General features: G+C 65.6%; 51 protein-coding genes and 4 pseudogenes (1 of these 55 running past the window's edge). 30 read left to right on the top strand and 25 right to left on the bottom strand.

From position 1 onward, the window contains the following. Positions 1-159, bottom strand: partial view of an NAD-dependent epimerase/dehydratase family protein gene (locus tag ACMUOY_RS12600; protein WP_413893072.1) — the start only. The gene continues 873 nt to the left of window position 1, outside the view; the window shows 159 of its 1,032 coding nt (coding positions 1-159); it begins with the start codon at positions 157-159; its stop codon lies beyond the left edge, outside the window. 99 nt (positions 160-258) lie between these two features. On the opposite strand from ACMUOY_RS12600, the gene ACMUOY_RS12595 reads away from it, so the two are divergent. The 3 genes from ACMUOY_RS12595 to ACMUOY_RS12585 are packed head-to-tail and all read left to right on the top strand — an operon-like array spanning position 259 to position 2,537. After that, entirely contained in the window at positions 259-1,143 is an 885-nt protein-coding gene (locus ACMUOY_RS12595) for a LysR family transcriptional regulator (protein WP_413893071.1), read from the top strand. A 9-nt stretch (positions 1,144-1,152) separates the two neighbouring features. After that, positions 1,153-1,644 carry a nuclear transport factor 2 family protein gene (locus tag ACMUOY_RS12590; protein ID WP_413893070.1) on the top strand — a complete coding sequence of 164 codons (492 nt, stop codon included), beginning with the start codon at positions 1,153-1,155 and terminating at the stop codon, positions 1,642-1,644. After that, positions 1,641-2,537 (top strand): alpha/beta fold hydrolase, encoded by an 897-nt coding sequence (locus tag ACMUOY_RS12585; protein ID WP_413893069.1) that lies wholly within the window; start codon positions 1,641-1,643, stop codon positions 2,535-2,537. Before ACMUOY_RS12590 ends, ACMUOY_RS12585 begins: the two co-directional genes overlap by 4 nt. Before the next feature lie 121 nt (positions 2,538-2,658). On the opposite strand, the pseudogene ACMUOY_RS12580 reads toward ACMUOY_RS12585, so the two are convergent. Then, positions 2,659-3,508 (bottom strand): annotated as a pseudogene (locus ACMUOY_RS12580) (IS630 family transposase); the annotation flags it as partial. A 93-nt stretch (positions 3,509-3,601) separates the two neighbouring features. Here ACMUOY_RS12580 and tldD point away from each other — a divergent pair. The 3 genes from tldD to ACMUOY_RS12565 all read left to right on the top strand — a co-directional run bounded on the left by tldD (position 3,602) and on the right by ACMUOY_RS12565 (position 6,792). Next, positions 3,602-5,062, top strand: coding sequence for a metalloprotease TldD (gene tldD, locus ACMUOY_RS12575; protein WP_413893068.1), 1,461 nt, complete (start codon positions 3,602-3,604; stop codon positions 5,060-5,062). A gap of 230 nt (positions 5,063-5,292) precedes the next feature. Beyond that, positions 5,293-6,417 (top strand): 3-deoxy-7-phosphoheptulonate synthase, encoded by a 1,125-nt coding sequence (locus tag ACMUOY_RS12570; RefSeq protein ID WP_413893067.1) that lies wholly within the window; start codon positions 5,293-5,295, stop codon positions 6,415-6,417. 63 nt (positions 6,418-6,480) lie between these two features. After that, positions 6,481-6,792, top strand: a complete 312-nt coding sequence (locus ACMUOY_RS12565; RefSeq protein ID WP_413893066.1) for a hypothetical protein — start codon at positions 6,481-6,483, stop codon at positions 6,790-6,792. Positions 6,793-6,872: 80 nt separating this feature from the next. Here ACMUOY_RS12565 and mpl read toward each other — a convergent pair whose 3' ends face one another. Together mpl and ACMUOY_RS12555 are read right to left on the bottom strand one after the other, a co-directional pair. After that, positions 6,873-8,333, bottom strand: a complete 1,461-nt coding sequence (gene mpl / locus ACMUOY_RS12560; RefSeq protein ID WP_413893065.1) for a UDP-N-acetylmuramate:L-alanyl-gamma-D-glutamyl-meso-diaminopimelate ligase — start codon at positions 8,331-8,333, stop codon at positions 6,873-6,875. Positions 8,334-8,433: 100 nt separating this feature from the next. Further along, the gene (locus ACMUOY_RS12555) at positions 8,434-10,065 is read right to left on the bottom strand and encodes a long-chain fatty acid--CoA ligase (RefSeq protein WP_413893064.1); all 1,632 of its coding nucleotides are present in this window, start codon (positions 10,063-10,065) and stop codon (positions 8,434-8,436) included. A 78-nt stretch (positions 10,066-10,143) separates the two neighbouring features. On the opposite strand from ACMUOY_RS12555, the gene ACMUOY_RS12550 reads away from it, so the two are divergent. The 7 genes from ACMUOY_RS12550 to ACMUOY_RS12520 all read left to right on the top strand — a co-directional run bounded on the left by ACMUOY_RS12550 (position 10,144) and on the right by ACMUOY_RS12520 (position 16,247). Next, positions 10,144-10,728 carry a hypothetical protein gene (locus ACMUOY_RS12550; protein WP_413893063.1) on the top strand — a complete coding sequence of 195 codons (585 nt, stop codon included), beginning with the start codon at positions 10,144-10,146 and terminating at the stop codon, positions 10,726-10,728. A 7-nt stretch (positions 10,729-10,735) separates the two neighbouring features. Next, a complete protein-coding gene (locus ACMUOY_RS12545) occupies positions 10,736-11,314 on the top strand; it encodes a TlpA family protein disulfide reductase (protein WP_413893062.1) in 579 nt (192 codons plus the stop codon). A gap of 146 nt (positions 11,315-11,460) precedes the next feature. Then, the gene (accB, locus tag ACMUOY_RS12540; RefSeq protein ID WP_413893061.1) at positions 11,461-11,916 is read left to right on the top strand and encodes an acetyl-CoA carboxylase biotin carboxyl carrier protein; all 456 of its coding nucleotides are present in this window, start codon (positions 11,461-11,463) and stop codon (positions 11,914-11,916) included. Between the two features lie 37 nt (positions 11,917-11,953). Further along, complete coding sequence (accC, locus tag ACMUOY_RS12535; protein WP_413893060.1) at positions 11,954-13,303, top strand: acetyl-CoA carboxylase biotin carboxylase subunit; 1,350 nt, start codon at positions 11,954-11,956, stop codon at positions 13,301-13,303. Positions 13,304-13,333: 30 nt separating this feature from the next. After that, positions 13,334-14,215 (top strand): 50S ribosomal protein L11 methyltransferase, encoded by an 882-nt coding sequence (gene prmA, locus ACMUOY_RS12530; protein WP_413893059.1) that lies wholly within the window; start codon positions 13,334-13,336, stop codon positions 14,213-14,215. A gap of 44 nt (positions 14,216-14,259) precedes the next feature. Then, on the top strand, positions 14,260-15,312 hold the full coding sequence (locus ACMUOY_RS12525) for a DUF3426 domain-containing protein (protein ID WP_413893058.1): 1,053 nt from the start codon (positions 14,260-14,262) through the stop codon (positions 15,310-15,312). A gap of 41 nt (positions 15,313-15,353) precedes the next feature. Further along, positions 15,354-16,247, top strand: coding sequence for a carbohydrate kinase family protein (locus ACMUOY_RS12520; protein WP_413893057.1), 894 nt, complete (start codon positions 15,354-15,356; stop codon positions 16,245-16,247). A gap of 73 nt (positions 16,248-16,320) precedes the next feature. Here ACMUOY_RS12520 and ACMUOY_RS12515 read toward each other — a convergent pair. From ACMUOY_RS12515 to ACMUOY_RS12480, 8 genes and pseudogenes are all read right to left on the bottom strand, one after another. Next, a pseudogene (locus ACMUOY_RS12515) lies at positions 16,321-16,686 on the bottom strand (histone); the annotation flags it as partial. Between the two features lie 193 nt (positions 16,687-16,879). Further along, the gene (locus ACMUOY_RS12510; protein WP_413893056.1) at positions 16,880-18,097 is read right to left on the bottom strand and encodes a ribonucleotide-diphosphate reductase subunit beta; all 1,218 of its coding nucleotides are present in this window, start codon (positions 18,095-18,097) and stop codon (positions 16,880-16,882) included. A gap of 95 nt (positions 18,098-18,192) precedes the next feature. Next, a complete protein-coding gene (locus ACMUOY_RS12505; protein WP_413893055.1) occupies positions 18,193-21,108 on the bottom strand; it encodes a ribonucleoside-diphosphate reductase subunit alpha in 2,916 nt (971 codons plus the stop codon). Between the two features lie 393 nt (positions 21,109-21,501). Continuing rightward, a complete protein-coding gene (gene ampD, locus ACMUOY_RS12500) occupies positions 21,502-22,107 on the bottom strand; it encodes an N-acetylmuramoyl-L-alanine amidase (protein ID WP_413893054.1) in 606 nt (201 codons plus the stop codon). Further along, positions 22,094-23,581 (bottom strand): sigma-54-dependent transcriptional regulator, encoded by a 1,488-nt coding sequence (locus ACMUOY_RS12495; protein WP_413893053.1) that lies wholly within the window; start codon positions 23,579-23,581, stop codon positions 22,094-22,096. The genes ampD and ACMUOY_RS12495 overlap by 14 nt, the downstream gene beginning before the upstream one ends. After that, a complete protein-coding gene (locus ACMUOY_RS12490; RefSeq protein WP_413893052.1) occupies positions 23,578-25,263 on the bottom strand; it encodes a sensor histidine kinase in 1,686 nt (561 codons plus the stop codon). The genes ACMUOY_RS12495 and ACMUOY_RS12490 overlap by 4 nt, the downstream gene beginning before the upstream one ends. Positions 25,264-25,323: 60 nt before the next feature. Beyond that, entirely contained in the window at positions 25,324-25,563 is a 240-nt protein-coding gene (locus ACMUOY_RS12485; protein ID WP_413893051.1) for a PP0621 family protein, read from the bottom strand. Then, a complete protein-coding gene (locus ACMUOY_RS12480; protein ID WP_413893050.1) occupies positions 25,560-26,366 on the bottom strand; it encodes an inner membrane protein YpjD in 807 nt (268 codons plus the stop codon). The genes ACMUOY_RS12485 and ACMUOY_RS12480 overlap by 4 nt, the downstream gene beginning before the upstream one ends. A gap of 89 nt (positions 26,367-26,455) precedes the next feature. On the opposite strand from ACMUOY_RS12480, the gene ffh reads away from it, so the two are divergent. Next, a complete protein-coding gene (gene ffh / locus ACMUOY_RS12475) occupies positions 26,456-27,829 on the top strand; it encodes a signal recognition particle protein (protein WP_413893049.1) in 1,374 nt (457 codons plus the stop codon). Positions 27,830-27,858: 29 nt separating this feature from the next. Here the strand turns inward: ffh and ybeY are convergent, their stop codons facing one another. Further along, the gene (gene ybeY, locus ACMUOY_RS12470) at positions 27,859-28,314 is read right to left on the bottom strand and encodes an rRNA maturation RNase YbeY (RefSeq protein ID WP_413893048.1); all 456 of its coding nucleotides are present in this window, start codon (positions 28,312-28,314) and stop codon (positions 27,859-27,861) included. A 62-nt stretch (positions 28,315-28,376) separates the two neighbouring features. Beyond that, positions 28,377-29,339 carry a PhoH family protein gene (locus ACMUOY_RS12465; RefSeq protein WP_413893047.1) on the bottom strand — a complete coding sequence of 321 codons (963 nt, stop codon included), beginning with the start codon at positions 29,337-29,339 and terminating at the stop codon, positions 28,377-28,379. Between the two features lie 21 nt (positions 29,340-29,360). Here ACMUOY_RS12465 and ACMUOY_RS12460 point away from each other — a divergent pair, with 21 nt between their 5' ends. From ACMUOY_RS12460 to ruvB, 4 genes are read left to right on the top strand one after another with little or no spacing between them, the layout of a single operon-like run. Further along, positions 29,361-31,295: an ATP-binding protein gene (locus ACMUOY_RS12460; RefSeq protein ID WP_413893046.1), complete on the top strand. Its 1,935-nt coding sequence runs from the start codon at positions 29,361-29,363 to the stop codon at positions 31,293-31,295. Further along, complete coding sequence (locus tag ACMUOY_RS12455) at positions 31,273-31,932, top strand: response regulator transcription factor (protein WP_413893045.1); 660 nt, start codon at positions 31,273-31,275, stop codon at positions 31,930-31,932. Before ACMUOY_RS12460 ends, ACMUOY_RS12455 begins: the two co-directional genes overlap by 23 nt. 26 nt (positions 31,933-31,958) lie before the next feature. Next, positions 31,959-32,531, top strand: a complete 573-nt coding sequence (ruvA, locus tag ACMUOY_RS12450; protein ID WP_413893044.1) for a Holliday junction branch migration protein RuvA — start codon at positions 31,959-31,961, stop codon at positions 32,529-32,531. An 11-nt stretch (positions 32,532-32,542) separates the two neighbouring features. Then, complete coding sequence (ruvB, locus tag ACMUOY_RS12445; RefSeq protein WP_413893043.1) at positions 32,543-33,601, top strand: Holliday junction branch migration DNA helicase RuvB; 1,059 nt, start codon at positions 32,543-32,545, stop codon at positions 33,599-33,601. Between the two features lie 37 nt (positions 33,602-33,638). Here the strand turns inward: ruvB and ACMUOY_RS12440 are convergent, their stop codons facing one another. From ACMUOY_RS12440 to ACMUOY_RS12410, 7 genes are all read right to left on the bottom strand, one after another. Further along, a complete protein-coding gene (locus tag ACMUOY_RS12440) occupies positions 33,639-35,447 on the bottom strand; it encodes a lysoplasmalogenase family protein (RefSeq protein WP_413893042.1) in 1,809 nt (602 codons plus the stop codon). Positions 35,448-35,466: 19 nt separating this feature from the next. Then, on the bottom strand, positions 35,467-36,663 hold the full coding sequence (locus ACMUOY_RS12435; RefSeq protein WP_413893041.1) for a DSD1 family PLP-dependent enzyme: 1,197 nt from the start codon (positions 36,661-36,663) through the stop codon (positions 35,467-35,469). Further along, on the bottom strand, positions 36,647-37,288 hold the full coding sequence (locus ACMUOY_RS12430; RefSeq protein ID WP_413893040.1) for a histidine phosphatase family protein: 642 nt from the start codon (positions 37,286-37,288) through the stop codon (positions 36,647-36,649). The genes ACMUOY_RS12435 and ACMUOY_RS12430 overlap by 17 nt, the downstream gene beginning before the upstream one ends. A gap of 22 nt (positions 37,289-37,310) precedes the next feature. Continuing rightward, positions 37,311-38,231 (bottom strand): tRNA 2-thiocytidine(32) synthetase TtcA, encoded by a 921-nt coding sequence (gene ttcA / locus ACMUOY_RS12425; RefSeq protein ID WP_413893039.1) that lies wholly within the window; start codon positions 38,229-38,231, stop codon positions 37,311-37,313. 109 nt (positions 38,232-38,340) lie between these two features. Then, entirely contained in the window at positions 38,341-38,721 is a 381-nt protein-coding gene (locus ACMUOY_RS12420) for a dihydroneopterin aldolase (RefSeq protein WP_413893038.1), read from the bottom strand. After that, positions 38,718-39,122: a dihydroneopterin aldolase gene (locus tag ACMUOY_RS12415; RefSeq protein ID WP_413893037.1), complete on the bottom strand. Its 405-nt coding sequence runs from the start codon at positions 39,120-39,122 to the stop codon at positions 38,718-38,720. Before ACMUOY_RS12415 ends, ACMUOY_RS12420 begins: the two co-directional genes overlap by 4 nt. Continuing rightward, positions 39,119-39,937, bottom strand: a complete 819-nt coding sequence (locus ACMUOY_RS12410; protein WP_413893036.1) for an SDR family oxidoreductase — start codon at positions 39,935-39,937, stop codon at positions 39,119-39,121. Before ACMUOY_RS12410 ends, ACMUOY_RS12415 begins: the two co-directional genes overlap by 4 nt. A 19-nt stretch (positions 39,938-39,956) precedes the next feature. Between ACMUOY_RS12410 and ACMUOY_RS12405 the strand changes: the two genes are divergently transcribed. From ACMUOY_RS12405 to trxC, 3 genes are all read left to right on the top strand, one after another. Beyond that, positions 39,957-41,096, top strand: a complete 1,140-nt coding sequence (locus tag ACMUOY_RS12405) for a class I SAM-dependent methyltransferase (protein ID WP_413893035.1) — start codon at positions 39,957-39,959, stop codon at positions 41,094-41,096. Positions 41,097-41,111: 15 nt separating this feature from the next. Next, positions 41,112-41,306 (top strand): DUF2905 domain-containing protein, encoded by a 195-nt coding sequence (locus ACMUOY_RS12400; protein WP_413893034.1) that lies wholly within the window; start codon positions 41,112-41,114, stop codon positions 41,304-41,306. An 81-nt stretch (positions 41,307-41,387) separates the two neighbouring features. Then, positions 41,388-41,828, top strand: coding sequence for a thioredoxin family protein (gene trxC, locus ACMUOY_RS12395; RefSeq protein ID WP_413893033.1), 441 nt, complete (start codon positions 41,388-41,390; stop codon positions 41,826-41,828). Positions 41,829-41,862: 34 nt separating this feature from the next. Here trxC and ACMUOY_RS12390 read toward each other — a convergent pair whose 3' ends face one another. Beyond that, a complete protein-coding gene (locus tag ACMUOY_RS12390; RefSeq protein WP_413893032.1) occupies positions 41,863-42,699 on the bottom strand; it encodes a DMT family transporter in 837 nt (278 codons plus the stop codon). 116 nt (positions 42,700-42,815) lie between these two features. On the opposite strand from ACMUOY_RS12390, the gene ACMUOY_RS12385 reads away from it, so the two are divergent. Then, positions 42,816-45,248 carry a penicillin acylase family protein gene (locus ACMUOY_RS12385; protein ID WP_413893031.1) on the top strand — a complete coding sequence of 811 codons (2,433 nt, stop codon included), beginning with the start codon at positions 42,816-42,818 and terminating at the stop codon, positions 45,246-45,248. Positions 45,249-45,319: 71 nt separating this feature from the next. Here the strand turns inward: ACMUOY_RS12385 and ACMUOY_RS12380 are convergent, their stop codons facing one another. The 3 genes from ACMUOY_RS12380 to ACMUOY_RS12370 form a co-directional block, all read right to left on the bottom strand. Continuing rightward, on the bottom strand, positions 45,320-46,600 hold the full coding sequence (locus ACMUOY_RS12380) for a multifunctional CCA addition/repair protein (RefSeq protein WP_413893030.1): 1,281 nt from the start codon (positions 46,598-46,600) through the stop codon (positions 45,320-45,322). Between the two features lie 59 nt (positions 46,601-46,659). Next, complete coding sequence (locus tag ACMUOY_RS12375; RefSeq protein ID WP_413893029.1) at positions 46,660-47,349, bottom strand: glutathione S-transferase family protein; 690 nt, start codon at positions 47,347-47,349, stop codon at positions 46,660-46,662. Between the two features lie 169 nt (positions 47,350-47,518). Continuing rightward, positions 47,519-48,439 (bottom strand): complex I NDUFA9 subunit family protein, encoded by a 921-nt coding sequence (locus ACMUOY_RS12370; RefSeq protein ID WP_413893028.1) that lies wholly within the window; start codon positions 48,437-48,439, stop codon positions 47,519-47,521. Positions 48,440-48,587: 148 nt separating this feature from the next. Between ACMUOY_RS12370 and ACMUOY_RS12365 the strand changes: the two genes are divergently transcribed. From ACMUOY_RS12365 to ACMUOY_RS12330, 8 genes and pseudogenes are all read left to right on the top strand, one after another. Then, positions 48,588-49,520: a LysR family transcriptional regulator gene (locus tag ACMUOY_RS12365; protein ID WP_413893027.1), complete on the top strand. Its 933-nt coding sequence runs from the start codon at positions 48,588-48,590 to the stop codon at positions 49,518-49,520. Between the two features lie 290 nt (positions 49,521-49,810). Next, a pseudogene (locus tag ACMUOY_RS12360) lies at positions 49,811-50,710 on the top strand (amino acid ABC transporter substrate-binding protein). A 130-nt stretch (positions 50,711-50,840) separates the two neighbouring features. Beyond that, the gene (locus ACMUOY_RS12355) at positions 50,841-51,563 is read left to right on the top strand and encodes an amino acid ABC transporter permease (RefSeq protein ID WP_413893026.1); all 723 of its coding nucleotides are present in this window, start codon (positions 50,841-50,843) and stop codon (positions 51,561-51,563) included. A gap of 1 nt (position 51,564) precedes the next feature. Beyond that, positions 51,565-52,251, top strand: a complete 687-nt coding sequence (locus tag ACMUOY_RS12350; RefSeq protein WP_413893025.1) for an amino acid ABC transporter permease — start codon at positions 51,565-51,567, stop codon at positions 52,249-52,251. A gap of 15 nt (positions 52,252-52,266) precedes the next feature. Next, positions 52,267-53,004 (top strand): amino acid ABC transporter ATP-binding protein, encoded by a 738-nt coding sequence (locus ACMUOY_RS12345; RefSeq protein ID WP_413893024.1) that lies wholly within the window; start codon positions 52,267-52,269, stop codon positions 53,002-53,004. Positions 53,005-53,205: 201 nt separating this feature from the next. Beyond that, positions 53,206-54,243, top strand: coding sequence for a dihydroorotase (pyrC, locus tag ACMUOY_RS12340; RefSeq protein ID WP_413893023.1), 1,038 nt, complete (start codon positions 53,206-53,208; stop codon positions 54,241-54,243). Then, positions 54,222-54,977, top strand: a complete 756-nt coding sequence (locus ACMUOY_RS12335) for a DUF3025 domain-containing protein (RefSeq protein WP_413893022.1) — start codon at positions 54,222-54,224, stop codon at positions 54,975-54,977. Before pyrC ends, ACMUOY_RS12335 begins: the two co-directional genes overlap by 22 nt. Positions 54,978-55,083: 106 nt before the next feature. Further along, positions 55,084-55,434, top strand: a pseudogene (locus ACMUOY_RS12330) (zinc metalloprotease HtpX); the annotation flags it as partial.

The following is a 55,434-nucleotide window of genomic DNA, read 5'->3' as shown; positions in this document are numbered from 1 at the left end:
GGCCTTGGACTGCACCCATTCGATGCCCCCACCCGCTACGGCCGGGATGCCGCCCGAACGCCGCTGGGCGAGTACCCGCCAGCCGGCTGCCGCAAACGCCTGCGCCACCGCGCCGCCGAGCCGGCCGCGTGCTCCCAGAACCAGAACTGTGTTGTCCATGATCGCTCTCCTTGACATCCGCCTTTCGGCCATGGAGGCATTGTGGAAACACCCGACTAATTACACAATTGGCTATTCATACACACCAGCCTTGCAGAAATGAATACCTCGTTCGACTGGAGCCTGCTGCCGACTTTCCTGGCTGCCCTGGAGCGTGGCAGCCTGCTGGGCGCGGCCCGGCAGCTGGGTATCAGCCAGCCGACGGCCGGGCGCCATATCGCGGATCTGGAATCCCAGCTGGGCAAGGTACTGTTCGAGCGCACCGGGCGCGGCCTGCGGCCCACGACACTCGCGCTGGAGCTGGCCGGGCCCGCACGGGCGATGCAGTCCGGCGCGATGGCGCTGGCCGAGAAGCTGCTCGACACCCAAGGCCAGCAGGCCGGCACCGTGCGCCTGAGCGCCAGCCAGCCGGTGGCCTGCTACCTGCTGCCCCCGGTTCTGGCCCGGATGCGCGAGGCGCTGCCGGCCATCCAGATCGAGCTGGTGGTGAGCAACCAGGTCAGCAACCTGCTGCAGCGCGAGGCCGACATCGCCCTGCGCATGGTGCAGCCGGCGCAGGCCAGCCTGGTGGCCAAACGCATCGCTGAGGTGACCTTGTCGGCCTGCGCCAGCACGGCTTACCTGGCGCGGCGCGGCACACCGGCGCAGCCCCCCGACCTGTTGCAGCACGAGCTGATCGGCTACGACCAGCAGGACGACCTGCTGCGCGGCTTCGCAGCGATGGGATTTCCGGTGACGAAGGAACATTTCAGCCTGCGCACCGACGACCTGATCGCCGCCTGGGAGGCGGTGCGCGCCGGCCTGGGCGTGGGCTTCGCGGCCGACTACACGATCGACACCGACCCCGCCGTGCAACGGCTGCTGCCGACGCTGCCACTGCCCTGCCTGCCGATCTGGCTGACCGTGCACCGCGAGATCCGCAACAGCGGGCGCATCCGCGCGGTGTACGATTTCCTGGCGCAGGCCATTCCCCTGGCGCTTTGAAAGGCTCCCATGCATCCGAACGCCGACACGATCACGAAGTTCTACGCGGCCTTCGCGCAACTGGACCCCGAGGGCATGGCCGCGTGTTATGCCGACGACGTGCGCTTTGACGACGAGGTGTTTTCCCTGCGGGGCAAGGCGCAGACCGTGAGCATGTGGCGCATGCTGTGCGAGGCCACCCGGGCCAAGGGCCGGGACGACTGGAAGCTGGAAGCCAGCGGCATCGAGGCGGATGAGAAGACCGGCCGCGCCCACTGGGACGCCCACTACCGCTTCAGCGCCACCGGGCGTCTGGTGCTCAACCGCATCGACGCCGCCTTCACCTTCAACCCGCAAGGCCTGATCGTCGCGCACCGCGACCGCTTCAACTTCTGGGCCTGGTCGCGCCAGGCGCTCGGCGCGCCGGGCCTGCTGCTGGGCTGGACGCCCATGTTGCGCAACAAGGTGAAACAGCGGGCGGCCCACAACCTGCGCAAGTTCATGGAAAGAAAAACGCAATGACTGGCTGGTTCAAGGACTTTGAGGAACGCCGCTTTGCTGTGAACGGCGCGGAGATCGCTGCGCGCCTGGGTGGCGACCGCGACAAGCCGGCGTTGATGCTGCTGCACGGCTTCCCCCAGACCCACGCGATGTGGCACCGCGTGGCGCAGCTTTTGCGCCACGACTTCTTCCTGGTCCTGCCCGACCTGCGCGGCTACGGGGATTCGTCACACGCGCCGGGCTTGCCGGACCACAGCAACTACAGCAAACGCGCCCTGGCGCAGGACCTCATTGCGGTGATGGACACGCTGGGCATCGCCGCGTTCGCCCTGTGCGGACACGACCGGGGCGGCCGCGTGGCGCACCGGCTGGCGCTGGACCACCCGGCGCGCGTGCGCCGGCTCTGCGTGATCGACATCGCGCCGACGCTGGACATGTACGCGCGCACCGACTTCGATTTCGCGCGCGCCTACTACCACTGGTTCCACCTGATCCAGCCGACGCCGCTGCCCGAGCTGATGATCGGCGGCAACCCGCGCGCGTACCTGCACGCCAAGCTCGGCGGCTGGGGCAGCGGCGGGCTGGGCCACATCGAGCCGCGCGCGCTGGCCGAGTACGAACGCTGCTTCTGCCGCGATGAGGCGATCCACACCGCCTGCGAGGACTACCGCGCCAGCGCCGGCATCGACCTGGAACACGATCGCGAGAGTCGCGCGCGCGGCCACAAGATCGCCTGCGACACCCTGATGCTGTGGGGCGAGCACGGCGTGGTGCAGCGCCTGTTCGATCCGCTGGCGCTCTGGCAGGCTCAGTGTGCCGGCGCAGTGACCGGCTGGGCCATGCCGGCGGGGCATTTCATCCCCGAGCAGCTGCCCGACGAGACTGCAGCGGCGCTGCAGGCGTTCATGGATTGACAGGAGGCAAAGAAAAGGCGTTTCGACAAAAGGTTCGACTAAGAAAAGGTCCAGGAAACACCTTGGCATTCACCAATAGCCGCACTTCCGTACGGTGCACTCCTTGTCTAGTGTAATGTTGCATTCTGTGTTTAGGATCTAAGCGGCTATTGGCGCAAATGACCTTTTGCAGGATGTCGCTAACGCTCTTGATCCAGATGAACGGCTTGGGATTGATGTTGTGATGCACGACGTATTCATCGATGGCGCCGCCACCAGTTCCGGCACGCTGGCGAACATGCCTCGGCGTAGCCGTTCGGTATTGATGTGGCGCAAGAGACGCTCGACCATGTTTAGCCACGAGGCCGAGGTTGGAGTGAAGTGCATGTGCAATCGTGGATGCTTGTCCAGCCACGCCTGCACAGTGGGGTGCTTATGGGTGGCGTAATTGTCGGCAATCAGGTGCAGCGCCTTGCCCTTGGGGGCCTGGCGATCAATCTGGGGCAGCAACTTCAGCCATTCGACGTGCGTGTGGCGCTGCTGGCATTGCCGATGACCCGAGTATCCAGCACGTTGAGCGCAGAAAACCGAGTGGTCGTGCCGTTGCGCTCGTAGTTATGTGCATGGTGGCCGCGCCCATCGTGCGCGTGCTCCAGTGCGTGGCGGCCTCGGGCGTCGTTTGAGTGGTCGGCTCCACCAGCCGGGCCACATCCCCTTCACCGGTGGCGCACCGCGCGGCAGGTCGCGCTCAATCCCTTGCAACCCCTAATCCAGGTAGCGTTGGTGCCAGCGCGCAACCTGCACGCGCCCGATGCCCAATGGCTCGGTGATGTCCTTGTTCTGCAGGCCCTGCGCGCCAGCAGCACGATCTGCGCGCGTTGCGCCAACCTCACGCTGGTGGGCCTGGAGCGGACAAGCCGAATCCGCTCGCGCTCTTGTTCATTTGTCAGAGAAATGTCCGGTGCAACTCTCGATTGATCACTCCAATGCAAACCGTAGCAGCGCGTTGGATGCAGGGATATCAATTTACGTCCACTAAAGAATCAAACACTACATCAGAGGGGCAGTCTCCCTACAATCCCCCTATGATCTCCCGCGAACCCACCCTCGAACGTCTGGCCACGGCCCAATCCCTGCTGCTGGCGCCCTTTGGCCTGAACGAATCGCATCTGACGCGCGCGCTGGCGGCGATCACCACAAACAAGGTCGACGACGCCGACCTGTACTTCCAGTACACCCGCTCCGAGGGCTGGAGCCTGGAAGAGGGCATCGTCAAGACCGGCTCTTTCAGCATCGACCAGGGCGTGGGTGTGCGAGCGGTGGCGGGTGAGAAGACGGCGTTTGCCTACTCGGACGATATTTCAGAAGCCTCGCTGATGGATGCGGCGCTCACGGTGCGCTCGATTGCGGCGTCGGGGCAGAACCGGCGCGTGAAGACGCCTGCCCGCAAGGTGGCCGGCAGCCGTTCGCTCTACGGTGGCCAGGATCCGATTGCGTCACTGGACAGCACCGCCAAGGTCGAGCTGCTGGGCCGGGTCGAGAAGCTGGCCCGTGCCAAGGACCCGCGCGTGGTGCAGGTGATGGCCGGACTGGCCAGTGAATACGACGTGGTGATGGTGGCGCGCGCCGATGGCACGCTGGCGGCCGATGTGCGCCCGCTGGTGCGCCTGTCGGTGACCGTGATCGCCGAGCACAAGGGCCGGCGCGAGATGGGCTCGGGCGGCGGCGGCGGGCGTTTCGGCCTGGCGTATTTCACCGACGACCAGATCGCTGAATATGTGAACGATGCGGTCAAGGCCGCGCTGACCAACCTCGACGCTCGGCCCGCGCCGGCCGGCGAGATGACGGTGGTGCTGGGCCCCGGCTGGCCGGGCGTGCTGCTGCACGAGGCCATCGGGCACGGGCTGGAGGGCGACTTCAATCGCAAGGGATCGAGTGCCTTCAGCGGGCGCATCGGCCAGCGCGTGGCGGCCAAGGGTGTCACGGTGCTGGACGACGGCACCATCGCGGATCGCCGCGGCTCGCTCAACGTGGACGACGAAGGCCACGCCAGCCAGCGCAACGTGCTGATCGAGGACGGCATCCTGAAGGGCTACATCCAGGATGCGATGAACGCGCGCCTGATGGGCGTCAAGCCCACCGGCAACGGCCGGCGCGAAAGCTACGCCCACGTGCCGATGCCGCGCATGACCAACACCTACATGCTCGGTGGCGACAAGGACCCGAAGGAAATCGTTAAGAGCATCAAGAAGGGTCTGTATGCCACCAACTTCGGCGGCGGGCAGGTCGACATCACCTCGGGCAAGTTCGTCTTCAGCGCCAGCGAGGCCTTCTGGGTGGAGAACGGCAAGATCCAATACCCGGTGAAGGGCGCCACCATCGTCGGCAGCGGCCCGGAGTCGCTGAAAAAGGTCACGATGATCGGCAACGACATGCGCCTGGACAGCGGCGTCGGCACCTGCGGCAAGGAAGGGCAGAGCGTGCCTGTGGGCGTGGGCCAGCCGACGCTGCGCATCGAAGGCCTGACCGTCGGCGGCACGGCCTGATGGCGTGCAAGGCGTCCGTGCGTCAGCGGCCCGTCAAATAGCCTGTGCTACATTCACGCCTTATGCAAACGCGCATCGCTTTTTATTTTTACTTTTGGTTCTCGGTCCCCGGCGGACGAGAGGCGAGCGCGTAAGCACCCCAACCCCTCACTGAAAACCGCCGCAGCTTCACAGCCCGGCGGTTTTTTATTGCCCCTGTATACCCTGATCAACTTTCCAAGGAGCCCGTGATGACCCCCAAAGCCAACCCGTCCAGTGATGCCTGGACCCAGCGTCCCGCCGATCGAACCAGCCAGACCGACGACGCTCGCATCAAGGACATCACCGTGTTGCCCCCACCTGAACACCTCATCCGCTTCTTCCCCATCCATGGCACGCCCGTGGAGTCGCTGATCACCCACACCCGCAAGACCATCCACAACATCATGGCCGGCAAGGATGACCGCCTGCTGGTGGTGGTGGGCCCGTGCTCGATCCACGACCCGGCCGCCGCGCTCGACTACGCCCGGCGCCTGAAGCCCTTGCGCGACCGCTACGCCGACACGCTGGAGATCGTCATGCGCGTCTATTTCGAGAAGCCGCGCACCACGGTGGGCTGGAAGGGCCTGATCAACGACCCCTATCTGGATGAGAGCTACCGCATCGACGAGGGTCTGCGCATCGCTCGCCAGCTGCTGATCGAGATCAACCGCCTCGGCCTGCCGGCCGGCAGCGAGTTCCTGGACGTGATCTCGCCGCAGTACATCGGTGACCTGATCGCCTGGGGCGCCATTGGTGCGCGCACCACCGAGAGCCAGGTGCACCGCGAGCTGGCCTCGGGCCTGTCGGCGCCGATCGGCTTCAAGAACGGCACCGACGGCAACCTGAAGATCGCGTTGGACGCGATCCAGGCGGCGGCGCGCGGCCACCACTTTTTGTCGGTGCACAAGAACGGCCAGGTGGCCATCGTGCAGACCAACGGCAACAAGGACTGCCACGTCATCCTGCGCGGCGGCAAGGCGCCGAACTACGACGCGGCCAGTGTCGCCGCCGCCTGCAAGGAGCTGGAGGCCGCCAAACTGCCCGCCACGCTGATGGTGGACTGCAGCCATGCCAACAGCTCGAAGCAGCACGAGCGGCAGGTGGACGTCGCCCGGGACATCGGCGCACAGATCGCGGGGGGCTCCCGCCACGTCTTCGGCCTGATGATCGAAAGCCACATCAGCGCCGGCGCGCAGAAGTTCACCCCCGGCAAGGACGACGTGCACAAGCTGGAATACGGCAAGAGCATCACCGACGCCTGCCTGGGCTGGGACGACACCTTGACGGCGCTGCAGGTGCTGGCCGATGCGGTGAAGGCGCGGCGGGGTCGCTGAGGCCCCCCGAAACCGGTTTACAGTATCGGGATTGCAGATTCCCCAAAGATCCCGAGGTAAACCATGCGTCACGAAGTCAGGGTGTTGATCGACGAGCGGCAGGAATTTACATTTGAGCTGGTGGGCGTGGAGCCCATGGCGCCTGATGTGGCGCGCCAGTGGCTGGACGAGCAGTTCACCCAGCTGGAGTGCGAGCCGCTGCGCGCCAGCGGCAAGCTGTTGCTGGCCGACAAGGTGCTGGTGGTGGCGCAGGCTGGTGGTGCCGAACTGCTGGCCGACCCCACCTGGGGTCAGACCTTCGCCCGCGCGGCCAGCGCGGCACTGGCCAAGCCGGTGATCACGGTGGATCTGGCCACCATGAGCGTGTCGTACTGATCCGCAGGCCCGCGCGGCGGCCTCGGGCCGTGATTTGCGACGAAAATGACCATTCCCCAGCGTGGGATGGTCATTGTTTGCTACTTATTTTGTAGTGACTGCAGCAGGCGGGCGTGCACGCCGCCAAAACCCCCATTGCTCATGCACAGGATGTGGTCGCCGGGCCGCGCTTTGGCCGTGACCTGCGCCACCAGCGCGTCGATGCTGTCGGCCACCTGGGCGCGTTCGCCCATCGGGGTCAGCGCTGCGCGCGCGTCCCAGTCCAGCCCGCCGCTGTGGCAGAAGGCCAGGTCGGCATCGATCAGGCTGCCGGGCAGCTGGGCCTTCATGGTGCCGAGCTTCATGGTGTTGCTGCGCGGTTCGAACACCGCCAGGATGCGCGCGTTCGGGCCTACCTGGCGCCGCAGTCCGTCCAGCGTGGTGCGAATCGCCGTGGGGTGGTGGGCGAAGTCGTCATAGACGGTGATGCCGTTCACCGTGCCACGCACCTCCATGCGGCGCTTGACGTTCTGAAACGTGCCCAGCGCCTGCGCGGCGATGGCGGGCGACACGCCGACATGCTCCGCGGCTGCGATCGCTGCCAGGGCGTTGAGCTGGTTGTGCACGCCGCCGAGGGGCCAGTCCACGGTGGCGACCCGGACCCCGCGCTCAAGCACGTCGAAGTGACCGGGTTCGCCTTCGGCCGTGAAGTCGCACACCGCGCTGCCAAAGCTGCGCACCTCGCTCCAGCAGCCGGCGTGCAGCACACGGGTCAGGCTTTCCTCCAGCCCGTTGACAACCACCCGTCCCGTTGAGGCGACCGTGCGCACCAGGTGGTGGAATTGCCGCTCGATGGCGGCCAGGTCGTCGAAGATGTCGGCGTGGTCGAATTCCAGGTTGTTCAGGATGGCCGTGCGCGGGCGGTAGTGGACGAACTTGCTGCGCTTGTCGAAGAAGGCGGTGTCGTACTCGTCGGCTTCGATGACGAAAAGGGGGTGGCGGCGAGACGGCGCAGGCTTTTGCTCCGTGTCCCCCGCCCGCTGTGCGGGCTCCTCCTTGACCTGCGCAAAACCCTGCGCCGTCCCGCCACCCAGGCGCGCCGAGACCCCGAAATTGACCGGTACGCCGCCGACCAGGAAGCCGGGCTCCAGGCCAGCGCTTTCCAGAATCCAGGCCAGCATCGACGTGGTGGTGGTCTTGCCATGGGTGCCGGCCACGGCCAGCACGTGGCGCCCCTGCAGCACGTGCTCGGCCAGCCACTGCGGGCCGCTGGTGTAGGGCGCGCCGGCATCCAGGATGGCTTCCATGAGCGGGAACTTGGGCGTGCCGTCGGGCTTTCGGGCGCGGCTGACCACGTTGCCGATGACAAATACGTCGGGCTTGAGCGCCATCTGGCTGGCGTCGAAGCCTTCGATCAGTTCGATGCCCAGGGCGCGCAACTGGTCGCTCATGGGCGGGTAGACGCCGGCGTCGCAGCCGGTCACGGTGTGGCCGGCTTCACGGGCCAGGGCGGCCAGGCCGCCCATGAAGGTGCCACAGATGCCGAGAATGTGGATGTGCATCAGCCGATTCTAGGCAGTTTTATAGCTTTTTTAGGTGTAACCCAGCGTCGAATGGTCATGATCAGCTATTGAAAAGATAGCTCCCAACATGGTGACGGGGTCAGGCGGGGAAACGCTCGCGCAGCTTGAGCTTCCAGAACTTGCCGGTGGAGGTACGCGGCACGGCGTCGATGGTCTCGTAGCGTTCGGGCAGCTGCCATCTGGCAAAGTGTTTCTGCAGCAGCAGCGCGTTCAGTTCGTCGGGCGTGGCCGTCTGCCCGGGCTTGAAGACCACGCAGGCCAGCGGCCGTTCGCTCCATTTTTCGTCGGGGATGGCGATCACGGCGGCCTCAGCCACGGCCGGGTGCGCCATCAGCGCGTTTTCCAGGTCCACGGAGCTGAGCCACTCGCCGCCGGACTTGATGAGGTCCTTGGTGCGGTCGCTGATCTTGACGAAACCCAGGGCATCCACACTGGCCACGTCGCCGGTGCGCAGCCAGCCGTCGGCGGTGAATTTGTCCTCGGTCACCGGCACCTCGTGGTAGCTGCCGGTGATGAAGGGGCCGCGCACCTGCATCTCGCCCACGCTCCTGCCGTCCCAGGGCTGGTCGGTGCCGTCGTCGCCGCGCACGCGCAGGTCCACCAGCGGGACCGGCACGCCGGCCATGGCGGCGCGGCGGTAGCGTTCGTCCATTGATACGTCGCGTAGCTCAGCCTTGGGGTAGGAAACCGTGCAGACGGGCGAGGTCTCGGTCATGCCCCAGCCCTGAAGGATCCAGATGCCGTGACGGTCGAAGGCGCGGATCAGCGATTCGGGTACGGCCGCGCCGCCCACCAGCGAGCGCATGCCGGCCGGCAGCTTCCAGCGGCCGTGGTTCGGCGAGGCCGGGTCCTGCGCCGCGTCATAGGCCTGGATCAGGCTCATCCAGATGGTGGGCACGCCTAGGGACAAGGTGGGGGGCTCCAGGGTGATGAGGTCGAGCAGGTCGTCCGGGTGCAGGTGCGGGCCAGGGAAGACCAGCTTCACGCCCATCATCACTGCGCCGTAGGGCATGCCCCAGCTGTTGGCGTGGAACATGGGCGTGACCGGCAGCACCACGTCGGTGCCGCGCAGGCCCCAGAAATCTCCCAGGCTGGCCACCAGCGTGTGCAGGATGGTGGAGCGGTGCGAATACGCCACGCCCTTGGGCCGGCCGGTGGTGCCCGAGGTGTAGCACAGGGCGACGGGGTCGTCTTCGTCATGGGGCGCGTACCGGAAACCGACCGGGTCGCCCGTGGCGAGCAGAGCCTCGTAGTCGGTGAATTCGGCCGGCACCGGGGCGCCGGAGAAGGGAAAGACGATGACCTTCTCGAAGGCGTGCAGGTGCGCGAACTGCCGGTACAGCGGCAGTAGCACGTCGTCGATGACCAGGAAGCGATCCTTGGCGTCGGCGGCGATCCAGCCGATTTCATCCGGCGACAGCCGCAGGTTCAGCGTGTGCATCACCCCGCCGGCGGCCGGGATGCCGAAATAACACTCCAGGTGCGCATGGTGGTTCCAGCACAGGGTGGCCACGCGATCGCCCTTTTGCAGCCCCAAGCCTTGCAGCGCCGACGCCAGGGCGCGGGTGCGGCGGTAATACGCGCCGAAGGTGTGGCGTACCAGGGACTTGTCAGGCCGCCGCGAGACGATTTCAGTGGCAGGAAACAGGGTGCCGGCGCGCTCAAGCAGGTGGTTGAGCGACAGGGGTACGTTCATCATGGTGCTTTTCACGGTGCATCTCCTCGGTTGGCGCGCGGGAAAGTCACTGTAGGGGGACGGCGCAGGCTGGGCAATGCAGAATATCCCTCGATGGATGACACTTCGTTTGAGATTGCCCAGACCGCGGCGCGCCTGGTGGTGGAGGAAGGCCTGGAATACGGGCCGGCCAAGCGCCGTGCACTCAAGGCGCTGGGCCTGCCTGCGCGTACTGGCCTGCCGGACAACGACGCGGTGGAAGAGGCGGTGCGGGACTACATCGCACTGTTCTGCGCCGATACCCAGCCGGGCGAACTGGCGGCCTTGCGCCGCCTGGCCGCGGTCTGGATGGCGCGGCTGGCTGACTTTCGGCCCCATCTGGGCGGGGCCGTCTGGCATGGCACGGCGACGCGGTGGTCGGATATTTACATCCAGTTGTTCTGCGATGACCCCAAATCGGCTGAGATCGCGTTGATCGATCACCAGGTGGACTACGACGTGCGGTCCGTCACTGGATTCAATGGCGAGACGGTTGATGCGCTGAGCCTGCACAGCCGCTGCCCGGAACTCGGCGAAAGCGTGGGCGTGCACCTGTTGATCTACGACCATGACGACCTGCGCGGGGCGCTCAAGCCCGATCGCCGGGGGCGAAAGCCGCGTGGGGACCTGCCGGCGGTGCGGGCCTTGATTGAGGCATGATCCGGCCATGAATTCGAACGCGCAGACCCCGGCCGAATCGTCCGGTGAGCGGGTGGCGAAGCGTCGTCGCCTGATTCTGGCCGGTGCCGGGGCCCTGGCCGCCGTGGGTGGCGCCGGGTTGGCCTGGTGGCGCCTGCAGCCGCATGCGCCGGCGCCGGGTGCCTTGGCGGAGGTTGGGGGTCTTTGGAGCCGGACGTTCGAGACCCCAGAGGGTGGACGTCTGGCGATGGAGTCCTTTCGGGGCAAGCCCCTGTTGATCAATTTCTGGGCCACCTGGTGCCCGCCTTGTGTCGAGGAATTGCCGCTACTTGATCGCTTTTATCGCGAAAATTCGGGTAAAGGTTTTCAAGTTGTGGGCATCGCGATCGATCAGGCGGCTGCGGTGCGCGCTTTTCTGGCCCGGATGCCACTGGGATTTCCGGTCGCACTGGCCGGTGCGGACGGGCTGGAGATGGTCAAGTCTCTTGGCAACCTGGCTGGCGGACTGCCGTATTCGGTGGTCCTGGGGTCGGATGGCGACCTGCTGCATCGTAAAATGGGCAAGGTTTCAGCATCGGACCTGGCGCAGTGGGCCTTGCTCAAATGAGGCGGGCGGCGTCGCCGATGTCATGTATTCGTATGGGGGTTGGCTCGGTTTAAGAGAAAAAGACAATAAATAAACCGAAATAAATGAATGATGAGTGAATTTGCGGTAAATTCCGCAACCTCACGTTGTCCAATGCAGGAGACCCCATGGATTTGCGCAAACTGAAGACCCTGATCGACCTCGTGTCCGAATCGAACGTGTGTGAACTCGAAATCACCGAAGCCGAAGGCAAGGTCCGAATCGTCAAGAGCAGCGGTGCGGTTCTCCAGGCCCCGATGGCGGCGCCGGTTGCGCAGGTCGTTCCGGTTGCGGCCGCGCTGTCGCCGGCCGTTGCACCGCAACCCGTGCCAGAGACACCCGCGCCCGTCGGGCATGTGGTCAAGTCGCCCATGGTGGGCACGTTCTACCGTGCTGCCAGCCCGGGCGCCAAGTCCTTTGTGGAGATTGGCAGCCAGGTCAAGGAAGGCGAGACGATCTGCATCATCGAGGCGATGAAGATCCTCAACGAGATCGAATCCGACAAGACCGGAACGATCACGCAGATCCTGGGTGAAAACGGGCAGGCGGTCGAATATGGCCAGCCCCTGTTCGTGATCGAATAAGCCCGCTGCGCCGGCCCGTCCCAATTCATCGTCCAGCATGTTCAAGAAAATATTGGTCGCCAACCGCGGGGAAATTGCCCTGCGAATCCAGCGCGCCTGCCGCGAGCTGGGCGTCAAGGCCGTCATGGTCTATTCCGAAGCGGACCGCGAGGCCAAGTACGTCAAGCTCGCCGAGGAAGCGGTGTGCATCGGGCCGGCGGCTTCTCCACTGAGTTACCTCAACATGCCGGCCATCATCTCGGCGGCCGAGGTGACCGACGCAGAGGCCATCCACCCCGGCTACGGTTTTCTGAGCGAGAACGCGGATTTCGCCGAACGGGTGGAGAAAAGCGGCTTCCAGTTCATCGGGCCCACGCCGGAGTCGATCCGGATCATGGGCGACAAGGTCGCCGCCAAGCAGGCCATGATCCGGGCCGGCGTACCCTGCGTGCCCGGCTCGGACGGCGAGTTGCCCGACGACCCGGTGCAGATCCGGCGCATCGCCAAGACGGTCGGCTACCCGGTGATCATCAAGGCGGCCGGCGGCGGCGGCGGCCGCGGCATGCGCGTGGTGCATACCGAGGCCGCCTTGATCAATGCCGTGCAGATGACCAAGGCCGAAGCCGGGGCGGCGTTTGGCAACCCGGCGGTCTACATGGAGAAGTTCCTGCAGAACCCGCGCCATATCGAGATCCAGATTCTGGCCGACAAGTACAAGAACGCCGTCTATCTGGGCGAGCGCGACTGCTCCATGCAGCGGCGCCACCAGAAGATCATCGAGGAGGCGCCGGCGCCGGGTATTCCACGGCGTCTGATCGAGAGGATCGGGGACCGCTGCGTGGCCGCATGCAAGAAGATCGGTTACCGGGGCGCCGGCACCTTCGAATTCCTGTACGAGAACGGTGAGTTCTATTTCATCGAGATGAACACCCGCGTGCAGGTGGAGCACCCGGTGACGGAACTGATCAGCGGGGTGGACATCGTGCGCACGCAGATCATGGTGGCGGCGGGCGAGAAACTGCCGTTCACCCAGCGCCAGGTCCAGTTGCGCGGCCACGCGATCGAGTGCCGCGTGAATGCCGAGGATCCTTACAAGTTCACGCCGTCGCCCGGCCGCATCACCATGTGGCATGTGCCGGGCGGGCCGGGTGTGCGGGTTGACTCGCACGTCTACGCCAACTACTTCGTGCCACCCAATTACGACTCGATGATCGGAAAGATCATCGTCCACGGCGATACCCGTGAACAGGCGCTGGCCCGCATGCAGACGGCGCTCCTGGAGACGGTGGTCGAAGGGATCAGCACGAACATTCCACTGCATCGGGAACTGATGGTGGATGCGAAGTTCATGGCTGGCGGCACCAACATCCACTACCTGGAAGAGTGGCTGAGCCACCGCGCCCGATGAGCCGACCAGGTGCCGACCGGGGCCGCCGCTGTGTTTGAACTCAGCCTGATGTGCCCGGAGGACCGGGTCGAACTGCTCAGCGAGGCGCTGGAGGCGCTTGATGCCGTGAGTGTGTCGGTCGAAGATGCCGACGCACAGACGCCGGCCGAGCAGGCACTTTTTGGCGAACCGGGCATGCCGCCGCCGAAGGACGGCTGGCAGCGCTCGCGGATTCTGGCGCTGTTTGCAGCCGAAGAAGGCGCGCGGGACGCGGCCGACCTGTTGCAGGCCCAGGATTTCTTTGCGGGTTGCGCGCTGCTTGGTGTGTCGCCGCTGCCCGATCAGGACTGGGTGCGTCTGACGCAGTCACAGTTTGCGCCGGTCGAGATCACGCCCGATTTCTGGATCGTTCCGACCTGGCATGAAGTGCCGACCCAGGCGCGAAAGACCATCCGACTGGACCCCGGCCTGGCTTTTGGTACCGGCACGCACCCGACCACGCGCATGTGTCTGCGCTGGATTGCACGGCAGCCGGGCCCGTTCGGTCGAGTCCTCGATTACGGGTGTGGCTCTGGAATTCTGGCCATCGGGGCCGCCAAGTTTGGCGCCACGGACATCGACGCGGTCGATATCGATGAAGCCGCCGTCGAGTCCACGCGTCTGAACGCTGAAGCGAACGGGGTGAGTGTGAACGCCGGCTTGCCGGACAAGGCCGGCGGCCTCTACGCAATCGTGCTGGCCAACATCCTGGCGACGCCGTTGAAGGTGCTGGCGCCCTTGTTGTGCGCCCATGTCGCGCAAGGCGGTTCGCTGGTGCTGGCGGGTATTCTGGAACGCCAGGCGGATGAGCTCAAGGCGGCCTATTCGCCCTTCCTGGCGCTCGACGTCAGTGACTGTGAAGACGGGTGGATCCTGATGACAGCAACGCGCTGAACGTCCGGTTCGCGGCTGGAGCCAGACCCTACAATCTGCTGCTCATGAGCCTGATCACACGCTGCCCTGCCTGCGGGACGATGTTTCGAGTCGTCCCGGATCAGCTCAGGATTTCCGAAGGCTGGGTGCGCTGTGGGCAGTGTGCCGAAGTGTTCGATGCGGCGCGCAATCTGCAGGTCCTGACGCCGCCGGTGCGCTCAGCGGCTGCTTCACTGAAACCATCCTCCATACCCGCTCAGCCGCTGGAGCGGACCGGCCCGCCGCCGCCGGTCGTGCCCATGGCGGAACATACCGAGACCAGTTCGTCCGAATCGGTGGATTCACTGCAGGCAGCGCCCACGTCCATTGACGCGGAACCCGAAGATGCCGGGATGCCACAGGAACGACCGGATCAGGGCCTGGTGGCGCATGTGGCCAGCGGCACCTTGCTCGTCAGCGCGGAAACGCCTGCGGCTCCACCGCTCGAAGACGACGATGCGCTGGAGGCCGTCTTTCGCCCTGGACCTGTGGCGGCGCAGGCGGTCGCTGCCCCGGCGCGGGCTTCTGCGGTCGAAGACCCAGAGTCGGTGCTGGACGAAGACGTGTCCTTCGTGCGCGAGGCGCGGCGACAGGCGTTCTGGCGCAAGCCTTTGATGCGTTTTGTGCTGCTGTTGGCCGCCTTGCTGCTGTTGGGCGGGCTCGCCGCTCAGATCGGTTTGCAGGAGCGCGATCGCCTGGCTTCACTGGAGCCGCGTCTCAAGCCCTGGCTGGCCATGTTTTGCGAGCTCGCGGGCTGCAAGGTGGACGTTCCCAGGCAGATCGAATCGGTGGTCATCGAGAACTCTTCGTTCATGCGGGTTCGCAGTGACCTGTTTCGGCTCGGGTTCATGATCCGGAACACGGCAGGGGTCGAGGTTGCGACTCCTGCCGTCGAGCTGACATTGACCGACACGCAGGATCGGCCTGTGTTGCGGCGCGTGTTTCAACCCGCAGAGCTCGGCTCCAGCGTGGCGCTGGCGCCCAAAGGCGAATGGAGTGCCGTGCTCAACCTTGGCGTGGCTTCGAGTGGCGACAGCGGCCGCGTTGCGGGCTATCGCCTGCTGGCCTTCTATCCCTGATTGTTTGTTTTCATCTTTACCAGCGCCCTTGCGCGACGACTATGGCTGCCCTGATTTGTGGATCCCTGGCTTTTGACACCATCATGACCTTCGAGGGCCGGTTTGCCGAACAGATCCTGCCTGACCAGTTGCATATCCTGAACGTGTCGTTCCTGGTGCCTGGTCTGCGGCGGGACTTTGGCGGTTGCGCGGGCAACATCGCCTACAGCCTCAAGGCGCTGGGAGGGACGCCCCTGCCGATGGCGACCTTGGGTAACGATGGCGCGGATTACCAAGCTCGCTTGAACCGCCTGGGAATCAGCACCGAGTTTGTTTGCGAAGTCAGTGACAGCTATACCGCGCAGGCCTTGATCATGACCGATCGCGACAACAACCAGATCACCGCGTTCCACCCCGGAGCCATGATGCAGGCGCACATCACGGAAGTTCCTGTGCGCGAGGACATTCGGCTTGGCATCATTTCGCCCGACGGGCGCGACGCGATGCTTCAACATGCCCGCCAATTTCAGGCGGCCGGCATTCCATTCGTATTCGATCCGGGGCAGGGCCTGCCGATGTTCGATGGCCCGGAACTGTCGGCATTCATCGATCAGGCAACCTGGGTCACGGTCAATGACTATGAAGGGAAGATGCTGTGTGACCGAACGGGCTTGAGTCTGGCCGATATCTCCCGGCGCGTGCAGGGGCTGGTGGTCACGTTGGGCGCGCAGGGTTGTGACGTGTGGGAAGACGGCGTGAAGACATGGGTGCCACCCATCGAGCCGGCCGCGGTCGTGGACCCCACCGGCTGCGGGGATGCCTGGCGTGGTGCGCTTCTCTATGGGCTGGAGGCAGGATGGACGTTGCCCGCATGCGCGGCTTTGGGCAACCGCATCGGGGCCTTGAAAATTGCGCAGCGCGGGCCGCAGAACTACACCGTCATCCTGAACGATTGAGCCAACCAACCCCTGGTCGCCAACGAAAAAAACCCGGCGCCTCGCGGCACCGGGTTTTTTGAGCCCGTAGAACTCAGGGCTTGCTGGCGGTAGGAAACGGCCAGGCCGCTTGCGGGTTCAGCTTGGTCTGCGCCGGCGCTGCAGCCGGGGCAGGGGCAGCGGGTGCTTTCGCGGCTTTCTTCGCAGCCGGCTTCTTGGCTGCTTTCTTGGCGGCGGGCTTGGCTGCTGCAGGCTTTGCAGCGGCTGCGGCCTTCTTGGCCGGTGCAGCCTTCTTGGCCGGTGCAGCCTTCTTGGCCGGTGCAGCCTTCTTGGCCGGTGCAGCCTTCTTGGCCGGTGCAGCCTTCTTGGCCGGTGCAGCCTTCTTGGCCGGTGCGGCCTTCTTGGCCGGTGCGGCCTTCTTGGCCGGTGCGGCCTTCTTGGCCGGTGCGGCCTTCTTCGCAGTTGCCATGATTTTCTCCTTTATCAAATTGACAGATCAACGCGGAAAACCACTTCGGGCCCCATCGGGCCGCACAAAGCGATTCATGGTGTTGGGCCATTGCCCAGCACCATGAACAGGGGAACACGAAGACCGTCCACGCTCTTCGGCGTGATAGGGCTTTCGTGCGATTCTTGAAACCATATTCAGATCATCAATCCCACGAGAGCGCACCGCCCGACTGGTATTCCAGCACACGGGTTTCGAAGAAGTTGCGCTCCTTCTTCAGATCAATCATTTCACTCATCCAAGGGAACGGGTTTTCCTCATTGGCGAACAAGGCTTCCAGTCCAATCTGCGTTGCGCGCCGGTTGGCGATGTAGCGCAGGTAACCCTTGAACATCGAGGCATTCATGCCGAGCACGCCACGTGGCATCGTGTCTTCAGCGTATTGGTACTCAAGCTCCACGGCCTTCAAAAAGAGTGCCTTGATCTCGGCCTTGAATGCCGGTGTCCACAATTGCGGGTTCTCCAGCTTGAGTTGATTGATCAGGTCGATGCCAAAGTTGCAGTGCATGGACTCATCCCGCAGGATGTATTGGTACTGCTCGGCGGCTCCCGTCATCTTGTTCTGGCGACCCAGCGCCAGGATCTGCGTGAAGCCGACGTAGAAGAACAGGCCTTCCATCAGGCAGGCAAAGACGATCAGCGACTTGAGCAGGGTCTGGTCGTTCTCCAGTGTGCCGGTCTTGAAGTTGGGGTCCATGATCGCCTCGATGAAAGGGATCAGAAATTCATCCTTGTTGCGGATCGAGGGGACTTCGTTGTACGCGTTGAAGATCTCGCCCTCATCGAGGCCAAGCGACTCCACGATGTACTGGTAGGCGTGGGTGTGGATCGCTTCCTCGAATGCCTGGCGCAGCAGAAACTGGCGGCACTCCGGTGCCGTGATGTGGCGGTAGGTGCCCAGCACGATGTTGTTGGCGGCCAGCGAATCGGCAGTGACGAAGAAGCCGAGATTGCGCTTGATGATGCGACGCTCATCTTCGGTCAGACCGTTCGGGTCCTTCCAGAGCGCGATGTCGCGGTTCATGTTCACTTCCTGCGGCATCCAGTGGTTGGCACAGGTTGCGAGGTATTTCTCCCACGCCCATTTGTATTTGAAAGGGACCAGCTGGTTGACATCGGTCTGACCATTGATGATCCGCTTGTCTGCCGCATTGATGCGACGGGACGTGGAGGCCGGCTTGGACGATGGCTGGATGACGGCCGAACGAACAGCCGCACCATCATCAAGAAACCGTGTGGCGCTGGGTGTTGTTGAAACCGAAGGGGGAAGTTCTGGCTGGCGGCCATCAAAATGACCGCTTGTGAGGTGGGGCTGCAAGGCGGGTTGCAACGACGGTGTGACTTCTTCGTCCCAGGACAGCATAGAGGTTTCCAGTTTTCAAATTATCGAAGCAACGATGTGAAACACCAAGGAATCAATCACATCGTTGTTGGCAATGTTGCGTTGTAACGTCGGGTTCACTGACAGGCTTCGCAGCCCGGATCGTCGATCGCACAGAACTTGATGTCGGTAGCAGGTGCTGACGCCATCTGCGCTTGCGCGCTGGCGGCTGCGGCATCGAGTGCGCTCATGGAGGACTGCGCATCACTTTGCGTGGAGACCGCGTTCAGTCGACCCGCCTTGACCGTGGATTTTTCGGCGTGAGTGGCGCCCATCGTGCGCAGGTAGTACGTGGTCTTCAGACCGCTGATCCAGGCAAGCTTGTAGGTGTCATCCAGCTTCTTTCCGGATGCGCCGGCCATGTAGATGTTCAGCGATTGCGCCTGATCGATCCACTTCTGGCGACGGGCTGCCGCCTGCACCAACCATTGGGGCTCCACCTCAAAGGCGGTGGCATACAAAGCCTTCATCTCCTGCGGGACGCGGTCGATCGGGCGCAGCGAGCCATCGAAATGCTTGAGGTCCATGACCATCACGTCATCCCACAGGCCCAGGCGTTTGAGGTCGCGCACCAGGTAGCTGTTGATGATGGTGAACTCACCGGACAGATTCGACTTGACCGACAGGTTGCCGAAGCAAGGCTCGATGGAGGCGTCGACCCCGATGATGTTGGAGATGGTCGCGGTCGGCGCAATGGCTACGCAGTTCGAATTGCGCATGCCATCGGTGGCGATCTTGCGGCGCAGTGCGTCCCAGTCCATGGTGGCGGAGCGGTCCACTTCGACATAGCCGCCACGTTCGCGCGCGAGCAGATCCAGTGTGTCGAGCGGCAAGATGCCCTGATCCCACAGCGATCCTTTGTAGCTCGCGTATTTGCCCCGCTCCCGCGCCAGCTCAGTCGACGCCCAGTAGGCGTAGTAGCAAATCGCTTCCATGGACTGGTCTGCAAAGCTCACGGCCTCGGGTGAAGCGTAGGGGACATGCAACTCATAAAGGCTGTCCTGAAAGCCCATCACGCCCAGGCCCACCGGGCGATGGCGCAAGTTGGAGTCACGGGCCTTCTTGACAGCGTAGTAGTTGATGTCGATCACGTTGTCCAGCATGCGCATGGCCGTCGTGATCGTCGCCTTCAGCTTCGCGTGGTCGATCTGCCCGTCCTTGATGTGGCGCAGCAGGTTGATCGAACCCAGGTTGCAGACAGCTGTTTCGGAATCGCTGGTGTTGAGCGTGATTTCCGTGCACAGGTTCGAGGAGTGAACGACACCCGCATGCTGCTGCGGCGACCGGATGTTGCAGGCGTCCTTGAACGTGATCCAGGGGTGCCCGGTCTCGAACAGCATGGACAGCATCTTGCGCCACAGGTCGGTGGCCGGCAGCTTGCGCGAAGGCCGGATCTCGCCGCGCTCCGCCTTTTGCTCGTAGGCCACATAGGCTTTCTCGAACGCGGTCCCGAACTTGTCATGCAGATCCGGGCAGTCGGACGGCGAGAACAGCGTCCAGTCGCCTTTTTCCATGACGCGGCGCATGAACAGGTCGGGAATCCAGTTGGCCGTGTTCATGTCGTGCGTGCGGCGACGGTCGTCGCCGGTGTTCTTGCGCAGCTCCAAGAATTCCTCGATATCGAGATGCCAGGTCTCCAGGTAGGTGCAGACGGCGCCCTTTCGTTTGCCGCCTTGGTTCACCGCCACGGCCGTGTCATTCACCACCTTGAGGAACGGAACCACGCCCTGCGATTCGCCGTTCGTGCCCTTGATATGCGAGCCGAGCGCACGAACTCTCGTCCAGTCGTTACCGAGCCCGCCGGCGAATTTCGACAGCAGGGCGTTTTCCTTGATCGATTCGTAGATGCCGTCCAGGTTGTCCGGCACCGTCGTCAGGTAGCACGATGACAGCTGGGAGCGCAGCGTGCCGCTGTTGAACAGCGTCGGTGTGCTGGACATGAAATCGAAAGAGGACAACACCTCGTAGAACTCGATGGCGCGCGCTTCACGGTCGATCTCGTTGAGTGCCAGGCCCATGGCCACACGCATGAAGAAGGCCTGGGGGAGTTCGATCCGCGTCTTGCGCACGTGCAGGAAGTAGCGGTCATAGAGCGTCTGCAGGCCGAGGTAGTCGAACTGCAGGTCGCGCTCGGCCTTGAGTGCGGCGCCCAGCCTCGGCAGGTCGAACTGCAGCAGCCGTTCATCCAGCAACTCATGCTCCACACCCTTGCGGATGAAGTCAGGGAAAAAGTCGGCGTACCGCGCGGCCAGTCCACCCTGGATCACATCGGCGCCGAGCACTTCCTTGGCAATCGTGTGCAGGAGCAGCCGCGCCGTGGCGTAGGTGTAGTCGGGGTCTTTCTCGATCAGGGTGCGGGCCGCCAGGATGGATGCCTTGTAGACCTCGTCCATCGGAACACCGTCGTACAGGTTGCGCATGGTCTCTGCGACGATGGGCTCCGGCTTGACGTCGGCGCCGAGTCCGCTACAGGCCGATTCGATCAGGTGCTGGAGCTGGGTGGTGTCCAGGGCCACGCGCTGTCCACCGTCGGTCACATGCAGGACGGGGGTCGGGGCGCGGGCGGCTTCGGTCTGCGCCTGGCGCGCACGCTCCTGCGTGCGTCGCTCGCGGTAGAGCACATAAGCGCGAGCGATTTCGTGGTGGCCACCGCGCATCAGTCCGAGCTCGACCTGGTCCTGGACGTCCTCGATATGAAACGTGCCGCCGCCCGGCCGCGAGCGCATCAATGCCCGTACGACGGCCTGAGTGAGACTGTCGACCACCTCGCGCACGCTGGCCGAAGCCGCTCCCTGGGTTCCATGAACCGCAAGAAACGCCTTCATCATCGCGATGGCAATCTTGTCCGGAGCAAACGGCACCACCGCGCCATTGCGCCGGATGATCTGGTAATGCGTCAAAGGCGTGACCGACGGCTGGCCGGCAACCTCGGCAAGGGTGTTACCGGAGAAGCTCCCGGCGGGAGCAGAAGTCGGGTTCAAGGCGATTTGCATGGCTTCCTCTTTGTTCTGGAAATATCTTGTTAGTCGTGCGGCGAGCCTGGTGACCGGGTTTGGCATTGGCTCGGTCAGTGGCGATGCAAGCACTATATATGGTGTCTGAGCATGTGACAAGACACTACCGGTAGTGTATCGCGTGTTTTCTGCCCTGTGCGTGTGCAGCACCCTGAGCTGACCCGTGAGCGCACTGGTTTGCTGCCTGAACGAGGCCTTTGTCCGGTTCCCTTCCAGGCCAGTCTGCTGGCGGACCGGCGCAGCTGACACGAGCATTGGCGCGCCTTTTGCGGGATTTTTCACGGCAAAGCCGCGTCCCGTCTTGATGTCGATCGAAGAAGCTTTGTCGTTCTCGCCGTGCCGAGGGTCGTCCCGCCGGGCGCGCGCGATCGGTCAGGGCTTGGAGAGGCCGTCGGCAATCGAGGGAAAACACTGAGGTGGCCAACCCAGGCTGCTGCACAACTGGGTCCAATCAAACCCGGCCCCGGGGTCGTGCTTGCGCGCCGGCGCAACATGCTCATGCCCGGCGATGTGTGCGATGGGGTAGTTCTGGGCGACCGCCGCACACAGCCCGGCCAATGTCTCGTATTGGGCGGGCTCGAAACAATCGCCTTCCAGGCCTTCCAGTTCGATGCCGACCGAATAGTCGTTGCAGTTTTCGCGGCCCAGGTGCAGCGACTTGCCCGCGTGCCAGGCCCGATCGTCGCAACTGACGAACTGCCAGAGATCACCGGTGCGCCGGATGTAGAAGTGCGCCGACACCTCCAGCCCCCTCAGCTGTTCAAACCATGGGTGCGCGCCAAAGTCCAACTGATTGGTGAACAGGCGTTGCACTTGATCGCCGCCGTAGACGCCGGGTGGCAGGCTGATGGAGTGAAGGACCAGCAGGTCGACACTCACGCCTTCGGGTCGCGGACCGAAGTTCGGCGAAGGAAGATGGCGGGCAAAGCGATACCAGCCTTGCCGCCAGAGACCAGGATACGACTCAGGACGGCTCATCGGGATCGATTCCAGGGGAGGGAGCCGCGATAGCCAGCCGGGCCATGCGATAGCGCATCTGGCGCAGGTTCAGGCCGAGTCGCGCCGCTGCGGCCGTCCGGTTGAAACCTGTTTCATTCAGGACCCGTGTGATGACGGTCCGCTCCTGCTCGTCCAGCCAGGTTTGCAAGTCGGCGGGCACCGCACATCCACTGGGCGATGGCTGGTCATCGCCTTTGGCTGAAGGCTCATCCGCGCAGGGTGGCATGTCGATTTCATCGAAGTTCAGCTCCCCGTCCGCACTGAGCGCAAGCGCGCGGTGAAGCAGGTTCTCGAGTTCGCGGACGTTGCCCGGCAGCGGGTGCCTTTCGATCGCGCGCAGCGCACGCTCGGATATCGTGGGTGCCGGCTCGCCGGATTCCTGGGCAATCCGAGCCAGCAGGGCCTCGCAAAGGGCCGGCAGATCCGCGCGTCTCTCCCGCAGGGGGGGCACCACGATCTCAATGACGTTGAGGCGGTAATAAAGATCCTGGCGAAATGTGCCGGCCTGCACTTCCGCTGCCAGGTCTTTGTGCGTCGCGCTCACGATCCGGACGTCGACCACATCTTCCTGCGTCGAACCCAGTGAACGGATGCGTCGTTCCTGGATCGAACGCAGCAGCTTGGACTGCATGGCCAGCGGCAAATCCCCGATCTCGTCAAGAAACAGCGTGCCGCCCTCGGCGGCGTGGAAATAGCCCAGGCGATCGTGGGTGGCCCCGGTATAGGACCCTTTGCGCGCACCAAAAAACTCGGCTTCAAGCAAGTTCTCTGGAATAGCCCCGCAGTTCACAGCAACAAAAGGGCCGTCCGCACGATGGCTGCAGGCATGGATGGCCAGCGCGATCAGTTCCTTGCCGGTTCCGGATTCGCCTCGCACCAGGACAGGAGCCATGCTGCGCGCAACCCTGACGACACGCCTCTTGACGGCGCTCAGCGCCTCCGATGTGCCCACCAGGCGCTCCAGTGCCGCAGTGCCAGAGTGGCCTTGTGATCCTGTTTCACCCGGGACCCAGTGACCTGCCCGAGGCGCAACCATGTCAGCTCGCGCAGCGGCGACGCGGTCCGAGGTGCGGTCACGGATAGCGGAGGCCACGACAGTGCGGAACTGTTTGAGATCGACAGGCTTGGTGAGGTAGTCAAAAGCGCCATTCTTGAGCGCCTCCACGGCATTCTCAGCCGAGCCGTAGGCCGTGATGACCATGCAGCGCTCCGGTCGGCGCTGCGCCTGGATCTCTTTCAGAAGGTCAAGCCCCGTCCCATCGGGCAGGCGCATGTCGGTGATCACGGCCGCAAAGGGGTTGCGGTCAAGCAAAATCCGGGCTTCTGCCACCGTTGCGGCAGTCTCGACCCGATAGCCTTCGCGCAGCAGCGTAAGCTCATACAGCGTTCGAAGATCAGGCTCATCGTCTATGACGAGGACCAGGGGAGCAAGTGTCGTGGGCGTTGCAGTCATGTTGGTGCGCTCGGCCGTGCGCCTGTTGGCGCTGCATGTTCGTGAACGTCGGCAGGCTCGAATCGTACGCAAAACTCATTGCCCCAGGTCGGCTGACCGAAGGGTTTTCTTGCGGTGCGGTCGTAGGTGATGTGCGCCTGGTGGCGCTCGCACAGCTCTCGGCAGATGTAAAGGCCCAGTCCGCTGGAGCGGCTTTGCGACGAAAAGAAAGGCTCGAACAGATGACGCCGCACCGCCTGCTCGAGTGGCGGACCGTCACTCCAGACCCTCAGTTCCGGATGGCCGACGCCGCCTACCACAGTCGAAAGCTCAATCGGCTCTGCGTGTGCTGCATAGCGCCTGGCGTTGTCGAGCAGATTGATCAGCACACGGCGCAAGTGGTCGGCATCGAAGCGAGCCCGGATCGGGCCACCGGTCAGACGCAGGTCCAGCCGCATGGCCTGCGGGTTCTGATGGATCCAATCGGCGGATATCACCTGTATCGCCTCATCGAGCGTAACCGCCGTGCCACCGTTTCCCGTGTTCAGATGCTCGACCCGGGCAACGTCGAGAATCTCGTCAACAATCCGTGCCAGGCGCTCGGTGTTGTGCCGGATCATGCGGGTCAGTTGGTGGCGGGCGGGGCTGTCCAGGTCTTCTTCAAGCAGTGCATTGGCCTGCGCAACCGCCGCCAGCGGATTGCGAATCTCATGGGCCACGGCGGCCGACATTCGACCCATCGCCGCGAGCTTTTCTTCCCTGACCCGGGCTTCCACATCCCTGCGGTCCTGCAGAAACATGACGCAGAGATTGCCGGTTCCCTCGGTCCCGGCTGCGGCAAGCTGCGTGCGCACCTTGAGGTAGACACTGGGCAGACCCGCGAAATCGAGATCGACGTCGGTGGTCGGCATGCTGCCCTGCGCAAAGGTCATGTCAGCCAGCTGGGCCAGGGGCTTCCACGCTCCTTCGTCGGTCAGCTTCGTCGGCGTACGGCGGGCAGGCAGGTCACCGTCCACCAGATGGCGCGCAGCCGGGTTGGCGGCGCGGACCCGCCCCTGGCTGTCAACCACCAATACCCCGTCGTTCAGGTTTTCAATGACCAGTTGGTTCACGCGTGTCTGTATCCGTGCTTCGGCCGCGTGTCGCTGTGCCAGGGCTTCCTCGCGGGTCAGGCGCACGGCCAGCTGGTGTGCCAGCAAAGCGACGATGAACAGGCCCGAGCCCGTCAGCGCGGCCTGCAGGAATCGGGGCGTGGTGTCGGCGGGCATGGCCACCGACATCCACCACGCGTCGGTCAGCAGAAGCAGGGTGACGGTGGCGGCCGTGCCCATCGCCAGCGTCAGCGTGCCCAGGACGGCCGCCAGCAGGATCGGAAGCGCAAACAAGGGGGTGTAATTGATGTTGCCGCCTTGCAGGAACTGCAGTGCGGAAAAGGCGACGACATCCACGGCGATGGTCGCGAGCCATTGGGGATTGAACGCCTGGCCCGGCGACCTCGCGCTACCCAGCAAGCGAACGGCGAGCGCGGCCACCAGATACAGGAAGCAAAGGTCCAGCACCAGAACGGAGGCACCCAGGCCCAGGAGGTAGGCAGAGCCCTGCATCAGCAGCAGCACCAGCGCAGTCATCACCCGCGCGGTCATGAAGCCATGCCACAGCCGGTTTGCTGCATCCGGGTGGGTTTTCGCGGAGAGACCCGGCATGGGCAGGTTCTCGGACCCGAACCAGGACGAGGCGGGATCAGCCGGATCGGGCCGTCTCATTCATCCCTCGGCCTGCCGGCGGTGCGCTGCGCTGCAATACGAGCCCTGACGTCCGGCGACCGCTTCGGAGGGGGGCACATGGACACCGCAGACCGCGCAAGCCACCATCGATGCGGCCTCGCGACCGCTGGCTGGCGGTTCGGGCGGTGGGTTGGCCCGACCTCCAAGGCTTTTCTGTCGGCCGCTGCGCCAGAGCCAGACCCCCGCAAGGATCGCCAACAGGATGATCAAGGCCTTCACGAACTGCGTCCCAGAATCACTTCCAGGACGAACCGTGAGCCGGCGTAGGCCAGCAGCAACAGGACCGCGCCGGCGTAGACAAAACGAACCGCGCGCCGACCGCGCCAGCCGAAGCGGGCACGACCGATCAACAGCGTGCCAAAGGTCATCCATGACAGCACTGAAAAGACTGCCTTGTGATCCCATTTCCAGCGCGCACCCGCCGCCCCATAAAGGTGTTCGCCAAAAAACCAGCCCGCGAGCAGCGTGGCGCTCAGCAGCACAAAGCCGGCGGTCACGAAGCGAAAGGTGAAACGCTCCAGCGTGAGCAAGGGCACGCCGCTCTGGGGGGCGGCGGCCAGACGGATCTGCTTCTCGGCTCTGGTCATGAGCCCTGCGTGGACCACCGCCGCAGCAAAAAGGCCATAGGACGCGATGCCCAGCGCCCAATGAAGCGGAAGCCAGGGTGATGCCACGGGATTCAGCGGCGCGCCTGGAAAGACTTGCGCCAACAGCACCGCAGCCGCGCCCAATCCGGACAGGGCCCAACGCGCTTTCAACTGGGGGATGACATGGCTTTCGACGGCATACACCGTCAGCACCAGCCAGGCGGTGATGGACAAAGCGGGAGCAAAGCCAAAGCGCGCCGGCGTTCCAGCCAGCCCCAGACCCAGCGTCCCGGCGTGCATCGACCACGCGGCCAGCAGGATCAGTCGGACCGCGTGGTGGCTGAGTCGCGGCGCCGCCACCGCCGTCAGTCCATAGGCCAGGGCGGCACCCAGGGCAAGCAGCAGTCCGACGGAAGATGCACTGGCTAAAATCATGGGCACAGTTTAGCGTTTTGCACACCGCGGCCGCGCGGTGCTTCTCCGGTCCGCCAGCAGGCGGGCCCAACCCGACGGGATACTCCTCCATGGCCTCCGCCCTTACCGACAAACTCTCCCGCCTGGTCAAGCAGATCAGCGGCCAGGCCCGCATCACCGAGTCCAACGTGACCGACATGCTGCGCGAGGTGCGCATGGCCTTGCTGGAGGCCGACGTGGCTCTGCCCGTGGTGCGCGACTTCATTGCCCGCGTCAAGGAAAAGGCCCTGGGTCAGGAAGTGATGGGCTCGCTCAAGCCCGGGCAGGCGCTGGTGGGCATCGTCAACCGCGAACTGGCCGCAACGATGGGCGAGGGGGTTGCCGACATCAACCTGGCCGCCCAGCCCCCCGCCGTGATCCTGATGGCCGGCCTGCAGGGCGCCGGCAAGACCACCACCACGGCCAAGCTGGCGAAGCACCTGATCGAGAAGCGCAAGAAGAAGGTGCTGACCGTCTCGGGCGACGTGTACCGCCCGGCCGCCATTGAGCAGCTCAAGACCGTCACCGCGCAGGCCGGTGCCGAATGGTTCCCCAGCACACCCGACCAGAAGCCGCTGGACATCGCCCGTGCGGCGATCGACTACGCCCGCAAGCACTATTTCGACGTGCTGCTGGTCGACACGGCGGGCCGGCTGGCGATCGATGAGGCGCTGATGCGGGAAATCCGCGAACTCCATGCTGAGCTCAAGCCGGTCGAAACCCTGTTCGTGGTGGATGCCATGCAGGGTCAGGACGCGGCGAATACGGCCAAAGCGTTCAAGGAAGCCCTGCCGTTGACCGGCATCATCCTGACCAAGACCGATGGCGACTCGCGCGGGGGCGCTGCGCTCTCGGTGCGCCAGATCACCGGGGCGCCGATCAAGTTTGCCGGCACCAGCGAGAAGATCGACGGGCTGGAGGTGTTCGACGCCGAGCGCCACGCCGGGCGCATCCTGGGCATGGGCGACATCGTGGCGCTGGTCGAGCAGGTGACGGCCGGGGTGGACATGGCCGCGGCGCAGAAGCTGGCCGAGAAGGTCAAGAGTGGCGCGGGCTTTGACCTGAACGACTTCCTCGCCCAGATCCAGCAGATGAAGCAGATGGGCGGCCTGTCCAGCCTCATGGACAAGCTGCCCACGCAGATGGCGGCCAAGGCATCCGAGGCCGACCTGAGCCGGGCCGAGAAAGACATCGTTCGCAAGCAGGGCATCATCCACAGCATGACGCCGCAGGAGCGGCGCAAGCCCGAGCTGCTCAAGGCCACCCGCAAGCGCCGCATTGCGGCCGGTGCAGGGGTGCAGGTTCAGGAAGTGAACCGCCTGCTCAAGGAATTCGAGCAGATGCAGGACATGATGAAGAAGATGAAGGGCGGCGGCCTGATGAAGATGATGAAGCGCATGGGTGGCATGAAGGGCATGGGCGGCATGCCCAAGATGCCGTTTTAAGGCGTTCGAGAGCCTTTCTTAGAAAAGAATCATGAATATGGGTTCGGCAGGTTCAGCCTTGCCAGAATCTGAATCTCGTACGCCTCCATTTCCTCGGCGTCTGCCCGGCTGGTCTCGTGGTCCCAGCCCTGGGCGTGCAGCGTGCCGTGCACCAGCAGGTGCGCGTAGTGGGCCTGCAGCGTCTTGCCCTGTTCGCGCGCCTCCTGCTCGACCACCGGGGCGCACAGCACCAGGTCGGCGGTGACGAGGGGCTCCCGGGTGTAGTCGAAGGTCAGCACGTTGGTGGCGTAGTCTTTCTGGCGGTAGTCCCGGTTCAGCGCACGGCCTTCCTCGAGACCGACGATGCGCACCGTGATTTCGGCATCCGCGGCCAGCGCATGGCGAATCCAGCGCGCGACCTTGTGGCGGGGCAGGGCGATGCGGTGCAGGGCCGCATCGGCCAGATCGCCGAACTGCAGCGAGAGTTGAAGGGTGTTCAGGCGCATTTTCGCGTCAAATCCGTGCATTTCCAGCGTCGGGCGGTCACTGGATGCTATCAAAGAAATAGTTATTCAGCTGTCTTGCGCGCTGCGGCCGTGCGCCCGCGCTGGTCGTAGGCGTCGACGATGCGCGCCACCAGCGGATGGCGCACCACGTCGGCCGAGGTCAGGTGGCACATGGCGATGCCCTTGACGCGGCGCAGCACGCGCTCGGCGTCGATCAGGCCGCTGAGCTGGGTCTTGGGCAGGTCGATCTGGCTCACGTCGCCGGTCACAACCGCCTTGGCGCCAAAGCCGATGCGGGTCAGGAACATCTTCATCTGCTCGGGCGTGGTGTTCTGCGCCTCGTCCAGGATCACGAAGGCGTGGTTCAGCGTGCGCCCGCGCATGAAGCCCAGCGGCGCGATCTCCAGCGCGCCGCGCTCGAAGGCTTTGGTCACCTTGTCGAAACCCATCAGGTCGTACAGCGCGTCGTAGAGCGGGCGCAGGTAGGGGTCCACCTTCTGCGCCAGGTCGCCCGGCAGGTAACCCAGACGCTCGCCGGCCTCCACCGCCGGGCGCGTCAGCACGATGCGCTGCACCGAGGCGCGCTCCAGCGCGTCCACGGCGCTGGCCACCGCGAGGTAGGTCTTGCCAGTGCCGGCCGGGCCGATGCCGAAGGTGATGTCGTGCGTGGCCATGGCCTCCAGGTACAGGCTCTGGTTGGGCGTGCGCGCGCGCAGGTCGGCGCGGCGGGTGTGCAGCACCACGGCGCCGTCTTCGCCGGCCGTCAGGGATTCGCCCTCGCCTGCCAGCATCAGCTGGATCTTGTCTGCGGGGATCGCGCGCTCGGCCATCTCGTACAACGCCTGCAGCACCTCCATCGCGCGCGTTGCCTTGGCCTTGGGTCCGTCCACCTTGAACTGCTCGTGCCGGTGCGCGATGCTGACCTGTAGCGCCGCTTCGATCGTGCGCAGGTGCGCGTCCATGGGGCCGCACAGGTGGGACAGGCGGGTGTTGTTATGGGGAGTGAAGGTGTGACGGACAATCATGGCGTGAAGTGGATGCTGCTCATGATTGTCGCCCTTTCCCGCGCGCTGGCCTTGGCCGGCGCATTGGGTTTGTTCGCCGCCGCGGCCGTGCAGGCCGAGGTGCTTGAGATTCGTGAGGCCGAAGTTTCGCAAGCGCCCGGCTTTTCTGAAAGGAGCGCGCCGGCTTCTGGCTGGCGTGCACAGACCTTGCCGGACGACTGGGGCCGAACCCGCCCCGAATATGGCGGCGAACTCTGGTACCGCATACCGCTGGACACCACCCGCCTCGTGCAAGGCAGCCAGGTCCCGGCCATCTATGTGGAGCGCGTCTGCAGCAATCTGGCGGTGTACCTGAACGGGTCGCCGGTGGGTTCCGGCGGGAAGCTGACGTTGCCATACAGCCGCAACTGCTTCACGCCGCAGATGTTCATGCTGCCCCAGGCCCTGTTGAAACCCGGTGTCAACACGATCCACATTCAGGTCGTGGGCTATCCGCTGCGTCAGGTCTCTGCCGCACAGCGGTCTTCAGGGTTGTCGGTGGTGCGCGTTGGGGCATCAGACGAACTTCGGCCCCTGTACGAGCAGGCGCTGTGGTGGAACATCACGCTACCCAAGGTCATCACGGCCTTGCTGGGTGCATTTACCGTCTTCATAGGCGCCTTGTGGCTGACGCGGCCCAGGGACACCTACTACGGGTACTTCACACTGTGGATCGGCTGGTGGACGCTGAACACCACGCGCCTGTACATCATCGATCCGCCGCTGCCCGGGCCGTGGATCGAGATGCTGGTGCCGGCGACCGCGCCGCTGTGCGTATCGGGTCTGGTGCTCTTTCTGATGCGCTTTCTCGGGCGAAGCGTGGGCTGGGTCAATCAGGTTCTGTGGTGGCAGATGCTGGTGATCCCGCTGGTCTTTCTTTGGGGCGGGCAGGAAAATGTCTATCCGCTGGCGCGATGGAACTACTACTGGCTGGTACCACAGTTCATTCTTGCTGCCATCTGGTTCCTGGCCGTTTCGTGGCAAGTCTCGCGCAGGGATTTCTGGCTGTTTTCCGTGATTCTGCTGACGATGGTGGCGATCACGCTGGTCGAACTGGCCGCTGCGTTCCTGGGGCTGCCGCTGAAGATGCATTTCGGCCATCTGGGCGGGCCGATCACCCTGCTGCCCCTTTGCCTGCGTCTGATCTGGCTTTTCAGCGACAACCTGCGCCGCAGCGAAGAGCTCAATATCGAACTGGAACGCCGGGTGGCGGAAAAATCCACCGAGATCGAGCGCAATTACGCCGAACTCTCCAGCCTTCGGGCGCGGGAGGCGGTTCAGGACGAGCGCCAGCGCATCGCCTCGGATCTGCACGACGATCTGGGGGCCAAATTGCTGAGCATTGCCCACGAAAGCAGCCGTGTGGACGACCGCGGGCAACTCGCGGGCATGGCGCGCCAGGCCCTCGATGAAATGCGCCTGTCGGTGCGCGGCATGGTCAGTGAGCCCTTGCGTGCGGTCGATGTGCTGGCCGACTGGCGCGCCGAGACGGTGCAGCGCCTTGCGGCCGCCCACTTCGCGGCCGACTGGTCGGCGGCGGAGCCCGCACCGGGCCTGCTGTTGCCCGCGCGCATGCAGGTGCAGCTCACCCGCGTGTTGCGCGAGGCCGTTTCCAACCTGATCCGTCACAGCGGTGGCAGCCGTTGCCGCGTGGAGATCGCTTTTCCGACCGGGGCGATGACCCTGTCGGTCGAAGATGACGGGTGCGGCATGGACGTCGCGGCTATGGGCGCCAAGGGCAACGGGTTGGGAGGCATCGAGCGGCGCGTGCGCATCCTGGGCGGCCGGCATGCCTGGCAAACCGGGCCGATGGGCGGCGCCATGCTCCTGGTGCGGGTGCCGCTTCTGCCGGACGGGGGTGGCGCTGCGGATGCGCCCGAACTTGCGTCGCAGGTGCATCCGCTACCATCATCAAATGCAACACGCCCTGATCGTTGAAGACCTTCCGGAAATCCGGGACTGGCTCGCTGAGGTGGCCCGCGCGGCATTTCCCGAGGTGGAGGTCACCACGGCTGCGCGCGTGGACCAGGCCCTGGCGCGGGTGGCCGAGCGCCCCTTTGACCTGGCGCTGATCGACCTGGGCCTGCCTGACGGCTCCGGCATCGACGTGGTGGGTGCGCTGCGCCACCATCAACCGCGGGCCGTGCCGGTGGTGGTGACCATTTATGACGATGACGACCACCTGTTTCCTGCCCTCCAAGCCGGAGCCTTTGGCTACCTCCTGAAGGAGCAACCGCAGGAAACGCTGATTGCCCAGTTGCTGCGCATGACGCAGGGCGAACCCCCGCTCTCGCCACCGATCGCGCGCCGGGTGCTTTCTCACTTTGCCAGCAGTCCGCAGCGTCAGAAGACGCTGATGCGCCAGATCGAGCACGAGGTCAAGCTGACCGAGCGCGAGACCGACGTGCTGCAGCGCGTGGCCAAGGGGTACACGCTCCCGGAGATTGCCCAGCAGTTCGGCCTGTCGCGGCACACCATCGCAGACCACATCAAGCAGATTTACCGCAAGCTCAACGTGTCGTCCCGCGCCGAAGCCGCACTGGAAGCGGCGCGGCGCGGTCTGGTGCAGCCCTGAGCCGCAACCCCACCACCAGGATACCCATGATCGGAAAACTCACCGGCACGCTCAGCCTCAAGAACCCGCCCGATGTGCTGGTCGATTGCCATGGGGTGGGCTATGAAGTCAGCGTGCCCATGAGCACTTTCTACAACCTGCCGGCTCTCGGCGAGCCGGTCACGCTGCTGACCCACTTCGTGGTGCGCGAGGATGCCCAGCTGCTTTATGGCTTTGCCACCGCGCCCGAGCGCGAGGCGTTCCGCCAGCTGATCAAGATCAGCGGCGTGGGGCCGCGCACCGCGCTCTCGGTGCTCTCGGGCATGAGCGTGGGCGAGCTCGCGCAGGCCATCACCGCGCAGGAGGCCGGGCGGCTGGTGAAGGTGCCGGGCATCGGCAAAAAGACCGCCGAGCGCTTGCTGCTGGAGCTCAAGGGCAAGCTCGGCGCCGACCTGGGTGCGCCGGTGTCGCTGGCCAGCGATGCCCACGCCGACATCCAGCAGGCGCTCGTGGCCCTGGGCTACAGCGACAAGGAAGCGGCGCTGGCGCTCAAGCCGCTGCCGGTGGATGTGGGCGTGAGCGAAGGCATCAAGCTGGCGCTGAAGGCGCTGGCGAAATAATCCGGGTCACCATGAGCATCCAGACCGACGACTTCCTGCCCGCGCCGCCCAAGCGCGTGGTCTCTGCCGCGCCCGTGTCCCCGCATGAGGAGGCCATCGAGCGCGCGCTACGGCCCAAGCTGCTCGACGAGTACGTCGGCCAGGTCAAGGTGCGCGAGCAGCTCGAGATCTTCATCGGCGCCGCCCGCAAGCGCGACGAGGCGCTGGACCACGTGCTGCTGTTCGGCCCACCGGGGCTGGGCAAGACCACGCTGTCCCACATCATCGCGGCCGAACTGGGCGTCAACCTGCGCCAGACCAGCGGGCCGGTGCTGGAAAAACCCAAGGACCTGGCGGCGCTGCTGACCAACCTGGAGAAGAACGACGTCCTGTTCATCGACGAGATCCACCGCCTGTCGCCCGTGGTGGAGGAAATCCTCTACCCCGCGCTGGAGGACTACCAGATCGACATCATGATCGGCGAGGGGCCGGCGGCGCGCTCGATCAAGCTCGACCTGCAGCCCTTCACGCTGGTGGGCGCCACGACGCGCGCCGGCATGCTGACCAACCCGCTGCGGGACCGCTTCGGCATCGTCTCGCGGCTGGAGTTCTACACCGCCACTGAACTGGGGCGCATCGTCACGCGCAGCGCGGGGCTGCTGAAGACGCCCATGGACGACGAAGGCGGGTTCGAGATCGCGCGGCGCTCACGCGGCACCCCGCGCATCGCCAACCGCCTGCTGCGCCGCGTGCGCGACTACGCCGACGTCAAGGGCTCGGGCCGCATCACGCTGGACATCGCCAACCGTGCGCTGGCCATGCTCGACGTGGACCCGGAAGGCTTCGACGTGATGGACCGCAAGCTGCTGGAGGCGGTGATCCACCGCTTCGACGGCGGTCCGGTGGGGCTGGACAACATCGCGGCCAGTATCGGTGAGGAGCGCGACACCATCGAGGACGTGATCGAGCCCTACCTGATCCAGCAGGGTTTCCTGCAGCGCACCCCGCGCGGACGCATCGCGACGCTGGCGGCGTACCGGCACCTGGGTGTGGCGCCCCCGAAGGTCGCCAGCGAGCTGTTTTCGGAGTGAAAATGGCACCATCCCAGCGTGGGATGGCCACAAGCCGCTATTGAAAACGAAGTGACTCCGCGCCCGGGCGGACCCCCGCCTGCGCCACCGTCTGGCCGCGCAACCATCCCCCGACGATCAGCACCTGCGCCGCGTAGTAGCTGCTCAGCACCCAGAACGACGCCAGCGGCAGCGGCATCACGAACTTGTTGGTGGCCAGCAGCGTATCGCTGAGCATGAAGCAGCACGCACCCACGGCCACCGCCCGGGACGCCGCATTGCGCTGCACCGTCGCGCGGCCGATCGCCTGCGCGGCCATCAACGCGATCACGGCGACGTAGGCTGCGACCGGCGCGCGCAGGCCGGCGGGCAGGCCGCCCGTCCACAGGAAGGCGTACATCGCCGCCCCAACGCCCATCGTGGCAGCCAGTGCGCCGCGGCTGGGAAACCAGCCCACGCCCTGGCGTAGCAGCACGAGGTACGCGACATGCGCCAGCAAAAAGGCCACCAGCCCTGGGACGAAATAGCCCGGGAAGAGCAGGAGCACGTCGCCCGCCAGCGAGCCGGCCAGCGCCGCGAGCAGCCAGAGCCTGCCGGAAGGCGCGATATTGGGAACATTGGAATCTTTCTGGCCACTTCCCAGCGCCAATGGGTCATAAGTTGCTATCAGGAAGATAGCAATCAGCATCGGCAAAGGTTTGATCACCCGGTACAGGTCCGGCAGTCCGGCGGCGCTGGTGGCGGTGGCCAGTGCGGCAGCCTGGATCAGCAGGGCTTCGAGCACCTTGATGCGGCCTTGCGTCACCGCGCCGACCGCCCACAGGCCGGCCGTCAGCGCCGAGAACCACAGCGCGGCCTGCGCCAGTGGCAGGCGGTCGGCGTGCCAGAGAAACACGATCACGCCGCCCAGCAGCACCGTGAAATTCAGGCCGGCAAACCAGGCCACCGTGGGACTGATCACCGGTTCGAACATCTGTACCCTGGCCATGTCGAAGGGCGGCTTCGGAAAGCGCTGCGCCAAATCGGCGGGGCGCCAGCCCGGCGGCTTGAGCCAGACGCGTAATTTGTCGGCCCAGCTGCGGGTGTGCCAGGCATCCTTCGCCAGCGCCCAGTACACCTCGGCGTTGGCCCAAAGCGGGTCCCAGCTGTTGAGCGCGCCGCGCGTGCCATAGACGCAGGGCTCGGCCAGGTCCTCATCGCGGAAGGTGCCGAACAAACGGTCCCAGACGATCAGGATGCCGCCGTAGTTCTTGTCGAGGTAGTTGTCGTTCACCGCGTGGTGCACCCGGTGGTTCGAGGGGCTGCAGAACCAGCGGTCGAACCAGCCCAGCTTGGGCACGTGTTCGGTGTGCACCCAGTACTGGTAGAGCAGGTCGACCAGCGCGACGATGCCGAACACCAGCGGCGGCACGCCGGCCATGGCCATCGGCAGGTAGAAGATCCAGCCGAGCAGCGCGCCGCTGCTGGTCTGGCGCAGCGCGGTGGACAGGTTGTAGTCCTGGCTCTGGTGGTGCACCACGTGAGCGGCCCAGAGCACGGCCACCTCGTGGCCCATGCGGTGCAGCCAGTAGTAGCAGAAGTCGTAGAAGACCAGCGCCAGCAGCCAGCCCTGCCAGGTGGTCCAGAAGGCACGGGCCTCCTCCAGCGGCACCAGCGAGACCGACGCATAGACCGCGGTGTACAGGCCCACCCGCAGCAGCCGGGTGAACACCGCACTGATCTGGCTCAGCATGCCCAGGCTGATGCTGTTGATGGCATCGGCCAGCCGGTAGGTGTTGCGCCCCTTGCGCACGCCCCACGCGAATTCGAGGGCGATCAGCAGGAAAAAAACCGGCGCGGCGAGAACAATGACTTGGCTGGGGCTCATGCCCCGATTTTCCGCCGGATCAGGTCAGCGCGCCCCTCGCGTCAACCCTGATGATGCGCTCCACCGTGCCGTGTTCCAGCCCGCCACGCACGCCGATCAGGTGGTCGTGCAGGTTGACCGTCGGGTCGCAATGGCCGGGAATGAGCCAGACCGTGTCGCCCAACCCGGGCAGGGCGCTGCCGTCTGGCGGATGCAGGATGCCGTGCTCGTCGCCGCCGTTGGCGAAGGTCAGCGGCGGCTGGCCGGGCAGGCCATGCACCCGTGGCAGGCCCGAGTCGATGGCGTGGCTCTTGTGGCCGGCGTCGCACACGGCATGGGCGGCGCTGACGCAGATGACCTGGCTCTTGATGAACAGCGCGTGCTCGAAGGCGGGCTGCGCCGGGTCGTGCGCGTTGGCGGCGTAGTCGGCGTCCATGAACAGGTAGCTGCCGGCCTGCAATTCGCCCCAGACGCCGCTGGCCGTCTCCAGGGCAAAGGTGCCGGTGCCGGCGCCCGTGACCAGCGGCACCTCAACGCCTGCGGCCTCGATCCGCGCGCGGGTGTCTTGCACCGCTTGGGCCGCGCGGGCGATGGCGTCGCGCCGCTCGGCCACGCCGCGTTGGTGCTGGGCGCGGCCGTGGTAGGCCTGCAGGCCCGCGAAGCGCAGCACGGGCTGGGCGGCGATCGCCTGCGCCAGTGCGACGGCGGCCTCGCCGGGCGGCACGCCGCAGCGGCCCTGGCCCACGTCGATTTCGACGAAGACGTCGACCAGCGGCGGCATGGTGCCGGCAGCCAGCGCTTCAAAGGCCGCCGCGAGCCGGGCGATGCCCTCCAGGCTGTCCACCGCAATCGCCAGCCGACCGACCGCCGCCTGCAGGCGCTGCGCCAGCGCGGCCACCCGCTGCAACTTGGCCGCGTCGCTGACCTCGTTGCTGATGTAGATGTCGGTCACGCCGGCCGCGGCCAGCGCCTCGGCTTCCGAGGTCTTCTGCACGCACACGCCCACCGCGCCAGCCTGCATCTGCAGCCGTGCGAGAAAGGCGCTCTTGTGCATCTTGGCGTGCGGGCGAAGCCGCACCCCGTGGGTGCGCGCAAATGCGGCCATGCGCGCCAGGTTGCGCTCCATCGCGTCGAGATCGATCACTGCCGCGGGCGTGTCGATGGCGGCCACGCCCTGGCCTGTCAGGGCAGCCAACGCGGCGGGCAGCGGCGGAGGGGCCTCAGGTGGTGCTTTCATCGAGCGACTCGTCTTCGAGGTGGGAGGTGTCTGACCAGCCGACCAGCGTGAGCCCCTCGGGCGTCCACAGCAGGCGGTTGATGGCGGTGTTGCCGAGCTGCCAGGTGCGCGGCGCCTGCAGTTCCTGCCCGGTGGCCGCGCGGTACAGCAGGTCCATCACGCCGCCGTGCGCCACCATCACGATCTGCTCGCCCACATGGCGCGAGGCCAGCGTGTGCAGCGTCTCGATCACGCGCCGGCGCATGGCGGTCAGCGACTCGCCGCCGGGGGGCGCCCAGAACGGGTCGCGCGTGCGCCAGCGTTGGGCCTCCTCGGGCAGCGAGGCCTCGATCTCGGTGAAGGTCTTGCCCTGGAACACACCGAAGCCGCGTTCACGCAGGCCTTCTTCGGTGACCAGCGGCGCGCCGGTGGACTCGCTGACGGCGCGGGCGGTCTCCCAGGCGCGCAGCAGGTCGCTGGTGTAGATCACCTGGATGGCCTCGCGCACCGCAAGCGCGCGGGCCAGGCGCTCGGCCTGCCAGCGCCCGGTGTCGTTCAGCGGAATGTCGAGCTGGCCCTGGATGCGGGTGTCCACGTTCCAGGCGGTTTCGCCGTGGCGGATGGCGATGATGCGGGTGGCGTCCATGGTGGGGGCGGGGTGGGTCGGTCTAGAGGGAAACCACCTGCAGGCCGGGCAGGGTCGGGACTGCGATGTCTTCTTCGTCGAAGGCCTTGTCGCCGTCGTCGCTGGCGATACCGGTGACGGTCAGGCCCTGGAAGTCGTACTGTTTCGCATCCATCAGGTGCGAGGGCACGATGTTCTGCAGCGCCGAGAACATGTTTTCGATGCGGCCGGGGTGCTTCTTCTCCCACTCCTTCAGCATGGCGCTCATCTGCTGGCGCTGCAGGTTGTCCTGGCTGCCGCACAGCGTGCAGGGGATGATCGGAAACTGCCGGTGCTCGGCCCAGCGGACCAGGTCTTTCTCGGCCGCGTAGGCCAGCGGGCGGATCACGATGTGGCGGCCGTCATCGCTGACCAGCTTGGGCGGCATGCCCTTCAACTTGCCGCCGAAAAACATGTTCAGGAAGAAGGTCTGCAGCATGTCGTCGCGGTGGTGGCCCAGCGCGATCTTGGTGACGCCCAGCTCGTCGGCCACGCGGTACAGGATGCCGCGGCGCAGCCGGCTGCACAGGCTGCACATCGTCTTGCCCGGCGCGATCTTGTCCTTGACGATGGAGTAGGTGTCCTGGTTCTCGATGTGGAACGGGATGCCGAGCTTCGTCAGGTACTCGGGCAGGATGTGCTCGGGAAAGCCGGGCTGCTTCTGGTCGAGGTTGACCGCGACGAGGTCGAAGTGGATCGGCGCGCGCGCCTGCATCTTGAGCAGGATGTCGAGCAGGCCGTAGCTGTCCTTGCCACCCGACAGGCACACCATGACCTTGTCGCCTTCCTCGATCATGTTGAAGTCGATGATGGCCTGGCCCATCTGGCGGCACAGGCGCTTTTCGAGCTTGTGGGTCTCGCGCTCGATCCTGAAATCGGTGCGGGGGGCGGCTTGAACCTCGTCTTCGATCCAGGGGGTCGTCATGGTTTTCTCCCAACAGCGGAAATCGGGGTCAGAGCCCGATTGCGCTTGGCCTTGGTTTCAGCAGGTTGCGGGTCGTTCGCAATCGGGATCCGACCCCAATTTCCTTGGGTTACCACTGGCCGGCCTCCGCGCGGATCGCGACCTCGCAGTCGTCGAAGATCTCCAGCTTGGCGATCTTCACGCGCACGCCCACCACGCCCGGCAGTTGCATCAGGCGCGCGGCCAGTTTGCCGATCAGGCTCTCCAGCAGGTTGACGTGCTCGGCGGTGCATTCGTCGATGATGATCTTGCGCACCTTGCGGTAGTCCAGCACATGGGTGATGTCGTCGTCGTGCGGCAGCAGGGGCTGGGGGCCGAGGTTGAGCTCCGCATCGACCTGGATCGGCTGCGGCGCGGTTTTTTCCTGCGCGAGGATGCCCAGGTTGGCGTCGAAGCGCAGCCCGGTGAGGGTCAGGGTCTGCTGGCCGGTGGCCGGCGGGATGGTGGTCATGGTCGCGGGGGCTTGTGCCGGAAAGTCTCGACGCCCACGGCGTCGCAGTCGTCGTACACGTCGGGCTTGCGCGTGGACACGCGCGCCGCCACCACCTGGGGGTGGGCCAGCATGGCCGCAAGCACCGTGTCGCACAGCGTCTCCTGCAGGTCGATGTGGCCCTGCGTGACGATGCGGCTGACCTCGTCGCGCACGAAGTCGTAGTTCACCACCTCGTCGATCCGGTCGTTGCGCGGCGTGTTGTCGGCCAGCGGTACGTACAGGTCGATGTCGAAGATGATGCGCTGCGCCGCCACGCGTTCGAAATCATGCACGCCGATGCGCACATGCCGCGTGAGCCCGCGCAGGAAGATGCGGCGGCAGTCGCCGAGCAACGGGTCCGGTGGTGCGTTGGAGGTCATGGGTTCTCGGGGGGCGGCTTGGGCGCCAGTTGTTCGGCCACGAACATGATGTCGCGTTCCAGGGGCACCAGGTGCTGGCCCTTGTCCACAGCGACGGTGATGCCCGTGATGGAATCGTTCTCGGCCAGGAACACGGCCGTGCGTGCGACGTCGTCGGGGTCGATGGGGCTGCGCAGCAGATTGACGCTGCGGGCGCGCTCGAAGTTGTCACCGGTCTGCGGGCCGCTCACGTAGACCAGCCCGGGGGCGATGCCGTTGACCCGCACGCGTGGCGCCAGCGCCTGCGCCTGCAGGGCCACCGCGCGCTCCAGGGCCAGCTTGGACAGCGTGTAGGAGAAGTAGTCAGGGTTCAGGTTGAACACCTTCTGGTCCAGCACATGGAGCACCACGGGCACCGGCTGGCCGGCCGCGGGCTGCGACGCGGCGCGCGCCAGCAGCGTGCCCAGCTGCAGCGGTGCCAGCAGGTTCACCTGCATCTGGCGCTGCAGCAACACGGGAGAGAAATCGGCTCCGGTGTCGGGTTCGAACAGCGAGGCGTTGTTGACGATGGCGCCGGGAACCCCGCCGATGGCCTGTGTCAGCTCGGCGAAGGCGCGCTCGATCGCCGCCGTGTTGGCCAGGTCGCCCGCAATGGCCCAGGCCCGCCGGCCCAGGGCCTCGACTTCGGCGCACGTCCTCAGGGCCTCTTCACGCGAGTGCTGGTAGTGGCACGCCACATTCCAGCCCGCCCGGGCAAAGGCCAGGCTGAACGCGCGGCCCAGGCGCAGGGCTGCGCCGGTGACCAGGACGGTGCGCTGGAGTGGGGGAGTGGACATTCAGGGACAATCCGGGGCGATGACAGAACCCACAAGTTTAACGAGCGCCCTGCACAAACTGCTGCAGCGGGCCATTCAGGCCGGTGGCGGCTGGATCGGCTTCGACCGCTTCATGGCACTGGCGCTGTACGCGCCGGGACTGGGCTATTACGCCAACAGCGGTGCCAAGTTCGGCACCATGCCCGAGGGCGTGAAGGGCGAGGGCAGCGATTTCGTGACCGCGCCGGAGCTCAGCCCGCTGTTCGGCCAGGCGCTGGCGGCGCAGGTGGGCGAGGCGCTGGCCGCCACCGGCACCGACGAGGTCTGGGAATTCGGCGCCGGCTCCGGCGCGCTGGCGCAGCAGCTGCTGGGGACCCTCGGTGAGACGGTGCGCCGCTATACCATCGTGGACCTGTCGGGCACGCTGCGTGCGCGCCAGCAGGCGCGACTGGCCGGCTTTGGCGACACCGTGCGTTGGGTGGACGCGCTGCCCGAGGCGATTCAGGGCGTGGTGGTGGGCAACGAGGTGCTGGATGCCATGCCGGTCAAGCTGCTGGTGCGCCAGGGTGGGCAGGCCGGCGGCGTCTGGTGGGAGCGTGGCGTGGCGCTGGAGGGCGATGCCCTGGCCTGGGCCGACCGCCCCACCGAACTGCGGCCGCCGGTCGAGGTCGAAGGCCCTCAGGACTACCTGAGCGAAATCCACCCCCAGGCCGAGGCTTTCATTGCCACACTGGCCGACCGCTTCCGGGCCAGCCTGCAAAGCGGCGGCCGGGGTGGCGCCGCTTTCTTTCTGGACTATGGTTTCCCGGAGAGTGAGTACTACCATCCGCAGCGGCACATGGGCACGGTGATGTGCCACCGCGCGCACCAGGCTGACACCAACCCGCTGGCCGATGTCGGGCTGAAAGACATCACCGCACACGTCAACTTCACCGGGGTGGCGCTGGCCGGTCAGGACGCCGGCCTGAACGTGCTGGGCTACACCAGCCAGGCGCGCTTTCTGCTGAACTGCGGGCTGGCTTCCTTGATGGAGTCGGCCACCTTGGCCCAGCGGGCCAATGCCCTGAAGCTGATCGCCGAGCACGAGATGGGCGAACTGTTCAAGGTGATCGGCTTTTGCACCGGCGAGCCCTGGGAGGCGCTCGGCTTCACCCACGGCGACCGCACTCATGTGCTCTGACGCCGGCTGCTGCACATGATCCGCTGGTTGATCGTCGTTTTTCTGGCGTTGATCCTGTTCAACGGGCTCATGCCCTGGCTGCAGAAGCTGGGCTTTGGCCGGTTGCCGGGCGATTTCCGCTTCCACCTGTTCGGGCGCGAGTGGTTCATCCCGCTGACCACGACGCTGCTGCTCAGTGGCCTGGCCTCGCTGGTGTCGAAGCTGATCTGAGCGACGTAACCGGCCGGTCCCGGTCAGGCCTTGAAACCCGCCAGGCTGACCTCAGTTTGATACCCAAAGGGGTATTGATCCATGAGCGAATCACTGCATATCGTCTGTCCGCACTGCCACACCACGAACCGCGTCAAGACGACCGATCTTTCCAGCGCGCCGGACTGCGGGGGCTGTCACAAGCCGCTGTTCACCGGTCAGCCGCTGGCACTCGATGAAGCGGGGTTCGACCGCCACATCGGCCGCAGCCAGATCCCGGTGCTGGTGGACTTCTGGGCGCCCTGGTGCGGCCCGTGCCGCATGATGGCCCCGGCCTTCGAGCAGGCCGCCGCCCAGCTGGAGCCGCAGCTTCGGCTGGTCAAGGTCAACACCGAGGACCATCAGAATCTGGCCGCGCGCTTCAACATCCGCAGCATCCCGACGCTGGCCCTGTTCCAGGGCGGCCGCGAGGTGGCGCGCCAGGCGGGCGCAATGCGCTCGGCGGCGGACATTGCACGCTGGGTGCAGGCCAACCGGCGCTGAGCGGCACGGCCGCTCGTCAACCCGGGCCCCGACGCTAGCGGCTGCCCCAGAGGGCCGCGCCCACCACCAGCACGGCCGCCACCGCCACGTTCCACTGCAGCGGCTGGCCGGTGGTCACCAGCAGCAGCACGGTGGAGAGGATCGGCGTGGCAAAGGCCAGCAGGCCGATGCGCCGCGTGTCGCCGCGCTTGATGGCGGCATCCCACAGAAAGAACGCCCCGCCCAGCGGCCCCAAGCCCAGCGCGACCACCAGCAGCCAGTCGCCGGCGGTCAGCGTGACCGAGGGCTCCAGCGCCGCATGGCAGGCCAGCGACAGCAGGCCGGACGCGGCCGCGAAGCCGCCCACGGCGGCGGTCGGAAAGTGCGGCAGGCGCCGCGTCAGCAGCGAGTAGCTGGACCAGACGAAGGCCGACGCCAGCGCCAGCAGGTAGCCGATCTGAAAGCCTGAGCCGGTCTCGCCCGCGCCGCCACGTCCCAGGATCGCGATCGCCGCGCCGGCAAAGCCGATCAGCGCCGCCGCCACGTGCTGGGTGTGCAGCGTGACGCCCGGCAGGAACAGCGGCGCCAGCACCACCATGCCCAGCGGCCAGAGGTAGTTGATCAGGTTGGCCTCCACCGCCGGCGCGGTGCGCAGCGCCATGAACAGCAGGAAGTGAAAGCCGAACAGGCCGTAGATGCCGACCAGCAGCGTGGGCAGCGGCACCCGCCACTCGCTCAGGCGGAAACGCGACAGCGGCAAGGCGATCAGGCTGCCCACCAGCAGGCCCAGGCCGGTGAGCAGGAACGGGGGCAGGTGGGTCAGTTTCACGCCCAGCGGGGCCAGCGTGCCCCACAGGGCGATGGCGGCCAGGGCCAGCAGGTCGGCTTTCATGCGGCGAGCATATCAACCTAGGGAAAACCAAGCTGCGGCACCGTTGGACGCCGGCCTATGATCCTTCTCGGCCCTGACCGGGGTCCCGATGCCGACCCAACCCCAAGGAGATAACAATGAAACCTGTGTCCCGTGGCGCCGCGCGCCTCGCCACCCCGCTCAAGCTGAGCGCCGTTGCCGTGGCCGCCATCCTGGCCGCCTGCTCCAGCAGCGACGACCCCGCGCCGGAGTATTCCGCCACCATCCGCACCACCTCCTATGGCGTGCCGCATGTCGTGGCCGACAACTTCAAGGGCGCTGGCTTCGGTTACGGCTATGCGTTTGCCCAGCAGAACGTCTGCCTGTACGCTGAAGAGCTGGTCACGCTGCGCGGCGAGCGCGCGCAGTATTTCGGCGCCACCGGCGGCTACCTGGGCCAGCTGGGCACGATCTCCGGCAACGTCGATTCCGACTTCTTCTACAAGCTCCTCATGACCAAGGCGCAGGCCGAGCGGATCAAGGCCGAATCGAGCCAGTCGGCGCGCGACATCGTGACGGGCTTCGCGGCCGGCTACAACCGCTACCTGTCCGACACCGGCGCGGCCAATCTGCCGGCCGAATGCCGCGGTGCGGACTGGGTCAAGCCGATGAGCGAGGACGAGGCCTATCTGCGCCTGACGCAGGCCGCCATCGCCGGCAGCTCGCTGAACTTCATCAACTCGATCGGCGCTGCCCAGCCGCCAGCGAGCACACCGGTTGCCGCCCTGAAAGCCGGGAAGCCGGCGAAGCTGCCCAGTGCCAGGCAGCTGGCGGCTTCACCGATGGTCGCAGCCCTGCAGAACCTGCAGGACCACACCATCGGCTCCAATGGTTACGGCCTGGGCAGGGACGCCACGCAAAGTGGCAAGGGCATCGTGATGGGCAACCCGCACTTCCCCTGGTGGGGCGCGCTGCGCTTGCACCAGATCCATCTCACCGTGCCTAGCGAGAAATACGACGTGATGGGCGCCACCCTGCTGGGCGTGCCGCTGCCGCTGATCGGCTTCAACAGCACCCTGGGCTGGACGCATACCTTCTCCACCGACAACCGGTTCACGCTGCGTTACCTGGCGCTGGACCCGAGCAACCCGACCCGCTACCTCAAGGATGGCGCATCCAAGCCGATGACCGCCGTGCCGCTCAGCATCTCGGCCAAAGGCGCCGACGGCAAGCTGATCACCCTCAGCCGCACGCTCTACACCACCGAGTTCGGGCCGATGATCATGGACAAGGACTTCGCCTGGGGTCGGGGCTCGGCCTTCGCGATCCAGGACGCCAACTACGCCAACTACAAGCTGATCGACCAGGTCCTCCTCAATGGCAAGGCCACCACGGTGGACGGCCTGCTGCAGGCGGCCGCCACCCACACCGCCATGCCCTGGGTCAACACCATGGCGGCCGACAAGAACGGCGATGCGATGTTTTTCAACTACTCGGTGGCTGCCAAGGTGGCCGACCCTCAGCTGGCCGCCTGCGTGCCGGGGCGCGACGTCGGGGCGCCGTTCCAGGACCTGATGGCCGCCACCGGCCTGGTGGTGATGGCCGGCACGGCGTCGGCCTGCGACTGGTCTGGCAGCATCGGCGCGGCACAGCGGCCGTCCATCAAGCGCAGCGACTACATCGTGAACGCCAACGACAGCCACTGGTGGTCCGCCGCGAACAGCTTCCTGACCGGCTACCCCAAGATCATCGCGACCGGGCCCGATGCCGAAGGCTCGGTGCAGAACAACCGCACCCGCACCGGTCACGCCATCGTCCGCGACCGCCTGTCAGGTGCGGATGGTCTGCCCGGCAACCGCTTCACCGTGGCCAACCTGCAGCAGATCTACCAGAAGAGCCGCTTCTTCAAGGCTGAGAAATGGTTGCCCGGATTTGCGACCGAGTGCCTGGCCAGCGCGAGCGCCTCGGCTGCTGCCAAGGATGCCTGTACCGTGCTGAAGGACTGGGACAAGACCCACGCGCCGCTGAGCGTCGGCGCGGTGCTGTTCTACGAGTTCTATGCGGCGCTGGGCGAACTGGATGCACCTTCCTACTGGTCGGTGCCGTTCAATGCGGCCGACCCGCTGGAGACGCCGCGCGGCAATGCGGGCACGGCGGCGGCGCTGGCCAAGCTCGAGACCCTGGTGGCCACGGCCCAGTTCGACTCGTTCGCCAAACGCCGGATTCGTCCCGCCGACGTGCAGGTGGTGCAGCGTGCCGAAGGCAATCTGTCGATCCCGGGCGGGCGTTACACCTTCAACAACTGGCGCGGCGAGAAGACCCAGATTGCGCCGGGGACCTACGTCTACACCGGTGACCCCAAGACCAATGCCGGCGCCTATGGCAACAGCTACATGCAGTTCGTCACCTGGGACGATGCCGGTCCCGTGGCCGAGGGCATCCTGACCTACAGCCAGTCGTCGAACCCGGCCCATGTGAATTTCAGCGACCAGACCCGCAAGTACTCGGCCGGCGAATGGGTGAAACTGCCCTACACCGATGCCCAGATCAAGGCCGACCCCAACTTCAAGGAAGTCAGGATCTCGCAGTGATCGTCTGAGTCGCCGCGTTCGGCAAGAAGGCCGCGTTGCCCCGAGGCGGGGCGCGCGGCTTTTTTTGGGTATCAGGGTCCGGACGCTGGTGATCCGGCTTCAAGCCAGGCGCCCACCGCCGCGATGCGCGCCGCGTGGATGCGCTCGCCGACTTTCGGGCCGCTGAGGCCGAGGCCCATCGCCTGCTGCGCGATGTCTGCGGTGGCCACCGACTGCGCCGAGGCCAGCGCGCCGGCCAGCCGCGCCCGTTGCGGATACGGGCCATCCTCGAAGCCCAGGCGCCCGCGTGCGTCGCACTCGCAGGCGAGCAGGATGTCGCCGAAGCGCTCCGGTTTGCGAAAGGCGTCGCAGCGCTCCAGCAGGCGCACCAGTGCCGGCGCGCCGAAGTCGCCGCTGCGGTGGAGGTTGCCGTGCTCGCGTGCCACCACCTCGGCCAGTTCGCGGCAGTCCACCGGCACGCGCAGGCGCTCGCACACGCCTTTGAGCAGGCGCACGCTGCGCTCCTCGTGGCCGATGTGGCGCGGCAGCATCTCCACCGGCGTGGTGCCCTTGCCCAGGTCGTGCACCAGGCAGGCGAAGCGCACCGGAAGCGGCGCCCGCAGGCGCGCGCTCATGTCCAGCACCATCATCAGGTGCACGCCGGTGTCGATCTCGGGGTGGTAGTCGGCGCGCTGCGGCACGCCCCACAGGCGGTCCAGCTCGGGCAGCAGCACCTTCAGCGCGCCGCACTCGATCAGGACGTCGAACAGGCGCGAGGGCGTCGCCTCCATCAGCCCGCGCGCCAGCTCCTGCCAGACCCGCTCGGCCACCAGGTGGTCGGCCTCGCCGTGCTGGACCATCTCGCGCATCAGCTGCAGGGTTTCGGGTGCCACGCGGAAATCGCTGAAACGCGCGGCAAAGCGCGCCACGCGCAGGATGCGCACCGGGTCTTCGCGGAAAGCGTCGGTCACATGGCGCAGCACGCGGGCCTGCAGGTCGCGCTGGCCGCCGTAGGGGTCGACCAGGTCATTTTCTTGCCTATTTTGGCCGGTTCCCAGCGCAGAATGGTCATAGACAGCTATCGAATTGATAGTAAGATCGCGCCGCGCCAAGTCTTCCTCCAGCGTCACCTCGGGCGAGGTGTGGATGGCGAAGCCCTTGTAGCCGCGCGCGGTCTTGCGCTCGGTGCGCGCCAGCGCGTACTCCTCGCGGGTCTGCGGATGCAGGAAGACCGGGAAATCCTTGCCCACCGGCAGGTAGCCCAGCGTGCTCATCTGCTCGGGCGTGGCGCCGACGACCACCCAGTCCCGGTCCTTGACCGGCAGGCCCAGCAACTCGTCGCGCACCGATCCACCCACCCGATAAATCTGCATCGCCGCAGTGTATCGGGGGATTGCGACGCCAGCAGCTGGGGCGGACCGTCTGGTTCGTCTCAGTTCCGGCCCAGCCGGTACGGTTCCTCGAAGTCCAGGAAATCCTTTTCGGCCACGGCGTCGTCGATCCATGCCTTCACGCCGGGCAAGGCGCACAGGCGCTCGATGTAGGCGGCCACCGGCGCCGGTACCGGCAGGGCGTAGGTGCGGATGCGCATGACGACCGGGGCGAAATAGGCGTCGGCGATCGAGAACGGCCCGAAGAGCATCGGCCCGCCGTGCTGCGTCAGCAGCTCGCTCCACATGGCCACCAGGCGGGCGAGGTCGGTGCGCACGGCGGGCTGGTCGCGCAACGCCAGCGCGCCGACGGCCGGCAGCGAGGCCTCGATGTTCATCGGGCAGGCGCTGCGCAGGGCGCCGAAGCCGCTGTGCATTTCGGCGCAGACGCTGCGGGCGCGGGCGCGCGCCCGTGGATCGGTCCCCCAGAGCTGCTTCTCGGGAAACTGCTCGGCCAGGGTTTCGGCGATGGCCAGCGTGTCCCACACGGCAAAGCCGTCGTCCTCTACCAGCACGGGGACCTTGCCGACCGGGTTCTGTGCCGCCACCGCCTGCTTGAAGGCCGAGCCGGCGTCGAACGAGTCGAAGCGCACCATGACCTCCTCGAACGGAATGCCGACCTGCTTCATCAGCACCCACGGGCGCATGGACCAGGAGGAATAGTTCTTGTTGCCGATGTAAAGCTTGGGCATGGAGAGCCTTTCGGTCGATGTGGCGGTTTGACCCGGTGGTCTGGGGCCGGATGCCCGCCAGGGTTGTCGTGGACTGCGATGCTAACGCGCCGCGCCGCTGCGATTGATGCGAAATCACGGCCGGATTGATGCGGCCGCAGGGCGTCGCGCGCGACGCGGTTGCGCGCTCTCAGCGCTTGCGCAGGTAACCGGGGGCGATCGCGGCCAGCGCGGCCGGCGTGATGCCCAGCGCGTCCAGGCCGGGCACCTTGCCGCTGGCGATGTTGTCCAACGCCATCGAGTCCAGGTTGTCGCCGCTCATCAGCGGCTCGCCGGGCAGGCGCTCCATCACCCAGGCCTGCACCCGCGCCAGCGGCATCGGCAGTGCGAACACCGCTCGCCCGCGCCCCTGGTTGACACCGGCGTATTGGCCGGCCAGGCGCACCAGGTCCCGCAGGGTGAAGACCTCGGGGCCGCAGGCCTCGAAGGTCTGGCCGATGGTGGCGTCGTCCTGCAGGCAGCGCATGACAGCCGCGGCCACGTCTTCCACCCAGACCGGCTGGAAGCGGGTGTCCGCGCCGGCCAGCGGGATCAACGGGAACATCCGCTGCAGCTGGGCGAATACGTTCAAGAACTTGTCTTGCGCGCCGAAGATCACGCTCGGGCGCAGCACGGTCAGGTCCAGGAAATCGGCGGCGGCCTCCGTGTGCAGCACGGCCTCGCCGCGCGCCTTGCTGCGCTGGTACATCGACGGACCGTCCAGGGCCGCGCCCAGCGCGCTGATCTGCACCAGCCGGCGCACACCGGCCGCGGCGCAGGCGCGGGCGAGCTTCTTTGGCAGCTCGACATGCACCTGCTCAAAGGCCGCCTCGCTGCCATGCAGGATGGCCACCAGATTCACCACCGCATCAGCGCCGGCGAGCAGCCGGATCAGCGTGGCTTCGTCGTGCACGTCCCCCGGGACCACGTCGACTCGGGGCAGCCCTGCAAGGTGGCGGGCTGCGGCAGGACTGCGCGACGGCACGATGGCGCTCCACCCCGCCTGCGACAACCGGGTGCAGATGTGGCGGCCGACAAAGCCGGTCGCGCCGAGGATAAGGATGCGTTTCATGCGCTTCAATGTAGCGCGCAAGTCTTCAACCCGCCTGTTTGGCGGGTTTTCGAGAGATATCGGGCAGTTCCCCAGCGTCGATCGGACGCAAGATGCTATGAAAAACAGAGTAATTCAAGCCCGCGGCGGGGCCCTTATCATCCGCAGCATGGAAACCAAGTGGCTTGAAGACTTCGTCAGCCTGGCCGAAACCCGCAGCTTCAGCCGCTCGGCCCAGCTTCGTCATATCACCCAGCCGGCGTTTTCGCGGCGCATCCAGTCGCTGGAAGCCTGGGCCGGCACCGACCTGGTGGATCGCAGCTCCTACCCCACGCGCCTCACGCCGGCCGGGCAGACGCTGTACGACCAGTCGCTGGAGATGCTTCAGGCCTTGCAGACCACACGGGCCATGCTGCGGGGCCACGCCACCGCAGGCCATGACGTGATCGAGTTTGCGGTGCCCCACACGCTGGCCTTCACCTTCTTCCCGGCCTGGATGTCGAGCCTGCGTGAATCGTTCGGGCCGATCAAGAGCAGGCTGATCGCGCTGAATGTGCACGATGCGGTGATGCGCCTGGTCGAAGGCGGCTGCGACGTGCTTATCGCCTATCACCATGCCTCACAGCCGCTGCAGCTCGACCCCGACCGCTACGAGATGGTGCGTCTCGGGCAGGAAATGCTGGCACCCTATGTCAAGGCGGATGCGGATGGTGCGCCGCTGTTCTGTCTGCCGGGACGTCCGGGCCAGCCCTTGCCCTACCTGGGCTATGCGCCCGGCGCCTATCTGGGGCGCGTGGCGGACCTGATCCTCAAGGACGCGGGCACCGCCATCCACCTGGATCGCGTGTACGAGACCGACATGGCCGAAGGCCTGAAGGTCATGGCTCTGGAAGGCCATGGCGTGGCCTTCCTGCCCTACAGCGCCGTTAAGAAGGAGCTGCGCGAACGCAAGCTCGTCAAGGCCACGCCGCCTGGAATGACCGGTTTGGAGCTGCTCATGGATGTCCGGGCTTATCGGGGAAAACCCTCGACCAAAGAGGCCTCCAAGGGCCCGGCGCAGGCGCTTTGGGCCTTTCTGGAGGCCCAATCCGCAGCGGCATAGGAGGATCGGACCGGTTATACATTTCTTGCATAACCGGTGTGTGAATTGGCATTGGTCTTTCATCAGGCCGCCATTTACAGTTCGCGCCGTTGCAGAAAGCGGCCGGCGCCGAACCCAGTGGGTGGTGCCGACCGATGTGAGACCGTACGGGCATGAAGCCTGCTTGTGTGCAGGCGCCGGCTCAAGATGCGTGTTTCCACGCACAAGGGTTTTCCGGGTTTACCCGCCAAGCCGAATGCCTAGAATTTGTTCACCCGGTTTTTTTACCTTTATCAACGCAAGGAATCTGTATGAAGAAGCATCTGATCGCTTTTGCCGTGATGGCCCTCGCCGCCGGCGGCGCCATGGCCCAGGCCAATGACACGATCGCCAAGGTCAAGGCCTCCGGCAGCGTCACGATGGGAGTTCGCGATTCGTCCGGCGCCCTGTCCTATACCCTCGGAGACGGCAAGTACGCGGGCTACCACGTCGAGCTGTGCCAGCGCATCATCGCCAACCTGGAAAAGGCCGCTGGCAAGAAGCTGGAAGTCAAATACCAGTCGGTCACCTCCCAGAACCGCATTCCCTTGGTGCAAAACGGCACCGTGGACATCGAGTGCGGCTCCACCACCAACAACGCCACACGCCAGAAGGACGTGGCTTTTGCCGACACCACCTTCGTCGAGGAAGTGCGCATCGCGGTCAAGGCCAGCTCGGGCATCACTTCGATTGCGCAGCTCAATGGCAAGAACGTCGCCACCACCACGGGCACCACCTCGGTGTAGACCCTGCGCAAGAACGAGCGCGCCAGTGGCATCGACTTCAAGGAGATCTTCGGCAAGGACCATGCCGACAGCTTCCTGCTGCTCGAGTCCGGCCGCGCCGAGGCCTTCGTGATGGACGGCTCCATCCTGGCCGGCAACATCGCCAACGCCAAGAACCCGGCCGATTTCAAGATCGTCGGTGAAATCCTGTCGGTCGAGCCGATCGCCATCATGCTGCGCAAGGATGACCCGGCCTTCAAGAAGCTGGCCGACGACACGCTGAAGGACCTGATGAAGTCGGGCGAAATCCAGAAGATCTACGACAAGTGGTTCGTGCAGCCGATCCCGCCGAAGAACGTCAGGGTCGGCCTACCCGCCAGCGAGAGCACCAAGGCGGCCTGGGCGAACCCGAACGACAAGCCGATGGAAGACTACGCCAAGAAGTAAGTCTCTGATCTGACGGGCACACGGACCCCGCCGGGGCATGGCCTGCGGCGGGGTTCTTGTTCAGGCGGTCGGTGCGGCACAGGTGCGCGACCAAGAGGATACCGGTGGGACAACCCTTGCGGAGATCGACATGACGTGGGACTGGCAGGTTTTCTTGAGCGACGACGGCAGCGGTCGGACGTACCTTCAATGGATGATGGACGCCTGGAGCTGGACGCTGGCGGTGGCCGGTTGTTCCTGGGTGGTGGCGGTGTCGCTCGGCGGCATCATGGGCACCTTGCGCACGCTGCCGAACAGCCCCTGGCTGGTGCGCCTGGCCAACTTCTGGGTGGAACTGTTTCGCAACATCCCGCTGCTGGTGCAGATCTTTCTCTGGTATTTCGTGGTGCCCAAAGTGATCCCGGTGTTCCAGCAGGTGCCGGGTTTCGTGCTGGTGGTGTTTGCCCTGGGCTTCTTCACCTCGGCGCGGATTGCCGAGCAGGTGCGGGCCGGGGTTCAAGCCCTGCCCAAGGGCCAGCGCTATGCCGGCATGGCGCTGGGTTTCACGACGGCGCAGACCTACCGGTACGTGATCCTGCCGATGGCCTTTCGCATCATCCTGCCGCCGTTAACCAGCGAGTCGATGAACCTGCTGAAGAACTCGTCGGTGGCGTTTGCCGTGTCGATCGCCGAGCTGACGATGTTCGCGATGCAGGCGCAGGAAGAGACCTCGCGCGGCATCGAGGTGTACCTCGCGGTGACGATCCTCTACGCGATCTCGGCGTTTGCCGTGAACCGCGTGTTCGGCTTCATCGAGACCAAGGTCCGCATCCCCGGCTTCATCGTCGCGGGTGGCACCGGCGGGGGGCACTGACATGCTTGGCCTTGATCTCACTTTTCTCAACTGGGATGTTCTCAGCAAATTCGTGCTGGGCGGTTTGCGCTTCAGCGTGCAGTTGACCGTCGTGGCCACCTTGGGCGGCATCCTGCTGGGCACGGTGCTGGCGCTGATGCGGCTGTCCGGCAACAAGGTGCTGGCCTTGCCCGCCACCATCTACGTCAACGGCATGCGCTCGATCCCGCTGGTGATGGTGATCCTCTGGTTCTTCCTGCTGGTGCCGAGCTGGGTCTACGGTTACCTGCCGGGCGGCATGAACAACCGGGCCGAATACTCGGCCTACATCACCTTTATCGCCTTCGAGGCGGCGTACTTCAGCGAAATCATGCGCGCGGGCATCCAGTCAATTCCGCGCGGCCAGGTGTTTGCCGGGCAGGCGCTGGGCATGACCTATGCCCAGAACATGCGCCTGGTGGTGCTGCCGCAGGCCTTTCGCAACATGCTGCCGGTGCTGCTCACGCAGACCATCATCCTGTTCCAGGACACCTCGCTGGTCTACGCCATCGGCGCCTACGACATGCTCAAGGGCTTCACCACCGCCGGCAAGATCTACGGGCGCCCTGAAGAGGCCTACCTGCTGGCCGCTGTGGTCTATTTCGTGATCTGCTACGGCCTGTCCTGGTCGGTCAAGCGGTTGCAGGCGAAGATCGCCATCGTTCGTTGAGCATCGGAGAGAAACATGATCCAGATAAAAAATGTGTCCAAGTGGTATGGCCCGGTGCAGGTGCTCAACGACTGTTCGGTCAGCATCGCCAAGGGCGATGTGGTGGTGGTCTGCGGGCCGTCAGGCTCCGGCAAGTCCACCCTGATCAAGACGGTCAACGGCCTGGAGCCGATCCAGAAGGGTGAAATCTCGGTCAACGGCATCAGCCTGTACGACGCCAAGACCGACCTGCCCAAGCTGCGCTCGCACGTGGGCATGGTGTTCCAGAGTTTCGAGCTGTTTCCGCACTTGTCGGTGACGGAAAACCTGACGATCGCGCAGATCAAGGTGCTGGGGCGTACTGCTGACGAAGCGAAGACCCGCGGCCTCAAGATGCTCGATCGCGTGGGCCTGATGGCGCACAAGGACAAGTTTCCCGGCCAGCTCTCGGGCGGGCAGCAGCAGCGCGTGGCGATTGCCCGTGCGCTGTCGATGGACCCGATCGTGATGTTGTTCGACGAGCCGACCTCCGCGCTCGACCCCGAAATGGTCGGCGAGGTGCTGGACGTGATGGTGAACCTGGCCAAGGAAGGCATGACCATGATGGTCGTTACGCACGAGATGGGCTTCGCCCGCAAGGTGGCCAACCGCGTGATCTTCATCGATGTGGGCGGTCGCATCCTGGAAGACTGTTCCAAGGACGAGTTCTTCGGACACCCCGAGAACCGGCAGGCGCGCACCAAGGACTTCCTCAACAAGATCCTGGCGCACTGAGCGCCACGCGATCCGCCCAGCCTCCTGGCCGGCCGGAAACGAGCCGGCGACGGCGGGCGAATGGCGCCGTTCGTGTCCCCCGACGAGGGCATGGCGCCCTCGTCTCCTCCTTGACCTCACTGCACACAGCGCCCCGCAGCCGAGCGAGGACGTGGCCTTGCCTGGGCTTGCAGGCCCGGGGAGGTCTGGGACAATGCTGGCATGACACGTGAAATCACCCTGACCCGCCCCGACGACTGGCACCTGCATGTGCGCGACGGCGCCGCGCTGCAGACCGTGGTGCCGCACACGGCCGCGCAATTTGGCCGCGCGATCATCATGCCCAACCTCAAGCCGCCGGTGACCACCGCGGCCCAGGCCGTGGCCTACCGCGATCGCATCCGCTCCGCCGTGCCCGCCGGCATGGCCTTTGAGCCGTTGATGACGCTGTACCTCACCGACAACTTGCCACCCGATGAAATCCGCCGCGCCAAGGAGGCGGGCGTGGTGGCCGTCAAGCTCTATCCGGCGGGGGCCACCACCAACAGCGATGCGGGCGTGACCGACCTGCGCAAGACCTACGCCACGCTGGAAGCCATGCAGCGCGAAGGCATCCTGCTGCTGGTGCACGGCGAGGTCACCAGCCCGGACATCGACCTGTTCGACCGCGAAGCGGTTTTCATCGAGCAGCAGCTCATCCCGCTGCGCCGTGACTTCCCCGAGCTGAGGATCGTGATGGAGCACATCACCACGAAGGAGGCCGCGCAGTACGTGGCGTCGGCAGACCGCTACCTGGGCGCCACCCTCACGGCGCACCACCTGCTTTACAACCGCAATGCCCTCTTCACCGGCGGCATCCGTCCGCATTGGTACTGCCTGCCGGTGCTCAAGCGAGAGACCCATCGCGTGGCGCTGGTTGCGGCGGCCACCAGCGGCAACCCCAAGTTCTTCCTCGGCACCGACAGCGCGCCGCACCCGGCGCACCTGAAGGAGCACGCCACCGGTTGCGCCGGCTGCTACACCGCGCATGCGGCGATGGAGATGTATGCCGAGGCCTTCGACGCCGTCGGCGCGCTCGACAAGCTCGAAGGCTTCGCGAGCTTTTTCGGCGCCGACTTCTATGGCCTGCCGCGCAACACCGGCACCATCACCCTGCGCAAGGAAAGCTGGACGCCGCCGGAGAGTTTTGCCTTCGGCGAGGCCGAACTCAAACCGCTGCGTTCGGGCGAGGCGCTGCCGTGGCGGTTGGCGACGGCCTGATCGACTGGGCCGCGCCTTGGCTGGAACCGTGGCGCGACCTTGGCGAGCCCGTGGCAGGTGACGAGGCCACCGGTGGCGGCCTGCTGCCCGCGCTGAACCGCCTGGCGCGCGCGCCGGTGCATTTCGTTGCGCAGAGCGACTTGCCCAAGGGAACGGCCTACGAGCAATTCATCTTCGAAGCCGGCCAGGTCCCTACCCGCGAGAATCTGCACGACTTTTTCAATGCGCTGTGCTGGATGCGGTTTCCGCGCACCAAGAAGCGACTGAACGAGTTGCAGGCTGCCGAGATTGCTGCCGCCGGCATCCAGGCCGTGCGGGGGCCGGTGCGCGATGCGTGCACCGTGTTCGACGAGAACGCCGCGCTGCTGCACGCACCGGATCGGCTGTGGGACGCGCTGGCCCGACGCGAATGGGCGCGGCTGTTCGGCGAACTGCGCCCGCTATGGCGCCAGGCGCAACTCCTGGTGTTCGGCCATGCGGCGCTGGAGAAGCTCGTTTCACCCTACAAATCCATCACGGTGCACGTCTGGCGTGTCGACGCACCCTGGGCGGAACCTCGCGCTCTCGACGCCTGGCTGGCGGATGACCTGAAGCCGGCGAAGCTGGCGGCCAAGCCCTTTGTGCCCCTGCCGGTGCTGGGTGTGCCGGGCTGGTGGCCGGCCAACGAAGATCCAGGGTTCTATGCCGATCCGCAGGTCTTTCGTTCCCAGCGCCGGGAGGCGCCGGCACAATAACCGCAGAGCTCGTCGGAATTCAGTCCCGGATTCTTGATTTCCAGCGGCGCGCCCCTACCATTCTGGCCATTCATTCCCCGATACCGGGGCCTTTCGGAAAGAAACCATGAAACGCATCCTTCTGTTTGTCCTGACCAATGTGGCCGTCGTGGCGGTGCTGGGCATCGTCGCCAGCCTGCTGGGCGTGAACCGCTATCTCACGGCCAATGGCCTGAACCTGGGCGCGCTGCTGGGCTTTGCACTGGTGATGGGCTTCGGTGGCGCCATCATTTCACTGCTGATCAGCAAGCCGATGGCCAAATGGAGTGCCGGCGTGCAGATCATCGAGCAGCCGCGCACGGCCGACGAGGCCTGGATCGTCGAGACGGTGCGCAAGTTCGCCGACAAGGCGGGCATCGGCATGCCCGACGTCGGCATCTTCGAGGGTGACCCCAACGCCTTTGCCACCGGCGCCTTC

Source organism: Candidatus Skiveiella danica, from assembly GCF_022705245.1.
In the GTDB taxonomy this organism is placed as follows: domain Bacteria; phylum Pseudomonadota; class Gammaproteobacteria; order Burkholderiales; family Burkholderiaceae_C; genus Skiveiella; species Skiveiella danica.
This window is presented reverse-complemented; position numbering and strand designations above follow the sequence as displayed.

Excerpts from the sequence above, each read along its gene's own strand:
- ACMUOY_RS12595 (WP_413893071.1), top strand. The coding sequence starts at position 259 with ATGAATACCTCGTTCGACTGGAGCCTGCTGCCGACTTTCCTGGCTGCC.
- ACMUOY_RS12590 (WP_413893070.1), top strand. The coding sequence starts at position 1,153 with ATGCATCCGAACGCCGACACGATCACGAAGTTCTACGCGGCCTTCGCG.
- ACMUOY_RS12585 (WP_413893069.1), top strand. The coding sequence starts at position 1,641 with ATGACTGGCTGGTTCAAGGACTTTGAGGAACGCCGCTTTGCTGTGAAC.
- tldD (WP_413893068.1), top strand. The coding sequence starts at position 3,602 with ATGATCTCCCGCGAACCCACCCTCGAACGTCTGGCCACGGCCCAATCC.
- ACMUOY_RS12570 (WP_413893067.1), top strand. The coding sequence starts at position 5,293 with ATGACCCCCAAAGCCAACCCGTCCAGTGATGCCTGGACCCAGCGTCCC.
- ACMUOY_RS12565 (WP_413893066.1), top strand. The coding sequence starts at position 6,481 with ATGCGTCACGAAGTCAGGGTGTTGATCGACGAGCGGCAGGAATTTACA.
- mpl (WP_413893065.1), bottom strand. The coding sequence starts at position 8,333 with ATGCACATCCACATTCTCGGCATCTGTGGCACCTTCATGGGCGGCCTG.
- ACMUOY_RS12550 (WP_413893063.1), top strand. The coding sequence starts at position 10,144 with ATGGATGACACTTCGTTTGAGATTGCCCAGACCGCGGCGCGCCTGGTG.
- ACMUOY_RS12545 (WP_413893062.1), top strand. The coding sequence starts at position 10,736 with ATGAATTCGAACGCGCAGACCCCGGCCGAATCGTCCGGTGAGCGGGTG.
- accB (WP_413893061.1), top strand. The coding sequence starts at position 11,461 with ATGGATTTGCGCAAACTGAAGACCCTGATCGACCTCGTGTCCGAATCG.
- accC (WP_413893060.1), top strand. The coding sequence starts at position 11,954 with ATGTTCAAGAAAATATTGGTCGCCAACCGCGGGGAAATTGCCCTGCGA.
- ACMUOY_RS12525 (WP_413893058.1), top strand. The coding sequence starts at position 14,260 with ATGAGCCTGATCACACGCTGCCCTGCCTGCGGGACGATGTTTCGAGTC.
- ACMUOY_RS12520 (WP_413893057.1), top strand. The coding sequence starts at position 15,354 with ATGGCTGCCCTGATTTGTGGATCCCTGGCTTTTGACACCATCATGACC.
- ACMUOY_RS12510 (WP_413893056.1), bottom strand. The coding sequence starts at position 18,097 with ATGCTGTCCTGGGACGAAGAAGTCACACCGTCGTTGCAACCCGCCTTG.
- ACMUOY_RS12505 (WP_413893055.1), bottom strand. The coding sequence starts at position 21,108 with ATGCAAATCGCCTTGAACCCGACTTCTGCTCCCGCCGGGAGCTTCTCC.
- ampD (WP_413893054.1), bottom strand. The coding sequence starts at position 22,107 with ATGAGCCGTCCTGAGTCGTATCCTGGTCTCTGGCGGCAAGGCTGGTAT.
- ACMUOY_RS12495 (WP_413893053.1), bottom strand. The coding sequence starts at position 23,581 with ATGACTGCAACGCCCACGACACTTGCTCCCCTGGTCCTCGTCATAGAC.
- ACMUOY_RS12490 (WP_413893052.1), bottom strand. The coding sequence starts at position 25,263 with ATGCCGGGTCTCTCCGCGAAAACCCACCCGGATGCAGCAAACCGGCTG.
- ACMUOY_RS12480 (WP_413893050.1), bottom strand. The coding sequence starts at position 26,366 with ATGATTTTAGCCAGTGCATCTTCCGTCGGACTGCTGCTTGCCCTGGGT.
- ffh (WP_413893049.1), top strand. The coding sequence starts at position 26,456 with ATGGCCTCCGCCCTTACCGACAAACTCTCCCGCCTGGTCAAGCAGATC.
- ybeY (WP_413893048.1), bottom strand. The coding sequence starts at position 28,314 with ATGCGCCTGAACACCCTTCAACTCTCGCTGCAGTTCGGCGATCTGGCC.
- ACMUOY_RS12465 (WP_413893047.1), bottom strand. The coding sequence starts at position 29,339 with ATGATTGTCCGTCACACCTTCACTCCCCATAACAACACCCGCCTGTCC.
- ACMUOY_RS12460 (WP_413893046.1), top strand. The coding sequence starts at position 29,361 with ATGATTGTCGCCCTTTCCCGCGCGCTGGCCTTGGCCGGCGCATTGGGT.
- ACMUOY_RS12455 (WP_413893045.1), top strand. The coding sequence starts at position 31,273 with ATGCAACACGCCCTGATCGTTGAAGACCTTCCGGAAATCCGGGACTGG.
- ruvA (WP_413893044.1), top strand. The coding sequence starts at position 31,959 with ATGATCGGAAAACTCACCGGCACGCTCAGCCTCAAGAACCCGCCCGAT.
- ruvB (WP_413893043.1), top strand. The coding sequence starts at position 32,543 with ATGAGCATCCAGACCGACGACTTCCTGCCCGCGCCGCCCAAGCGCGTG.
- ACMUOY_RS12440 (WP_413893042.1), bottom strand. The coding sequence starts at position 35,447 with ATGAGCCCCAGCCAAGTCATTGTTCTCGCCGCGCCGGTTTTTTTCCTG.
- ACMUOY_RS12435 (WP_413893041.1), bottom strand. The coding sequence starts at position 36,663 with ATGAAAGCACCACCTGAGGCCCCTCCGCCGCTGCCCGCCGCGTTGGCT.
- ACMUOY_RS12430 (WP_413893040.1), bottom strand. The coding sequence starts at position 37,288 with ATGGACGCCACCCGCATCATCGCCATCCGCCACGGCGAAACCGCCTGG.
- ttcA (WP_413893039.1), bottom strand. The coding sequence starts at position 38,231 with ATGACGACCCCCTGGATCGAAGACGAGGTTCAAGCCGCCCCCCGCACC.
- ACMUOY_RS12420 (WP_413893038.1), bottom strand. The coding sequence starts at position 38,721 with ATGACCACCATCCCGCCGGCCACCGGCCAGCAGACCCTGACCCTCACC.
- ACMUOY_RS12415 (WP_413893037.1), bottom strand. The coding sequence starts at position 39,122 with ATGACCTCCAACGCACCACCGGACCCGTTGCTCGGCGACTGCCGCCGC.
- ACMUOY_RS12410 (WP_413893036.1), bottom strand. The coding sequence starts at position 39,937 with ATGTCCACTCCCCCACTCCAGCGCACCGTCCTGGTCACCGGCGCAGCC.
- ACMUOY_RS12405 (WP_413893035.1), top strand. The coding sequence starts at position 39,957 with ATGACAGAACCCACAAGTTTAACGAGCGCCCTGCACAAACTGCTGCAG.
- ACMUOY_RS12400 (WP_413893034.1), top strand. The coding sequence starts at position 41,112 with ATGATCCGCTGGTTGATCGTCGTTTTTCTGGCGTTGATCCTGTTCAAC.
- trxC (WP_413893033.1), top strand. The coding sequence starts at position 41,388 with ATGAGCGAATCACTGCATATCGTCTGTCCGCACTGCCACACCACGAAC.
- ACMUOY_RS12390 (WP_413893032.1), bottom strand. The coding sequence starts at position 42,699 with ATGAAAGCCGACCTGCTGGCCCTGGCCGCCATCGCCCTGTGGGGCACG.
- ACMUOY_RS12385 (WP_413893031.1), top strand. The coding sequence starts at position 42,816 with ATGAAACCTGTGTCCCGTGGCGCCGCGCGCCTCGCCACCCCGCTCAAG.
- ACMUOY_RS12380 (WP_413893030.1), bottom strand. The coding sequence starts at position 46,600 with ATGCAGATTTATCGGGTGGGTGGATCGGTGCGCGACGAGTTGCTGGGC.
- ACMUOY_RS12375 (WP_413893029.1), bottom strand. The coding sequence starts at position 47,349 with ATGCCCAAGCTTTACATCGGCAACAAGAACTATTCCTCCTGGTCCATG.
- ACMUOY_RS12370 (WP_413893028.1), bottom strand. The coding sequence starts at position 48,439 with ATGAAACGCATCCTTATCCTCGGCGCGACCGGCTTTGTCGGCCGCCAC.
- ACMUOY_RS12365 (WP_413893027.1), top strand. The coding sequence starts at position 48,588 with ATGGAAACCAAGTGGCTTGAAGACTTCGTCAGCCTGGCCGAAACCCGC.
- ACMUOY_RS12355 (WP_413893026.1), top strand. The coding sequence starts at position 50,841 with ATGACGTGGGACTGGCAGGTTTTCTTGAGCGACGACGGCAGCGGTCGG.
- ACMUOY_RS12350 (WP_413893025.1), top strand. The coding sequence starts at position 51,565 with ATGCTTGGCCTTGATCTCACTTTTCTCAACTGGGATGTTCTCAGCAAA.
- ACMUOY_RS12345 (WP_413893024.1), top strand. The coding sequence starts at position 52,267 with ATGATCCAGATAAAAAATGTGTCCAAGTGGTATGGCCCGGTGCAGGTG.
- pyrC (WP_413893023.1), top strand. The coding sequence starts at position 53,206 with ATGACACGTGAAATCACCCTGACCCGCCCCGACGACTGGCACCTGCAT.